General features: G+C 64.8%; 39 protein-coding genes and 1 pseudogene. 17 read left to right on the top strand and 23 right to left on the bottom strand.

Annotated features, from left to right (window positions below; genetic code table 11):
• Together K7I12_RS14380 and K7I12_RS17615 are read left to right on the top strand one after the other, a co-directional pair.
• On the top strand, positions 1-216 hold a 216-nt coding region (locus K7I12_RS14380; protein ID WP_231664518.1), incomplete at its 5' end, for a restriction endonuclease.
• A 61-nt stretch (positions 217-277) separates the two neighbouring features.
• A pseudogene (locus tag K7I12_RS17615) lies at positions 278-437 on the top strand (IS3 family transposase); the annotation flags it as partial.
• Positions 438-625: 188 nt separating this feature from the next.
• Here the strand turns inward: K7I12_RS17615 and pyrC are convergent.
• Together pyrC and K7I12_RS14365 are read right to left on the bottom strand one after the other, a co-directional pair.
• On the bottom strand, positions 626-1,675 hold the full coding sequence (gene pyrC / locus K7I12_RS14370; protein WP_031385025.1) for a dihydroorotase: 1,050 nt from the start codon (positions 1,673-1,675) through the stop codon (positions 626-628).
• A 20-nt stretch (positions 1,676-1,695) separates the two neighbouring features.
• On the bottom strand, positions 1,696-2,898 hold the full coding sequence (locus K7I12_RS14365; protein ID WP_031385024.1) for an MFS transporter: 1,203 nt from the start codon (positions 2,896-2,898) through the stop codon (positions 1,696-1,698).
• 100 nt (positions 2,899-2,998) lie between these two features.
• Between K7I12_RS14365 and gmk the strand changes: the two genes are divergently transcribed.
• The 4 genes from gmk to K7I12_RS14345 all read left to right on the top strand — a co-directional run bounded on the left by gmk (position 2,999) and on the right by K7I12_RS14345 (position 6,717).
• A complete protein-coding gene (gmk, locus tag K7I12_RS14360) occupies positions 2,999-3,631 on the top strand; it encodes a guanylate kinase (protein ID WP_031385023.1) in 633 nt (210 codons plus the stop codon).
• Positions 3,632-3,705: 74 nt separating this feature from the next.
• Positions 3,706-3,963: a DNA-directed RNA polymerase subunit omega gene (gene rpoZ, locus K7I12_RS14355; RefSeq protein WP_231664517.1), complete on the top strand. Its 258-nt coding sequence runs from the start codon at positions 3,706-3,708 to the stop codon at positions 3,961-3,963.
• A gap of 108 nt (positions 3,964-4,071) precedes the next feature.
• Positions 4,072-6,210 carry a bifunctional GTP diphosphokinase/guanosine-3',5'-bis pyrophosphate 3'-pyrophosphohydrolase gene (gene spoT / locus K7I12_RS14350; protein WP_231664516.1) on the top strand — a complete coding sequence of 713 codons (2,139 nt, stop codon included), beginning with the start codon at positions 4,072-4,074 and terminating at the stop codon, positions 6,208-6,210.
• Between the two features lie 117 nt (positions 6,211-6,327).
• Positions 6,328-6,717 carry a RidA family protein gene (locus K7I12_RS14345; RefSeq protein ID WP_031385020.1) on the top strand — a complete coding sequence of 130 codons (390 nt, stop codon included), beginning with the start codon at positions 6,328-6,330 and terminating at the stop codon, positions 6,715-6,717.
• Between the two features lie 28 nt (positions 6,718-6,745).
• Here the strand turns inward: K7I12_RS14345 and K7I12_RS14340 are convergent, their stop codons facing one another.
• The gene (locus K7I12_RS14340; protein WP_231664515.1) at positions 6,746-7,621 is read right to left on the bottom strand and encodes an SDR family oxidoreductase; all 876 of its coding nucleotides are present in this window, start codon (positions 7,619-7,621) and stop codon (positions 6,746-6,748) included.
• A gap of 69 nt (positions 7,622-7,690) precedes the next feature.
• On the opposite strand from K7I12_RS14340, the gene K7I12_RS14335 reads away from it, so the two are divergent.
• Together K7I12_RS14335 and recG are read left to right on the top strand one after the other, a co-directional pair.
• Positions 7,691-8,617 (top strand): hydrogen peroxide-inducible genes activator, encoded by a 927-nt coding sequence (locus tag K7I12_RS14335; protein WP_031385018.1) that lies wholly within the window; start codon positions 7,691-7,693, stop codon positions 8,615-8,617.
• Positions 8,614-10,695 (top strand): ATP-dependent DNA helicase RecG, encoded by a 2,082-nt coding sequence (recG, locus tag K7I12_RS14330; protein WP_231664514.1) that lies wholly within the window; start codon positions 8,614-8,616, stop codon positions 10,693-10,695. Before K7I12_RS14335 ends, recG begins: the two co-directional genes overlap by 4 nt.
• A 23-nt stretch (positions 10,696-10,718) precedes the next feature.
• On the opposite strand, the gene yccS is transcribed toward recG, so the two are convergent.
• From yccS to K7I12_RS14310, 4 genes are all read right to left on the bottom strand, one after another.
• Positions 10,719-12,893, bottom strand: coding sequence for a YccS family putative transporter (gene yccS, locus K7I12_RS14325; protein ID WP_031385016.1), 2,175 nt, complete (start codon positions 12,891-12,893; stop codon positions 10,719-10,721).
• 100 nt (positions 12,894-12,993) lie between these two features.
• On the bottom strand, positions 12,994-13,353 hold the full coding sequence (locus K7I12_RS14320; protein ID WP_031385015.1) for a hypothetical protein: 360 nt from the start codon (positions 13,351-13,353) through the stop codon (positions 12,994-12,996).
• A 101-nt stretch (positions 13,354-13,454) separates the two neighbouring features.
• Entirely contained in the window at positions 13,455-13,730 is a 276-nt protein-coding gene (locus K7I12_RS14315) for an HU family DNA-binding protein (RefSeq protein ID WP_031385014.1), read from the bottom strand.
• Between the two features lie 117 nt (positions 13,731-13,847).
• Entirely contained in the window at positions 13,848-15,011 is a 1,164-nt protein-coding gene (locus K7I12_RS14310) for an FAD-dependent oxidoreductase (protein WP_231664513.1), read from the bottom strand.
• A gap of 94 nt (positions 15,012-15,105) precedes the next feature.
• Here K7I12_RS14310 and K7I12_RS14305 point away from each other — a divergent pair, with 94 nt between their 5' ends.
• The 6 genes from K7I12_RS14305 to K7I12_RS14280 all read left to right on the top strand — a co-directional run bounded on the left by K7I12_RS14305 (position 15,106) and on the right by K7I12_RS14280 (position 19,748).
• Positions 15,106-15,669, top strand: a complete 564-nt coding sequence (locus K7I12_RS14305) for a chorismate--pyruvate lyase family protein (protein ID WP_031385012.1) — start codon at positions 15,106-15,108, stop codon at positions 15,667-15,669.
• 29 nt (positions 15,670-15,698) lie between these two features.
• Complete coding sequence (gene ubiA, locus K7I12_RS14300; RefSeq protein WP_231664512.1) at positions 15,699-16,604, top strand: 4-hydroxybenzoate octaprenyltransferase; 906 nt, start codon at positions 15,699-15,701, stop codon at positions 16,602-16,604.
• A gap of 103 nt (positions 16,605-16,707) precedes the next feature.
• Positions 16,708-17,397, top strand: a complete 690-nt coding sequence (phoB, locus tag K7I12_RS14295) for a phosphate regulon transcriptional regulator PhoB (RefSeq protein ID WP_231664511.1) — start codon at positions 16,708-16,710, stop codon at positions 17,395-17,397.
• Between the two features lie 9 nt (positions 17,398-17,406).
• Positions 17,407-18,750 (top strand): phosphate regulon sensor histidine kinase PhoR, encoded by a 1,344-nt coding sequence (phoR, locus tag K7I12_RS14290; protein ID WP_231664510.1) that lies wholly within the window; start codon positions 17,407-17,409, stop codon positions 18,748-18,750.
• Between the two features lie 123 nt (positions 18,751-18,873).
• Complete coding sequence (locus K7I12_RS14285; protein ID WP_031385008.1) at positions 18,874-19,290, top strand: antitoxin Xre/MbcA/ParS toxin-binding domain-containing protein; 417 nt, start codon at positions 18,874-18,876, stop codon at positions 19,288-19,290.
• The gene (locus tag K7I12_RS14280) at positions 19,287-19,748 is read left to right on the top strand and encodes an RES family NAD+ phosphorylase (RefSeq protein ID WP_031385007.1); all 462 of its coding nucleotides are present in this window, start codon (positions 19,287-19,289) and stop codon (positions 19,746-19,748) included. Before K7I12_RS14285 ends, K7I12_RS14280 begins: the two co-directional genes overlap by 4 nt.
• 87 nt (positions 19,749-19,835) lie before the next feature.
• On the opposite strand, the gene K7I12_RS14275 is transcribed toward K7I12_RS14280, so the two are convergent.
• The 5 genes from K7I12_RS14275 to phoU form a co-directional block, all read right to left on the bottom strand.
• Positions 19,836-23,057 carry a type I restriction endonuclease subunit R gene (locus K7I12_RS14275; RefSeq protein WP_231664509.1) on the bottom strand — a complete coding sequence of 1,074 codons (3,222 nt, stop codon included), beginning with the start codon at positions 23,055-23,057 and terminating at the stop codon, positions 19,836-19,838.
• Between the two features lie 95 nt (positions 23,058-23,152).
• A complete protein-coding gene (locus K7I12_RS14270) occupies positions 23,153-24,481 on the bottom strand; it encodes a restriction endonuclease subunit S (protein WP_231664508.1) in 1,329 nt (442 codons plus the stop codon).
• A complete protein-coding gene (locus K7I12_RS14265) occupies positions 24,471-26,042 on the bottom strand; it encodes a class I SAM-dependent DNA methyltransferase (protein WP_231664507.1) in 1,572 nt (523 codons plus the stop codon). The genes K7I12_RS14270 and K7I12_RS14265 overlap by 11 nt, the downstream gene beginning before the upstream one ends.
• A gap of 236 nt (positions 26,043-26,278) precedes the next feature.
• The gene (cysZ, locus tag K7I12_RS14260; RefSeq protein WP_231664506.1) at positions 26,279-27,004 is read right to left on the bottom strand and encodes a sulfate transporter CysZ; all 726 of its coding nucleotides are present in this window, start codon (positions 27,002-27,004) and stop codon (positions 26,279-26,281) included.
• 57 nt (positions 27,005-27,061) lie between these two features.
• Positions 27,062-27,790, bottom strand: a complete 729-nt coding sequence (gene phoU / locus K7I12_RS14255; RefSeq protein WP_031385002.1) for a phosphate signaling complex protein PhoU — start codon at positions 27,788-27,790, stop codon at positions 27,062-27,064.
• Between the two features lie 327 nt (positions 27,791-28,117).
• Between phoU and K7I12_RS14250 the strand changes: the two genes are divergently transcribed.
• A complete protein-coding gene (locus tag K7I12_RS14250; protein WP_031385001.1) occupies positions 28,118-28,525 on the top strand; it encodes an acyl-CoA thioesterase in 408 nt (135 codons plus the stop codon).
• Positions 28,526-28,535: 10 nt separating this feature from the next.
• On the opposite strand, the gene K7I12_RS14245 is transcribed toward K7I12_RS14250, so the two are convergent.
• The 3 genes from K7I12_RS14245 to hexR all read right to left on the bottom strand — a co-directional run bounded on the left by K7I12_RS14245 (position 28,536) and on the right by hexR (position 33,057).
• Positions 28,536-29,624 (bottom strand): TRAP transporter substrate-binding protein, encoded by a 1,089-nt coding sequence (locus K7I12_RS14245; RefSeq protein WP_031385000.1) that lies wholly within the window; start codon positions 29,622-29,624, stop codon positions 28,536-28,538.
• A 120-nt stretch (positions 29,625-29,744) separates the two neighbouring features.
• Positions 29,745-31,982 carry a DNA helicase II gene (gene uvrD, locus K7I12_RS14240; RefSeq protein WP_231664505.1) on the bottom strand — a complete coding sequence of 746 codons (2,238 nt, stop codon included), beginning with the start codon at positions 31,980-31,982 and terminating at the stop codon, positions 29,745-29,747.
• Positions 31,983-32,199: 217 nt separating this feature from the next.
• On the bottom strand, positions 32,200-33,057 hold the full coding sequence (gene hexR, locus K7I12_RS14235) for a transcriptional regulator HexR (protein WP_031384998.1): 858 nt from the start codon (positions 33,055-33,057) through the stop codon (positions 32,200-32,202).
• Positions 33,058-33,294: 237 nt separating this feature from the next.
• Here hexR and K7I12_RS14230 point away from each other — a divergent pair, with 237 nt between their 5' ends.
• Positions 33,295-33,495: a PA3496 family putative envelope integrity protein gene (locus tag K7I12_RS14230; protein WP_231664504.1), complete on the top strand. Its 201-nt coding sequence runs from the start codon at positions 33,295-33,297 to the stop codon at positions 33,493-33,495.
• A gap of 86 nt (positions 33,496-33,581) precedes the next feature.
• Here K7I12_RS14230 and K7I12_RS14225 read toward each other — a convergent pair whose 3' ends face one another.
• Together K7I12_RS14225 and K7I12_RS14220 are read right to left on the bottom strand one after the other, a co-directional pair.
• Complete coding sequence (locus tag K7I12_RS14225; RefSeq protein ID WP_231664503.1) at positions 33,582-34,922, bottom strand: sodium-dependent transporter; 1,341 nt, start codon at positions 34,920-34,922, stop codon at positions 33,582-33,584.
• An 18-nt stretch (positions 34,923-34,940) separates the two neighbouring features.
• Positions 34,941-35,651, bottom strand: a complete 711-nt coding sequence (locus tag K7I12_RS14220; protein ID WP_269438691.1) for a DUF72 domain-containing protein — start codon at positions 35,649-35,651, stop codon at positions 34,941-34,943.
• A 321-nt stretch (positions 35,652-35,972) separates the two neighbouring features.
• Here K7I12_RS14220 and mltA point away from each other — a divergent pair, with 321 nt between their 5' ends.
• The gene (gene mltA, locus K7I12_RS14215; RefSeq protein ID WP_231664501.1) at positions 35,973-36,938 is read left to right on the top strand and encodes a murein transglycosylase A; all 966 of its coding nucleotides are present in this window, start codon (positions 35,973-35,975) and stop codon (positions 36,936-36,938) included.
• 128 nt (positions 36,939-37,066) lie between these two features.
• Here the strand turns inward: mltA and K7I12_RS14210 are convergent, their stop codons facing one another.
• The 6 genes from K7I12_RS14210 to ltrA all read right to left on the bottom strand — a co-directional run.
• Complete coding sequence (locus tag K7I12_RS14210) at positions 37,067-37,342, bottom strand: type II toxin-antitoxin system RelE/ParE family toxin (protein WP_231664500.1); 276 nt, start codon at positions 37,340-37,342, stop codon at positions 37,067-37,069.
• A complete protein-coding gene (locus K7I12_RS14205) occupies positions 37,342-37,617 on the bottom strand; it encodes a CopG family ribbon-helix-helix protein (protein WP_231664499.1) in 276 nt (91 codons plus the stop codon). The genes K7I12_RS14210 and K7I12_RS14205 overlap by 1 nt, the downstream gene beginning before the upstream one ends.
• A 189-nt stretch (positions 37,618-37,806) precedes the next feature.
• Positions 37,807-38,064, bottom strand: a complete 258-nt coding sequence (locus K7I12_RS14200) for a type II toxin-antitoxin system RelB/DinJ family antitoxin (protein WP_231664498.1) — start codon at positions 38,062-38,064, stop codon at positions 37,807-37,809.
• 145 nt (positions 38,065-38,209) lie between these two features.
• Positions 38,210-40,045 (bottom strand): glutamine--fructose-6-phosphate transaminase (isomerizing), encoded by a 1,836-nt coding sequence (gene glmS, locus K7I12_RS14195; protein WP_231664497.1) that lies wholly within the window; start codon positions 40,043-40,045, stop codon positions 38,210-38,212.
• A 13-nt stretch (positions 40,046-40,058) separates the two neighbouring features.
• Positions 40,059-41,432, bottom strand: coding sequence for a bifunctional UDP-N-acetylglucosamine diphosphorylase/glucosamine-1-phosphate N-acetyltransferase GlmU (gene glmU, locus K7I12_RS14190; RefSeq protein ID WP_231664496.1), 1,374 nt, complete (start codon positions 41,430-41,432; stop codon positions 40,059-40,061).
• A gap of 330 nt (positions 41,433-41,762) precedes the next feature.
• Positions 41,763-42,769, bottom strand: a 1,007-nt coding sequence (gene ltrA, locus K7I12_RS14185; protein WP_231664495.1) for a group II intron reverse transcriptase/maturase, incomplete at its 5' end; no start/stop codon positions are given.

The following is a 42,769-nucleotide window of genomic DNA, read 5'->3' as shown; positions in this document are numbered from 1 at the left end:
TACAACCCTGACTGGGCCATCGCCTTCAGCGAAAATGACGTCAAGCATGTCTACTTCGTGGCCGAGACCAAGGGCAGCATGTCATCGCTGGAGTTGCGCGAAATCGAGCAGGCCAAGATCAGATGTGCCACTGAGTTCTTCGAAACAATCGCGACAGCTAAGGTGCAATATGATGTTGTGGATTCTTTCGGCAAGCTGCTGGATCTAGTCCGTTAGATAGAGAGATAGCACCCTCTGATACCCTTATAAACCGACCAGGGGGCGAAAGGAGACACTCATGCCTCGTTACTCCGAGGGAGCGCCGGCAAGCCGTGGTAGCCAAGCTGCTGCCTCCCCGCAACCTCTCCCCGCAGGTGATCGCGGAGCAGGAAGGGAGCTCGCTGGGCACCGTCTACACGTGGCGCAAGCAAGCCCGTGCCGAAGGGCGCTGCCTGCCAGATGCTCTGGGCAAGGGCGCCGATGACGAAGCGGCATCGCTCATATGAAAGCTCTCTATTGCAAGGATGGCCGGCGGTGCCTGCATCCGTGCAGGACGCGTGACTCTCGTGGCCGCGCGTCCGGTATTGTCGGCGGTTCATTGAAACAGGGTGATTCCTGCAGAATTACGACTTAAGCATAAGAGCGTTCAGCGCTCGGCAGTCAGCCGCCAGGCCAACGACTCGCCGGCGCGAAACGGCACCAGGCGTTCGCCGCCGCAGCTAATCGATTCGGTCACCGTCTGCGCCTGACGGGTCAACTCGACGTGGCCCTGGTTGAGTGCCAGGCCATAGAAGCGCGGACCGTTCTCGGAACAGAACGCCTCGAAGTAGTCGAGCGCGCCCTCCTCCTCGAATACCGTGGCATAGACCTCGAGCGCGGTCGGCGCGTTGAACACCCCGGCGCAGCCGCAGGCGGTCTCCTTGGTGTGGGCCAGATGCGGCGCCGAGTCGGTGCCCAGGAAGAAGCGTGGATGACCGCTGGCGATCGCCGCGCGCAGTGCCTGCTGATGGCTGCCGCGCTTGAGGATCGGCAGGCAGTACAGGTGCGGGCGAATGCCGCCGACCAGCATGTCGTTGCGATTGTGGGCCAGGTGCTGCGGGGTGATCGTCGCCGCCAGGCAGTCGTCGCCCGCCTGCACGTACTGCGCGGCGTCGCCGGTGGTGATGTGCTCGAAGACGATCTTGAGCTCGGGGAAGGCGCGCCGCAGCGGCGCCATCACCGTGTCGATGAAGACCTTCTCGCGATCGAAGATGTCCACCTCGGCGCGGGTCACCTCGCCGTGGATCAGCAGCGGCATGCCGATGCGCTGCATGACCTCGCACAGCGGATAGATCGCCGTGACGTCGCGAATGCCGTGGGCGGAGTTGGTGGTGGCGTTGGCCGGGTAGAGCTTGGCGGCGGTGAACACGCCCTCGCGATAGCCGCGCTCGAGCTCGTCGGCGGTGACGCTCTCGCTCAGGTAGCAGGTCATCAGCGGCGTGAAGTCATGCCCGGCGGGCAGCGCGTCGAGGATGCGCCGGCGGTAGGCCGCGGCGGCGGCCACCGTGGTCACCGGCGGCGCCAGGTTGGGCATCACGATCGCCCGGCCGTATACGGCGCTGGTATAGGGCAGCACCGCCGCCATCAGCTCGCCGTCGCGCAGGTGAAGGTGCCAGTCGTCGGGGCGGCGGATGCGCAGCGTGGTGGGGACGGTCATGGCGGACTCCTGTAGATCGATTAGGCCGGGGGCGAACGGCGCAGCAATAATACCAGCGCCACGCCGGAAAGCAGCGCCACGAAGCCGGCGAATCCCACCCCGGTCGGCGCCAGGCCGATCGAACGCGAGACCAGGCCGATGCCCACCACCGGGATCGACAGCGCCACGTAGGCGATCACGAAGAAGGTCGAGGTCACCGAACCGCGCTGGTCGGCCGGGCTCGCCGCGGCGATGGCGCCCAGCCCGGCGCGAAAGCCGATGCCTTGGCCGAACCCGGCGATCAACGCCCCACCGAGAAACAGCCCCATTGTCGCCAGGGCGATGCCGAGGCCGACCAGCGCTGCCCCGACGATGACCACCGCGCAGCCCAGCGGCAAGCGCCAGGCCGCCGGCAGCCGGCCCTGCATCAGTTGGCCCAGCGTCGAGGCGAAGAACACCGACCCGGCGACCAGCCCGATCAGCGCCAGGTTGGACTGACCCAGCACCTGTTGCATGAAGGCCGGCGCGGTGGCGGTGAAAAAGCCCAGCACCGCGAAGCCGGCGAACCCGGCGATCGCCGCCGGCAGGAACACCCCGCGCACCGTATCCGGCACGCGCAGACGCTGCATGCGCAACCGCGGCCGCGCCGGGCGCGTCACCGTTTCCGGGGCGTAGGCGACGGCGACCACCGCCAACGCCAGCAGGCCCAGATGCACGGCGTAGGCCAAGTGCAACGGCCACTCCACGTACTCGCCGAGCAGCCCCGCGATCACCGGGCCCAGGCCCAGCCCGCCCATGTTGACGGCGGTGGCGGCGAAGGTCGCCGAACGCCGCCAGGCCGGCGGCGCCAGCTCGATCACCGCCACCGTCGCCGTGCCGGTGAAGATCCCCGCGGAGATCCCCGAGACGACCCGCGCCACCAGCAACGGCGCCAAGCCATCGCTGGCCAGGAACAACGCATCGCTCAGTGCCGCGGCAACCAGCCCGGCGAACAGCAGCGGGCGCCGGCCGAGCTGGTCGGACCAGCGCCCGGTCACGATCAGCGCACCCATCACCCCCACCGCGTAGGCGGCGAAGATTACCGTGATGATCAGCTGCGAGAAGCCGTACTGCGCCTGATAGAGCGGGTACAGCGGCGTGGGCAGCGTGGTTCCCAGCATGATCACCAGAAAGGCGAAAGCGGCGCCCAGAAAGGCCCGCGCCGGCGAACGCCCGGCAGGGGAAGAAGCGGTGGCGAAAGCCATGAGCGTCCTTAAGGTTGCGAATCGGTCGGGTTAGTGTAGAGCCAGCGCGACAATATGCGATAATTTACGGCTCCTTTGAACCGGCTCAATCGGACCCGTTATGTCCCATGGCACGCTTTACATCGTCTCGGCGCCGTCGGGCGCCGGCAAGACCAGCCTGGTGCGCGCACTGATCGAACGCCTCGACGGCATCCAGGTCTCGGTGTCGCACACCACCCGGGCCATGCGCCCCGGCGAAGTCGACGGCGTCAACTACCACTTCGTGGACGTCGCGACCTTCGAGCGCATGGTCGAGCGCGGCGACTTCTTCGAACATGCACGGGTCTTCGACAACGACTACGGCACCTCGCGCCCGGCGGTCCAGGCGCGCCTCGCCGCCGGCGAGGACGTGATCCTCGAGATCGACTGGCAGGGCGCGCGTCAGGTCCGCGAGCAGATACCCGGAGCGGTCTCGCTGTTCATTCTGCCGCCCTCGCGGGAGGCGCTCCATCAGCGGCTGGCCTCGCGCGGTACCGACGGCCCCGAGGTGATCGCCCGGCGCATGCGCGACGCGGTCAGCGAGATGTCGCACTTCGACGAATACCAGCACGTGATCATCAACGACGACTTCGACGACGCGCTGGCCCAGCTGGGCGGCCTGGTACTCGCCGAGCGCTCGCGGCTCGCACGGGTGCGCGAACGCCACGGCGCCCTGCTACAAGCGCTCTTGTCACGCATCGAGGGGGTCGAGTAGACTGATCTGTCCTACCGCGCGACGCGATCGCGCCCCCGAATCATGCTTTATCGGCCAAGTCAGGAATACCGTCCATGGCGCGAGTTACCGTAGAAGATTGTCTCGACCACGTCGAAAACCGTTTCAAGCTGGTGATGATCTCCACCCAGCGCGCCCGGCAACTGGCCCGCGGCACCCGCGATGCCCGCCTGCCGTGGGAAAACGACAAGCCCACCGTGATGGCGCTGCGCGAGATCGCCGCCGGTCAGATCGACGAGAACGTGCTCAACGAGCCGGTGGAAGCCCCCGTACGCCCCTCGCGCCCCGAGCCGAGCTACGACCCGGAGTCCTGAGGCCCGCCGTCGCCTTGGCGGCGTCATGCGGCTTGCCGCAACGCGCCAGGCGCCGGGTTTTAACGTCAGGGGCTTCAACGTCAGGGCTTAACCCAATAGGCGCGCTGCATGTTTACCATCGATGACTTGGCCGACCGCCTCGGCGGATATCTCCCGCAGGACGAGATCCAGCAGGTCAAGCGCGCCTTCTACTACGCCGAACAGGCCCACGACGGCCAGCGCCGCCGCTCCGGCGAGCCCTACGTCACCCACCCGCTCGCCGTCTCCAATATCCTCGCCAACATGCACATGGACCATCAGAGCCTGATGGCCGCCATGCTGCACGACGTGATCGAGGACACCGGCGTCACCAAGGAAGCGCTGGCCCAACAGTTCGGCGAACCGGTCGCCGAGCTGGTCGACGGCGTCTCGAAGCTGACTCAGATCACCTTCGAGGACAAGGCGGTCGCCCAGGCCGAGAACTTCCAGAAGATGGTCCTGGCGATGTCCCAGGACATTCGGGTGATTATCGTCAAGCTCGCCGACCGGCTGCACAACATGCGCACGCTGGGCGCGCTGCGTCCCGACAAGAAGCGTCGCATCGCCCGCGAGACGCTCGAGATCTACGCCCGCATTGCCGGCCGGCTGGGCATCAACACCATCCGCATCGAGCTCGAGGATCTGTCGTTCCAGGCGATCTACCCGATGCGCGCCGAGCGCATCAAGCGCGCCGTGTCGATGGCCCGCGGCAACCGCCGGACGATGATCCGCCAGGTCCAGACCAGCCTGCAGAACTGCCTCGACGACGACGCGCTGCCGGGCACGGTGATCGGTCGCCAGAAGCACCTGCTGTCGATCTATCGCAAGATGCGCGACCAGCGCAAGCCGTTCGCCGAGATCATGGACGTGTTCGGCTTTCGCATCATCACCGACGACGTCGACACCTGTTATCGCATCCTCGGCGCGGTGCACAACCTCTACAAGCCGGTTCCGGGGCGCTTCAAGGATTACATCGCGATTCCCAAGGCCAACGGCTACCAGAGTCTGCACACCACGCTGTTCGGCGCCAACGGCATGCCCATCGAGGTGCAGATCCGCACTCGCGAGATGGAGGCGATGGCCAACAACGGCATCGCCGCGCACTGGCTGTACAAGGCCGGCCAGACCGATCGGCCGATCGCCGCCGGCAGCCACGCCCGGGCCCGCGAGTGGGTGCGCGGGCTGCTCGAGATGCAGCGCCATGCCGGCAACTCGCTGGAGTTCATCGAACACGTCAAGAACGACCTGTTTCCCGACGATATCTACGTGTTCACGCCCAAGGGCGACATCATGGAGCTGCCGCAGGGCGCCACCGCGGTCGATTTCGCCTACACCGTGCACACCGACATCGGCAACAGCTGCATCGCCTGCCGCATCGACCGCCACCTGGCGCCGCTGTCGAGCCGCCTGGAAAGCGGCCAGACACTGGAGATCATCACCGCCCCCGGGGCGCGCCCCAACCTCGCCTGGCTGTCGTTCGTGATCACCGCCAAGGCGCGCTCGGCGATCCGTCACGCGCTCAAGCACCAGCAGCGTAACGAATCGATCCATCTCGGCCGGCGGCTGCTCAACAAGGCATTGGCCGACTTCGACACCAGCCTCGAGGAGCTACCCGAGGCACGGCTGTCGGCGCTACTCAAGACGCTCGAGCTCAAGGCGCCCGACGACCTGCTGGAATCGATCGGCATGGGCACGCGCATGGCCTATGTCATCGCCCGCCAGCTGGCCGAGCAGCCGGTCGCCGAGGCCGATAACGTAGGCCTCGGCGGCCAGGGCAACCAGACCGGCCCGATGGTCATCAGCGGCACCGAAGGCATGGTGCTGAGTTTCGCACGCTGCTGTCACCCGCTGCCCGGCGATGCGATCATCGGCCACCTGTCGGTGGGCAAGGGCATCGTCGTCCACCGCAATGTATGCCGCAACGTGCGCGAACTGCGCAGCGATCCCGACAAGCTGTACGCGCTGGAGTGGGCGGACGAGGTCAGCGGCGATTTCCCGGTGGCGCTGCGCATCGCCATGGAGACGCGCCGCGGGCTGGTCGCCGAACTGGCCGGACTGGTCACCGATGCCGACGCCAATATCGAGCGAGTGGGCATCGAGGAGCGCGACGCGCGGCTATCGATCATCAACCTCACGCTCTCGGTGCGCGACCGGGTGCATCTGGCACGCATCATCAAGCGGATCCGCAACCTGCCGCACGTCAGTCGCATCAACCGCATCCCCAACTGAAGCATCTCGCCCGCCCCGCCGCCCGACGGCGGCGGGGCGGGCGTTGCGTTTTTGCTGTGTTCTCGCAAGCGTTGCCTGGCCCCGGCCAGGCACAACGATAACTGAAGGAGTCTCGCCATGAGCAACAAGGCCGTCATCCAGACCGACAAGGCGCCCGCCGCCATCGGCCCCTATTCGCAGGCCATCAAGGCCGGCAACACCATCTATCTGTCGGGGCAGATCCCGCTCGATCCGCAGCGCATGGAACTTGTCGACGGCGATATTCAGGCCCAGGCCCGCCAGGTGTTCAAGAATCTTGCCGCGGTCTGCGAGGAGGCCGCCGGCTCGCTGCAGGACATCGTCAAGCTCAACCTCTATCTGGTCGATCTGGACGACTTCGCCAAGGTCAACACGGTCATGGAGGAATTCTTCGAGTCGCCCTACCCGGCGCGCGCGGCGGTCGGCGTCACGGCGCTGCCCAAGGGCAGCCAGGTCGAGGCCGAGGCAATCATGGTGATCGGCGACTAGCCTCGTCGCCGACAGGGCGCTGCGCCGCTCAGGCCTTCTCGGGGCGGGTCGCGGCGCCGGTGGCCAGCAGTTCGGCGTAGCCTTCGCGGAAGGTCGGGTAACGAAAGCGGTAGCCGGTCTCGCACAGCCGGGTGTTGTTGCAGCGCTTGCTCGAGCGGCGCTTGAGCGGCGACTGCATGGTTGCGCTCGACTCGACCTTGAGGCGCTGCGCCAGCCAGGCGGTGACCTCGTGCAATGGCACCGGCTCGCAGTCGCTGGCCAGGTAGAGCGTGTCGATCTCGCGCTCGGCCAGCGTCATTTCGATCAGGTGGGCAAGCACTCCGGCGCAATCGTCGCGATGGATGCGGTTGGTATACATCGGCGGAATCGCCGCGCCCATGCGGCCCTCGCGCACCTGCTGGATCAGCCGGTCGCGGCCGGGCCCGTAGATGCCCGAGAAGCGCACCACGGTGCCCGGCAGCGAGTGCGCCTGCAGCGCCTGCTCGGCGGCCAGCATCAGTTGCCCGGAAAAGCCGTGCGGCTCGGTCGGGGAGTGCTCGTCGACCTGTTCGCCGTCCTGCTGGGCATAGACCCCGGTCGAGGACACGAAAAACACCCGCTTGGGTGCCGCCTCGCGCCGGCCGAACTCGTCGAGCACCGCCTTGAGGCCATCGAGGTAAGCGGCCCGATAGGCCGTTTCATCGAAATGGTCGGCGCTGGCCACATAAACGATAATGTCGGCCTCGGGCAGCTGCGCAAGCGCCGCCGAATCGTTGAGATCGAGCGCCAATGGCTCGATCGGCGTATCGTCGAGGGATTGCGGATGGCGACGCACGCCGATCACGCGATGACCGGCTTCCGCCAGCTGCAGGCCCAGCGTCGTTCCGATGTCGCCGCAGCCCAGAATAAGACTCGTATTCTTCACCTTTACCTGGCTCCTTGGTAAAACGAAGTCATTCATCGATGCAATAGGATAGCCCTCTCGGCCCCACTCATGACTCTAACAGAACTTCGCTACATCGTAACCTTGGCGCAGGAGCGCCACTTCGGGCGTGCCGCCGAGCGCTGCTTCGTCTCGCAGCCCACGCTGTCGGTGGCCGTGAAGAAACTCGAAGAGGAGCTGGGGGTGGCGTTGTTCGAGCGCTCCAAGTCCACCGTCCAGGTCACGCCGCTGGGCGAGAAGGTGATAAGCCAGGCCCAGCGCGTGCTCGAGCAGGCCAGCGTGATCCGCGAGCTGGCCAACGAAGGCAAGGATCAGCTGGCCAGCCCGTTGCGCATCGGTGCGATCTACACCATCGGCCCCTACTTATTCCCCTACCTGATCCCCGAGCTGTCACGCAGCGCGCCGCAGATGCCGCTGTACATCGAGGAGAGCTTCACCGCCGAGCTGCGCCGCAAGCTCAGAAGCGGCGAGCTCGACGCGATCATCGTCGCGCTGCCGTTCACCGAGGCCGACGTGGTCACGCGAGCGCTCTATGAGGAGCCCTTCGAAGTGCTGATGCCCAGCGATCATCCCTGGACGCGCAAGGCGACCATCGACAAGGAGAACCTGCTCGACGAGCGCCTGCTGCTGCTCGGCGAGGGCCATTGCTTCCGCGATCAAATCCTCGAGGCCTGCCCGGCGATCGGCACCCACCTCAACAGCCCGAGCAACACCTTGACCGCCGAAGGCGGCTCGCTGGAGACGATCCGCCACATGGTCGCCTCCAAGCTCGGCGTCACCGTGCTGCCGCGCTCGGCGATCGGCACCAATCATTACGAGTCCGGATTGCTCGAGAGCCGGCCCTTCACACCCACCGCGCCCAGCCGTACCGTGGCGATCGCCTGGCGGGCCAGCTTCCCGCGGCCCAAGGCGATCGATGCGCTGATCGCGGCGATCGACGCCTGCCAGCAGCGTCATGTCGACCCTGTGCCGGCATGAGCGAGCTCGACCAACCGGTCAACGCGCTCGACGGGGTCGGCGAGGCGCTCTCCGCCAAGTTGGCGCGGCTGCGCATCGATACGCTCGGCGACCTGTTGTTCCATCTGCCGCTGCGCTATCAGGATCGCACGCGGATCACCCCGATCGGCACCCTGCGCGCCGGCATGGAGGGCGTGGTCGAGGGCGAGGTGGCCGCCGCCGACGTGGTCAAGGGCCGCCGACGCAGCCTGCTGGTGCGGCTCAAGGATGGCTCGGGGATCATCAGCCTGCGGTTTTTCCACTTCTCGCCGGCCCAGCAGCAGCAGTTCGCCCCCGGAGCGCACGTGCGCTGCTTCGGCGAGGCGCGCGCCGGCGCCACCGGGCTCGAGATCTATCATCCCGAGTATCGCCTGCTGAAATCCGGCGAGACCCCGGTCGAGGACCATCTGACGCCGATCTACCCGACCACCGTGGGGCTGACCCAGCCGCGCCTGCGCGGACTGATCGGCCAGGCCCTGAAAATCCTTGCCGGCGCGCCGCAGGCGCTGCCCGACGGCATTCCCGAACCGCTGCGCGAACGCTTCCGGCTACCCGAGCTGCACGCCTGCCTGCGTTACCTGCACGAGCCGCCACCGGATGCCGATCTCGAGCGGCTCGCCGCCGGCACCCACCCCACCCAGCGCCGGCTGGCCCTGGAAGAGCTGCTCGCCCACCAGCTCAGCCTGCGTCAGGTGCGCCTGCGCATCCAGGCCGACGGCGCGCCGCCGCTGCCCAGCGGCCGCGGCCTGCAGACGCGCTTCGTCGCCCAGCTGCCGTTCTCGCTGACCGGCGCCCAGCGGAGGGTGCTCGACGAGATCGCCCGCGACCTGGAAACCGCCCAGCCGATGCTGCGCCTGGTGCAGGGCGACGTCGGCTCGGGCAAGACGGTGGTCGCCGCGCTGGCCGCGCTGGCCGCCATCGCCGGCGGTTGCCAGGCGGCGGTCATGGCGCCCACCGAGATCCTCGCCGAGCAGCATTTTCGCAATTTCCGCGACTGGTTCACGCCGCTGGGCATCGACGTCGCCTGGCTGGCCGGCAAGCTCAAGGGCAAGGCGCGCCTCGACACCAAGGCGGCGATCGCCGACGGCCGGGCGCAGGTAGTGGTGGGCACTCATGCGCTGTTCCAGGAGGACGTGCACTTCCAGCGCCTGGGCCTGGCGATCGTCGACGAGCAGCATCGCTTCGGCGTCCACCAGCGCCTGGCGCTGCGCCAGAAGGGCGAAGCCGGCGGGCTGACCCCGCATCAGCTGATCATGACCGCCACGCCGATCCCGCGCACCCTGGCGATGAGCGCCTACGCCGATCTCGACCTGTCGGTGATCGACGAGCTGCCGCCGGGGCGCACCCCGGTGCAGACCGTGGCGGTGCCCGACGAACGCCGCCCCGAGGTGGTCGAGCGCATTCGCCGGGCCTGCGACGCCGGTCGCCAGGCCTACTGGGTCTGCACGCTGATCGAGGAGTCAGAGGCATTGCAGTGCCAGGCTGCCGAAGCGACCCGCGACGCGCTGACCGAGGCGCTGCCGGCACTCGCCGTCGGCCTGGTCCACGGGCGCATGAAGGCCGCCGAGAAGGCCGCGGTGATGGACGCCTTCAAGCGCGGCGAGCTCGACCTGCTGGTCGCCACCACGGTGATCGAGGTCGGCGTCGACGTGCCCAACGCCAGCCTGATGATCATCGAGAATCCCGAACGCCTGGGGTTGTCGCAGCTTCATCAGTTACGCGGGCGGGTGGGGCGCGGCGATACCGAGAGTTTCTGCGTGCTGCTCTACCGGCCGCCGCTGTCGGCGCACTCCCGCGAGCGGCTGGGGGTGATGCGCGAGACCACCGACGGCTTTCGCATCGCCGAGAAGGATCTCGAGCTGCGCGGCCCCGGCGAAGTGCTGGGCACCCGCCAGACCGGCCTGGCGCAGATGAAGATCGCCGATCTGGAGCGCGACCGCGATCTGCTCGAGCGCGTCAGCCCGCTGGCCCGGGCGCTGCTCGAGGAAGCGCCGGATGCCAGCGCGCCGCTGATCCGCCGCTGGCTGGGCGAGGAAGCGGGCCGCTACGGCCAGGTGTGAGACGCGCCCTTACTACGTCTCGCTCAGCCCTCCTGGGCCGCCAGCCGCGCCGCCGCATCGCGCAGCGCCACCAGTTGACGGCTGATCAATGACAGCTGAGTCTGCAGCAAGCGGCGCTCCTCGCTGCTTTCCTCCATCGCCTGGGCCTGCAGCGCCAGGCCGCGCGCTTCGGCATCATCCAGCGCCGGCATCGTGCCGCGTTCGCGCAGCCGCCCGGCGATCGCCTCGAGATCGTCGCCGATCGCCTCGGCGGCCTGGCGCAGCGTGGCGTCGTCGGCCAGCGCGCGGGTCTCGCCGCGATGCGCGCCGAGCGCCGAAAGATAGCTGAGCAGGGTGTGCGAATGGCCAAGGAAGCGAAAGCCGACCTCGGCGTCCTTGCGGAAATGCCCGGGCTCCAGGCGCACGTTGGCGAGCAGTGTGGACAGCGCGGCGTCGGCGTTGTGGGCGTTGCGCCGCGCCAGCCGGTAGTCGAGATCGTCCTGCTTGCCGCCGATGTACTGGCTGACGATCTCGCGCAGGTAGCGCACGCTGGCGATGAGCGTCTCGGCACCCTGGCGATGCAGCCGCCGGCCCTGCCAGTCGGGCAGGATCAGCATCACCGCCAGGCCGGCGATCAGTGCCCCGACCAGGGTATCGAACAGCCGTGGCCAGATCAGCCCGAAGCCGTCGCCCACCTGATTGAAGCTGCACAGCACCAGCAGCGTGATGGCGGCGGTGGCGACGATGTAGTGCCGCGTCCGGCTGGCGAAGAACACCACCCCGGCGAGTACCGCGATCGACAACTGGATCAGTTGGCCGGGAAACAGCGAGATCAGCGCCCAGCCGGCGACCAGCCCGACCACCGTGCCGACGATGCGCTGCCACAAGAAACGCCGCGTAGCGCCAAAATTGGGCCGGCACACGAACAGGCTGGTGAGCAGGATCCAGTAGCCCTGGGCGGGATGCACCAGGTGCAGCACGCCGTAACCGACCATCAGCGTCACCGACAACCGCAGGGCATGACGGAAGATCGGCGAGGCCGGGGTAAGGTGCGACAGGAGGCGGTCGCGCACGTCGCGCAGCCCGCGCGGCGAGCGGTCGTACAGGCTGCTGTCTGGATGCTCGTCGCGGGCGTCGGGGTTCTGCGCCCCGCTCAGCTGGTGCTCGAGGGTGGCCAGGTTGTCGGCCAGCGCGTCCAGCGAGTGCAGCAGTCCGCGCCATTCGGGGCGCCGCTGGGCATGCAGGTAGTCGAGCGAGGCGCTCAGATCGCGCAGCGCCTGTTCGCTCTGACCATGCTCGAACGGCCGGCGCATCAGCAGCGCCCGGGCCAGCGAGCGGCAGCCCCGGCCCTGCTGGTCGAGCAGCCGCTGGCAGCGAAACAGCACATCGTGATGAAAGAACGCCTCGGCCAGCTCACCGTAGGGGTAGTGCGAGGAGCTGGCGCGCTCGTGGATGTCCTGGGCGATGAAGTACAGCCGCAGGTAGCGATTGAGCTTGTGCGCGCTGCGCTGGCCCTCGAGGCGCCGGAAGATCATCTCCTTGGCCTGGTTCAGGGCATTGACCACCCGGCCGTTCTGCTCGGCCAGCGCCAGCCGGCGGGCCTCGATGTCGAGTCCGCGCAGCGGTTCGAACAACAGCGCCTTGAGGCGCAGGTACTCGCCCAGCTCGCGAAACACCAGCGCCATGCTCAGCTTGAGCGGCTGGCGCGAGAACAGCGCGCACCAGACCACCGAGATCACGCCGTACCAGGCCGCACCGATCACCAGCAGCAACGGCTCGCGCCACAGCTCGCCGAGCGCCACGCTGTCATGACGCTCAAGATCGATCATGGTATAGATCGCCAGGATCAGCGTGGCGTAGGCAATGGTGGCGTAGCGCTGGCCCACCGCACCGAGCATGGTCATGGCGAACGTCGACAGCGCCAGGCCCACGGCGAACGCCCAGGGGTAGCCGAACAGCATTTCCACCGACAGCGCGGCGATGCTGAAGCAGGCGAGAGTCGCGCCCAGCGCCTTGAGTCGGCCCTGCCAGCTGTCGTCGGTCTCGGCCAGCGCACTGGCGATGATGCCCAGAAACAGCGGGATCAGCTTGGCCATGTCGCCGAGCTGCCAGCAGACCAGCAGCGCCCCGACCAGCGCAATGAACACCCGCAGGCTGTAGGCGAAGGTATCCAGGGTCCACAGGCGTCTGAGCGGCTGATCGAGCAGGCGGGGCAACATAAGCGGAAATCGTGTCCTGTTGCGGGAAGGGCTGGCTTCTCCAAACTACGACTTTAGTTTAACGTCAATCACCGTTCGAGTCGTGCGGATAATCGCTCGCTCAGCGCAGCTGGCCGAGCAGCTTCTGCAGACGTTGCAGATCGCGGGAGTCGCCGACCAGCCGGACCCGGCCGTCGATCATGCCGTCGAGAAAGGCCCGCTGGGTGGGTTTCTTGAGAATGGCCAGGGCGCTGTCGGCGTCGCGAAAGCGCAGTTCCAGATCGAGATCCACCGGCAGCCCGGGTGCGCTGTCGATAGCTTCGGCGGTCATTCGATAGTGCCGGGCGATGCGCAGGTCCTCGGTGGCGATGCCCCAGTCGAGGCGGCCGTTGTCGCGCAGCAGCTCGCCAAAGCGCCCCTGACGGCGACGCGCGCGCTTGAGCATCCAGCCGAGTAGCCACAGCAGCATTCGCAGCTTCATGAAGCATCCAGAATTGACGATGAGCGCAGAGCGCGTGCCGGCTGCCGGGCAGCCGGCCTGGCGGAGAAACCCGGGTCAGCGGGTTCTCCGCAACACGCCGTCTACTTGGAGACGGCGTCCTTGAGGGCCTTGCCGGCCTTGAAGGCGACGGTCTTGCTGGCCGGGATGGTCAGCGACTCGCCGGTCTGCGGGTTCTTGCCGGTACGGGCCGCCCGCTCGCGCACGGTGAAGGAGCCGAAGCCGATCAATGACACGTCCTGGCCCTTGGCCACGGTACCGGTGATCTCGTCGAGGATGACGTTGAGTACCTGACTGGCCTTGTCCTTGGAAAGATCGGCACGCTCGGCGATCGCCGCCGCGAGTTCTGGCTTGCGCATAAAGCCCTCCTGATTTGGCTGATAAGACAGCGGTCGCTACCGCCGCTTGTTGTTTTTCATGTCGTGGGTGTGTGCGATGTAACCGCGGCCGGCAGGCCGGCGGGCGATATGACGCCACTAGATTAGCAATGCCGGTGCGGCCCGCGCCAGTTCGACTTTCCGCCGCACGCAGGCGCCTGTCAACGCAAAGCCCATTAAACGCTCGTTTTCGTCCTCGGCAAGCGCGGTCAAATCGCTGCCTTGGCCCTCGATCCGCCAGCGCGCGGGGGCTGTGCGCGGGGGCAGCGCGACCACCGGGCAGCACGGCGTCTTGACGATCACCGGCCATGGCCCGTAGCGCACCGCGCTCGGGGTGCCGGCCAGCGTCGCCGCCAGCGCCTTGACGCTGGCCTGCAGCGGCTGCACGTACATCGCATTGATCCCGTCGACGCAGGCCACGTCGCCCAGCGCGTAGATCCCCGGCGCCGAGGTGCGCAGCTGACGGTCGGTATGGATGCCCGCCGCGCTGGTCTCGAGTCCGGCCGCGTGCGCCAGCTCGCGGCGCGGCGCCAGGCCGGTGGCGACCAGCACCAGATCGGCGTCCAGACCGTGGCCGTCGTCCAGCGCCAGGCGCAGGTCGCTGCCGTCGTGGGCGAGCGCGGTCACGCTGCGCCCCAGGTGCAGATCGATGCCGGCAGCGGCCAGCTCCCCGGCCAGCGCCCGGCCCAGCGGCTCGGGCAGCAGGCGCGCCAGCGGTGCGCTTTCCGGGGCCACCAGCGCCACGCCGTGTCCGCCGGCGGCCAGATCGTTGGCGTACTCGCAACCCACCAGGCCCGCGCCGACGATGGCGACCCGTGCCGGCCGCTCGAGTGCGGTGAGCGCGGCATGAAAGGCGCGATAGTCGTCGAGGTCGTTGATCGTGAACACCCGCCGGTGCCTGAGCGCCGCATCGATCATGAAGGGCGGCTGCGGCGCGGCGCCGGTGGCGATCACCAGCTCACTGTAGGCCAGCCGTTCGGCCCCGATGTGCAGCTCGCGCGCGGCCGGATCGAGCGCCTCGACCCGGGTATAGGTGCGTACCACCAGCTGCAGTTCGTCGGCCACGGCCAGCGCCGAGCGCGTGGCCAGCGCACCCGGTGCCAGGCGCTTGGCGAAGCCGGTGGAGAGCAGCGGCTTGGCATACTCGTCGCCGCCGTCGGCGGTGATCAGGGTGATCGGCCGGCCGGGCTGGCGGGCACGTAGCTGGCGAGCCAGGCCCAGTCCGGCCATGCCGCTGCCGAGGATGGTCAGGGGTGCATTCATGCGCAGTCCGACAGGCTCCTAGGCCGTGGAGTGGGCCGCCCATGGTACACTAGCGCGCCCAATCTGACCCGGCCCGAGACCACAGGAGAGCACCGTGCACGAGGCCCAGCCCCGCCATGCCGCACCGCCACGCTGGCCCCGTTGGCGCCCCGCGGCGGCCTGGCGCATGGCGATGAGCCCGGCCTGGTGGCAGTGGCTGGCGAGCCGCGACTCGCTGACGAGGCGGCTGGTCGCGGCCGGCGGCGGCGACTTCCGGGTACGTCTGTTGACGCAGCGCATCGCGCGCGCCCGCGCCGACGAAGCGCGGGCGCTGGGCATCGCGCCCGGCCAGCGGGTCTGGTGTCGCGAGGTGGCGCTGTGCGTCGGCGGCCGGCCCTGGGTCGTCGCCCGCTCGGTGGCGCGACTCGCCAGCCTGCGCGGCCAACGCCTCAATCAGCTCGGCGAGCGCTCGCTGGGCAGTTGGCTGTTTCGCCAGCCGGGGCTGGTCCGCGGTCCGATCGAGATCATCCGCCAGCCGCCCGCCCTGCACGGCGAAGCGGGACTCTGCGAGACGTGCTGGTCGCGCCGCTCGTTGCTGCGTCACGGGCGTTTCGCGGTGCTGGTGCAGGAATTCTTCCTGGTACGCATGGCGGATGAACTGGGGCTGGCCAAACGCTAGACTAGCGGGGATCGTCTCCGGAGGCACTCATGCAGCAACCCAGCTCGCCCCCCACCGGCCTTGCGCGCTTCAGCCCGGCGCGCCTGCCCGCTTTCCTGCAGCTGACCCGCCTCGACCGGCCGATCGGCACCTGGCTGTTGATGTGGCCGACGCTGTGGGCGCTGTGGATCGCCGCCGAGGGCCTGCCCGAGCGCGCCACGCTGCTGATCTTCATCGCCGGGGTGTACGTGATGCGCGCCGCGGGCTGCGTGATCAACGACTACGCCGATCGCCATTTCGACGGCCACGTCAAGCGCACCCGGGACCGGCCGCTGGCCACCGGGCGAATCGGCGAGGGCGAGGCCAAGGTGCTGTTCGGCGTGCTGGTGGCGCTTGCCTTCGTGCTGGTCTACCTGACCAATCCGTTCACCATCATGCTGTCGCTGGGCGGCGTGGCGCTGGCGTTCATCTACCCGTTCATGAAGCGCTACACCCACTGGCCGCAGCTATTCCTCGGCGCGGCCTTCTCGTGGGCGATCCCCATGGCCTTCGGCGCGGTACTCGGCGAGTTGCCGGCCGACGCCTGGCTGCTGTTCTTCGCCAACGTGGCGTGGACGGTGGCCTACGACACCCAGTACGCGATGGTCGACCGCGACGACGATCTCAGGATCGGCATCAAGTCCACCGCGGTGCTGTTCGGCCACTACGACCGGCTGATGATCGGCCTGTTGCAACTCGCCACGCTGACGCTGCTGGCGGTGGTCGGCACCCGCCAGGCGCTGGGCGGGTTTTTCTGGGCCGGCCTCGCGGCCATGGCGCTGATCTTCGTCTACCAGCACTGGCTGATTCGCGAGCGCTCGCGGGAGCGCTGCTTCCGGGCGTTTCTCAACAACCACTGGGCGGGACTGGTGCTGTGGGCCGGACTGGCGCTGGCGCTATGGCCGAGCGCCGGGTGACTTCCCGCCCGCCGCGATTGCAGCGGCGCGGCGCTTGTCACAAGCTTGTCATGTCGAGACGGTGTAATCGTCATCGACCTGTCATTGGTGGAGATCCGGCAACATGACATCCAAGACCGTACTGATCGTCGATGACGAGTCCGCGATCCGCGAGATGATCGCCGTGGCGCTGGAGATGGCCGATTATCGCGTTCTCGAGGCCGACAACGCCCAGAGCGCCCACGCCCTGATCGTCGACGATCAGCCCGACCTGCTGCTGCTCGACTGGATGATGCCCGGCACCAGCGGCATCGAGCTGGCGCGGCGGCTCAAGCGCGAGGAAACCACCGCCGAGCTGCCGATCATCCTGCTCACCGCCAAGAGCGAGGAGGACAACAAGATCCTCGGCCTCGAGGCCGGCGCCGACGACTACATCACCAAGCCGTTCTCGCCGCGCGAGCTGGTCGCGAGGCTCAAGGCGGTGCTGCGCCGGACCACGCCGCGCGGTATCGAGGACGCGGTCGAGGTCGAGGGGCTCACGCTCGATCCGGCCAGCCATCGGGTCTCCGCGCATGGTCAGTCGCTGGAGATCGGTCCTACCGAGTACCGCCTGCTGCAGTTCTTCATGACCCACCAGGAGCGCGCCTATACCCGCGGCCAGTTGCTCGATCAGGTGTGGGGCGGCAGCGTCTACGTCGAGGAGCGCACCGTCGACGTGCATATCCGCCGCCTGCGCAAGGCGCTCGGCGAACCCCATCAGCACCTGATCCAGACCGTGCGCGGTACTGGCTACCGCTTCTCGACCAGACTCTGAGAGACCGCGATGTACTACTGGACCAACGAACTCTGGCGGCTGGGCTATCTGGTCGGCGGGCTGGGGCTGTTGGGCTGGGTGCTCGGCGAGCCGGGCTGGGGGCTGGCGGTCGGCCTGGGGCTGTTCGTGTTCATTCACCTGCGCCATCTGCGCGAGCTGTACGTCTGGCTGACCTATCATCCTGGTCGCGAGCCGCCGGTGGGCAGCGGCGTGTGGGGCGATCTGTTCGATCGGCTGTACAAGTACCAGAAGAGCCAGCGGCTGACCCAGCAGCGCCTGCGCGACGTCATCCGCCGCGTCCAGGAATCCTCCGAGGCGATGCGCGACAGCGTGGTGATGCTCGACAGCCGTGGCGACCTGGAGTGGTGGAACAGCGCCGCCGAGCGCATGCTCGGCCTGCAGACCCGCCACGATCGCGGCCAGCACATCACCAACCTGCTGCGCGCGCCGCGTTTCGTCGATTATTTCAATGCTCGCGACTATCGCGAGCCGCTGACCCTGCCCTCGCCGCTGCGCGACGACCTGATCCTGCAGTTTCAGATCACTCTCTACGGCGACGACGAACGGCTGGTGATGGCTCGCGACATCACCCGCCTGCACCGCCTCGAGCAGATGCGCCGCGACTTCGTCGCCAACGTTTCCCACGAGCTGCGCACGCCGCTGACCGTACTTTCCGGCTATCTGGAAACCTATGCCGCCCTGACCGAGGACATGCCGGACGAGCAGTTGCCGCCGCGCTGGCAACGCGGCCTCGACCAGATGCAGGAGCAGACCACGCGCATGCAGAATCTGGTCGACGACCTGCTGCTCTTGTCGCGCCTGGAAACCGATCATCGCCTGGAACAGGAAAGCCGCGTCGACGTCGCCGCGCTGCTCGAACAGGTCGCCGCCGATACCCGCGCGCTGAGCGAAGCGGGGCATGTCGTGCGCGTCGATATCGACACGCACCGGGGGCTCGCCGGCATCGAGCAGGAACTGCGCAGCGCGCTGTCCAACCTGGCCTTCAACGCGGTGCGCTACACGCCGCCGGAATCGACCATCACGCTGCGCTGGCGGCCCTGGCGGGACGGCGCCGCCCTGGAGGTCGAGGACGACGGCGAAGGCATCGATCCGGTGCATATCCCGCGACTGACCGAGCGCTTCTACCGCGTCGATCAGGGCCGCAGCAAGGCCACCGGCGGCACCGGGCTGGGGCTGGCGATCGTCAAGCACGTGTTGCTGCGCCACGACGCGCAGCTGGAGATCGTCTCGCAGCCCGGCAAAGGCGCGCTGTTCCGCTGCGCGTTTCCCGCCGCGCGGCTAAGCCTGCCGGAAGCCGGCGAAACGCCGGGCGTGCGCAGCACGTCCGATTAGGTGTGATCCCAAGACCACTGGCTGCATGGGCATCGATTGATGAGCACCGATTGAGAGCGACTTGGGCGTTTCGGCAACATGCCTTATTCTCTTAGGCATATTGCCAGAGCCTGGAAGTTGAATATGCAAGCACTCGATAGCGACGTTGAAAACGAAGTCACCCTGCTCATGGGTGGGCGTCGTGGCGTGCAGGCCGATGAACTGATCCGCCAAGGAGTGCCACTGGTGGCCCTCGACCGGCTAGCCAAGCATGGGGTAGACGTCGTGGGTCTGGGCATTATAAAGCCGCGCACGCTGAGCCATCGCCGCTCCCGGGGCGAGACGCTCTCCCCGGCGGAAGGCGATCGCCTGTATCGCGCCGGCAGGATCATTCTGCTCGCCGAGGAGGTCTTTGGCAGTCAGGAGAAAGCCTCCCGATGGTTGCAGAAGCCCAGAAAAGCGCTGGGTGGCATCAGCGCCCTGGAGGCCATCGCGACAACGCCAGGCTACATTGCCGCCGGGCAGCTCCTGGAGCAGCTACGCCATGGGTTCGCCGCGTGACGAGGCAAACCCTGTGGCGCATCTCGAATTTCAAGGATCTTTCCGGCATTGGTGGGACCCAGGTAGCGGGGCGCTGGCACCATAAGGGGCGCCCGGTCGTGTACCTTGCCGATTGTCCGGCCACCGCTCTCCTGGAGGTGCTCGTGCATTTCGAGCTGAGCCTGGATGAGCTGCCGGAGGCGTTCACGCTGCTGCGTGTCGATCTGCCCCAAATCGCCAGTGTGCGAGATGCCCGCGGCAGCCTGCCGGCACAATGGAGCGACGAGCCGGCTACCACCCGAGGCATCGGCGATGCCTGGCTGAAGGAAGCGAAGACCCTGCTGCTGCAAGTGCCAACCGTGATCGTCCCCCACAACTGCAACTACCTTTTCAACCCGCTCCATCCCGACGCGGCCAAGGTCACGTTGACCCACTTCGAGTTCCCCCCCGATCCGCGATTGTTCCCGGCCGAGGGTTGAGGATGACTGAAGCCGGTCTGCCGGAAGGCGACGAGACGCTGCCATGCCTTACAGGCAGGCAAGCAAAATTCTTCGCTCAGTAGTTGCCTATGCACTGTATTTCTTGAAGTTTTCCGCCTGCTCGAACACGTCTCGATAGACTTCGGCGTGGGTTACCGGGGGATAGCCGTTTCTGGACAACAGCATGATCAGCTCGACGCGGAGCGAAGCCCTGATGTCCTGCCGGTTGTTCCAGTCCGGGTACTTCGTCTTGTCATCGACGACCGCCTTGACCTCGGCCGCCAGGGTGAGCAGCCGCTGTTCTTCATAGGGGAACTGGTACTTCACCGCGACGGCCTTGAGGATGTCGTAGAACGCCTTCTCCTCGACGGTAATCCCCAGTGCTTCGAACGAGCCCATCTCCTGCTTCAGTTGCTCCATCAGTTCCAGGAAACTATCGACCGCCTCCTGATGGACCTCGCTGGTAAAGGCGTCATCTTCCTTGCGCTCGTTGTAGAGTTCCACCAGTGAGCGAAACTTCTTCGAGAACTCGATCGCCTTGTGCTGGTTGGTCTTCTTGAACTCGTTGAGCGCTTTTGCCAGCAGCTGCTTCAGTAGCTCAATCTTGGTATTGGGCAGCTTGATCTTGTCCAGGCGGGCCAAGTAATCCTCGTCGAAGAGATCGATCTTCTCGGCGCTCTCCTCGCCCAGCGCAAAAACCGCTTCGACGCCGTCAGCGCGCAGCGCTTCACTGATCATCTCCCGCACCCTGGCATTCATCTGCGCCGTATCCGGCGCGTCGCCCTTGGTCAGCTTGAAGACGATCGAACGCACCGCGAGATGGAAATGCACCCGGTCGCGCTCAATCTGACTCAGCTTCTCGCTGCCACAACAGACGTCATAAGCCGTCTTGAGCCGTTTGACCAACGTCATGAAGCGCTTTTCGCGCTTGCCCACACTCAGCACGAATTCGGCAGCACGGTTGAGGCAATCGAGCTGGACCAACGGCTCGCCCTGGAAATAGCCGCTGTCGTCGAAGCCATGCATCAATGTCGCCAGCAGATCCAGATCGTTCTTCACCGCGATCAGCGAGGTCTGGATATCTTCGAAGCTGGTTTCATCGGCCTTCGAGAACTGCGCCAGCGCCTGATTCATCTGACGCTTGATGCCGATGTAATCGACTACCAGGCCCTTGTCCTTGCCCGCGTAGTTGCGATTGACCCGCGAGATGGTCTGGATCAGGTTGTGGCGCTGCACGGGTTTGTCGATATACAGCGTGTCGAGGCTCGGCACATCGAAGCCGGTCAGCCACATATCGACCACGATGGCGATCTTGAAGTTGGACTTCTCGTTCTTGAACTGTAGATCCAGCGTCTTGCGGTACTCCTTGCTGCCGAGCAGATCGTAGAGCGCTTTCGCGTCGTTCTTGCCCCGCGTCATGACCAGGTTGACCCGCGCCATGGGCTTGAGCTTCTCACGCTCGATTGCGGTGGGTTCGTTGCCCGCTTCGAAGTCTCTGACCTCGAACCACCCAGGCCGCAATGCCTGAATCTCCTGGTAAAGCTGCCAGGCGATTTCGCGGCTACTGGAGACGAACATCGCCTTGCCGCGCACGGTCGAGCCTTCTTCCAGGCGACGCTCGTAGTGGGCCACGAAATCCTCGGCCAGCACCCGGATACGATCCGAATCGCCCAGAATCGAGTTCATCGAGGCCATCGCCTTCTTGCTCTCCTCGATCTGATGCTCGTTGCTGCCGGCCTTGGCGCACTCGTCGTAATAGCTTTCGATTTTGCGCAGCCGGGCATCGTCCAGCGTCACCTTGGCGGCGCGACCTTCATAGACGATGCGCACGGTGATCTCGTCGTTGACCGACTCGCTCATGGTGTAGCTGTCGACCACCGCGCCGAACACGTCCAGCGTGGCGTCGATCGGCGTGCCGCTGAAACCGACGTAGGTGGCGTTGGGCAGCGAGCGGTGCAGATAGAAGGCGAAGCCGTAGGCCTTGCGCACCCCCTGTTCGGTGATCTGCACCTTTTGATCCAGATTGATCTGGCTGCGGTGCGCTTCATCCGAGATGCAGATCACGTTGCTGCGCTCGGTCAGAAGCTTCGTGTCTTCGGTGAACTTGTGGATCGTGGTCAGGAACACGCCACCGCTGCGGCGTCCGGCCAGCTGCTCGCGTAGATGCTCACGGCTCTGGACCTCGACGATAGTGTCATCACCGATATAGCCCCGCGCGTTGGTGAACTGCCGCGACAGCTGGTCATCGAGGTCCGCGCGATCGGTGATCAGCACGAGGGTCGGGCTTGCAAACGCCAGGCTCTTCATCAAGCGCCGGGCCAGAAACTGCATGGTGAAGCTCTTGCCACAACCGGTCGCACCGAAATAGGTACCGCCCTTGCCATCGCCCGCGGGCCGCTGCGCGGCCATGATGCTGTGATACAGCTTGTTGACCGCATAGAACTGCGGATAGCGGCAGACGATCTTCTCTTCCTGATGGGACTTGTCGGGAAAGAAAATGAAATCGCGCAGTACCAGCCGCAGCCGATCCCGGTCGAAAAGCCCCCGCATCATCGTGTGCAGCGAATCGATGCCGTCCTTGTCGATGGAATCGAAACCACTCACCTTGCGCCAGCTATAGAAGGACTCGTAGGGCGCAAAGAGGCTGCCCATTCGCGAATTCACGCCGTCACTGATCACGCACAGCGCGTTGAAGACGAAAAGCTGTGGAATGTCGCGCCGGTAGCGAACGGTCAGCTGCTTGTAGGCTTCGAAAATGGAGGTCTGATGCTCGCCGATGGCGCTCTTGAACTCGAACACCACCAGTGGCAGGCCGTTGATATAGAGAATCGCATCAGGGATGCGGCTGTTCTCCCGGCCCTCGATCTTAAGCTGGCTGACCAGCGCATAGCGGTTGGTGTCCGCCGTATACATCCCTTGCAGCTCGGCCACCTGCGCCAGCGGTTCGGCATCGGGCCGGGCGCCGAGCCGTTCGAGCCCCGCGTCGTCGAACAGTTGAATGTGCAGATCCTGTCGGGCGGGATCTTCACGCTTGAGCACAAAGCCATCCGCCAGCCAGCGACAGAAGGTCTTGTTGCTCTCGTAAAGATCGCCCGGCGAAAGCCCCCTGAGGCGCGCGATGACCGATTCGATTTCGCCCGGGGTAATGCCGGCATCACCGTAGCGCATTTGCAGGAAGGCGCGCAGATCGGCCTCGATCAGCACGGCGTCCGGCGCGCGCTCGATGCTCACGCCCAGCCGGTGGGGATAGCCCTGCTCGCCGAGCAGGGCGATGATGGCGGCTTCCAGCTTCGCTTCGGTGAACTTCATGCACTCACGCCGTCGGTTATTGGATCAACATAGAATTATCGGCTTATCTATCCGGGCCTTGAGCCGCAGCGCTCAGCGCACGCGGGTGGTCTGGCTCATGCGGTTTTCGCCTCCAGCGCGGCGTCAACGGCTGCTTCGGCGTCGGGGAGCTGGAGTTCGCCGGAGAGCAGCTTGGGCAGCAGGGTGTCGCGGAGCTTTGTCAGCGCTTCGGTCTGCATCCTGTTTTTTGTCATCATCCGAATGTTGGCACCGCACAAACGATCAAATAGATGAAGTGGCTTTTCGCATTCAGGCAACGCCACATAAAACGAATCAAAGCACGCGTTCTGTATACGCTGACGGCCTGAAGATCCTACCATACTCTGAATGCAGTGCTGTCTAAACTCTTCCCAACGTGCAAGGCAGGCCACATAAGGCGTTCTTAACTCACCTTTTCCTCGCATAACTATGAACTCAGTTGACCCAAAACCGACCTCTCCTTCATCAAGAAAATCGACAAGTGCCGTTTTTCCATTTTCCAAACACGGCGTTATACGAGCCAAAAGAACATCGCCAGCCTCAAACTTGGCGCCACCTGAATATGATTTCTCTATAACCTCATCAATCATGTAGCCAGAAGTGGGCACTGACTTCATATCAGCGTATTTTGCGACAGTACTTTTAGACAATTTCACCCTTGGATTTATTTCTAAAATCTGCGAAACGGGCTTCGTATTCCATCCCGCCGGCACCCATCCCAGCGCTTCATCTTCCTCGAAACGATCGGGAAACAACCGGCGCATCTCGGTCGGCAGGCGTTCAGGTGTCGCCTCATTGTCAGCGGCCCACATTGCCTGCCGCTTGGCAGCGCGCTCCGCCAGCGGCTCGGGAATCGGGTTATCCGCTTCCAGCGCGTTGTCGATCACCGGGTCGAAGTCGACGAACCAGCTTTTGAACAGCGCCTGGGCCATCTGTTCGAGGGTCTGGTTGATTTGTGTGTTGAGAGTGATTTTTTTGTCTAGAGCAGATAAGCTCTCAGCTATTTTTCTTTGACCTGAGGAATCTGCAGGCACTTTAATCCAAGTTTTATGCAGATGGTTTCTATTAACCCCAGGAACTGCAGCTTTGTCGCTATACTGCAAGAAATTTAGTGTTTTTAAAAAATAATAAACAAACTCAGGATGATTGCCTTTGAAATCTTTTACATAGAGCGTTGTGTTTAATGGCCAGAAATCGCTTTCAGAATAAAAAACTTTACCGATGGTTCCATATCGACCTGTTACAACTCCGGGCCCTTTCACCTTTGCTTTAGAGTGAAAGCCGCTCGACCCAGATGAAGAGATAATTTCAACATCTCCCTCTGCACGATCTTTGTTAGGAAGATCGTAGCCCCTCTTCAATTCTATAAACTCGCCTAATTGGGTTTCTAGCCATTTAAATTCCATAACCCAACCCCGCCAGATTCTGCTTGATCTGCTTCTCCAATTTCGCCGACTCGGCAAACTGCTCGCCGAGCCGGGTCGTCAGTTCGGCCATCTTGGTCTCGAAGGGAATGCCGTCGTCCTCGACTTCGGCGGCGCCGACGTAGCGCCCGGGGGTGAGCACGAAATCGTGACCCTTGATCTCGTCGAAGCTCGCGCTCTTGCAGAAGCCGGCGATATCTTCGTACGCGCCGGCTTCCGGCTGGCCGCGCCAGGCGTGGAAGGTGCGAGCGATGGTGGCGATGTCATCGTCGCTCAGGTCCTTCTGCTTGCGGCTGATCATGCTGCCCAGGTGGCGGGCGTCGATGAACAGCGTTTCATCCTCGCGGTCGCGGTAGCCTTTCGCCGCGTTGGCCTTTTTGCTGTTGGTAAGAAACCACAGGCAGACCGGAATCTGGGTGGTGAAGAACAGCTGGCCCGGCAGCGCGATCATGCACTCGACCAGGTCATCCTCGATCAGTTGCTGGCGAATCTTGCCCTCGCCGCTGGTGCTCGAGCTCATCGAGCCGTTGGCCATCACGAAGCCGGCCGCGCCCTGGTGGCTCAGCTTGGAGAGCATGTGCAGAATCCAGGCGTAGTTGGCGTTGCCGGTGGGCGGTACGTCGAAGTCGGCCCAGCGCGGGTCGTCGGTCAGCTCGGCGGGGGCGCGCCATTGGCTCTGGTTGAAGGGCGGGTTGGCGAGGATGAAATCGGCCTTGAGATCGGGGTGCTGGTCGCGAAAGAAGCTGTCCGCCGCCGCTTCGCCCAGGTTGCCGGCGATACCGCGAATCGCCAGGTTCATCTTGGCCAGCTTGCGGGTGGTGTTGGCGTACTCCTGCCCGTAGATCGAGACGGCGAGCCGGCTACCCTTGTGCGCCTCGATGAACTTGAGCGACTGCACGAACATTCCGCCCGACCCGCAGCAGGGGTCGTAGATCTTGCCCTGATAGGGTTCGAGCATCTCCACCAGCAGCGTCACCACGCTCTTGGGGGTATAGAATTCGCCGCCACGCTGGCCCTCGTTGGCGGCAAACTTGCCGAGAAAATACTCGTAGACCCGCCCGACGATGTCCTCTTCGCTCTGGTGCTGCGCCTTGGCGATGGTCTCGATATTGTCGATGGTGTCGATCAGCGAGGCGAGCTTGCTGGCGCTCAGATCGAGCCGCGAGAAGTAGTTGTCGGGCAGCGCACCGGCAAGCGTCGCGTTGTTCTTCTCCACCGTGCGCATGGCGGTGTCGATCGTAAGCGCCAGGTTGTCCTGCTTGGCGTTTTTCTGGATGTATTCCCAGCGCGCCTCTTCCGGCAGATAGAAGACGTTGTCCTGAGCGTAGAAGTCGACCATGTCGACGTAGTCCGCGCCGTAGTGGTCGATCACGCGCTGCTTTTGCTGCTCGAACTTGTCGCTGATGAACTTCAGAAAGATCAGGCTCAGCACCACGTGCTTGTACTCGGCCGATTCCACACTGCCGCGCAGCTTGTTGGCGCTGTCCCACAGGGTTTCTTCAAAGCCCTTGGCGGGCTTGTTGCTTGCTTGCGCTTTGGCCATGACGGTGACTGCTCTCTGTGAAAATCCGGCCGGCGCGGTGCCCGGCCGCGGTAAGAAAAAATGCCTGGAGTATAGCGGAAATGCTCGAGGCTCCGGGAGCCCGTCGAAACGCCAGAAAGCCTTCAGGCAGGCATAGGCAAGGCGCACACGCTATGGATCGCGCATGGACGTGCATCCAAGCGCGTTGATGACCGCCCCGAGCATGGCCGAGCCGAGTTCGAAAGTAAGCTAGTGACTCACGTACGCACCGGCAGCTGGCGATAGTGCTGCTGCCACATCAACACCGCCCCGGCCACCGCGCCGGGCAGCAGTACCAGGTTGATCAGCGGCAGCCAGGTCGCCGCCAGCACCCAGCCACCGAAGGTCAGCGTCGGCCACCAGCGCGCGCGCAGCCGGCGGCGCATGTCGGCGAAGGCCACGCGATTGTTGTCCATGGGGTAATCGAGGTAGGTGATCGCCATCATCCACGCCGAAAACGCCGCCCACAGGAACGGCATCGCCAGGTTGAGTCCGGGCACGAAGCCGATCAGGAACAGCAGCGCCATGCGCGGCAGGATGTAACCCAGCTTGATGAGTTCGCGGCCCAGCGCGTCGAGCCCGCCGCGCATCAGGCTGCGCTCGTCGACGGGCGGTTGGCCAGTGAGCCGGATCTCGACCTTCTCGGCGAGAAAGCCGTAGAACGGCGCGGCGATCAGGCTGGAGACCAGCGTGAAGGTGAAGAACGCCACCACCACCAGGCTGACCACCAGCAGCGGCCAGATCAGCCACTCGAGCCAGCTGAGCCAGCCCGGCACCTTGAGCATCCAGTAATCGAGCCAGCCGCCGAAATTGTTCAGCAGATAGACGATGGTGCCGACGTAGAGCGCCAGGTTGGCGACGACCGGCAGAAACACGTAACGGCGCAGGCCCGGCGAGAGTACCAGCCGGGTGCCCTGCGCCAGGGCGCCAAAGGCGTTGAGCATGACAGCGATCCGTAGGCCGACGTACAAGTAGGCCGCCAGCGCGGCGGCGGACGAGGCCTAACCTTTACTGCCCAACCCCTGCTCGTCAAGCGCGCCGACGTCGCTATGGCGAATGTCCAGGCCCTTGACCAGGTAGATGACGTACTCGGCGAGATTGTCGGCGTGATCGCCGATGCGCTCCAGCGCGCGCAGGATCCACATCACGCTCAAGATCGAGGTGATCGAGCGCGGGTCCTCCATCATGAAGGTCACCAGCGAGCGCATCGCCGAGGTGTATTCGCTGTCCACCGCGTCGTCCTCGCGGACCACCTTGAGCGCCAGTTCGGTATCGAAACGGGCGAAGGCGGTCAGCGCGTCGCGGACCATGCCGCGCACGTGCTCGCTGATGTGGCGGACTTCGACGAAGCCGCGCGCCGAGCGCCCCGATTCGGCCAGTGCCAGCGCGTTGCGGGCGATCTTGTTGGCCTCGTCGCCGATCCGCTCGAGATCCGAGGTGGCGCGAATCACCGCCAGCACCAGGCGCAGGTCGGAGGCCGCCGGCTGGCGGCGCGCCAGCACCCGGGTGCACTCCTCGTCGATCCTGAGCTGCATGTCGTTGACCGCGGTGTCGTTGTCGCGGACCTGCTCGGCCAGCCGGCTGTCGCCCTCGAGCAGCGCCGAGATGGCGTCCTGGACCTGCTTCTCGACCAGCCCGCCCATCGCCATCAAATGGGTCTTGAGCGCCTCGAGCTCCTGGTTGAACTGGTTGGAAATGTGCTGACTGTGAGTATCGCTGGTGATATCCATGTTTCCTCCGGGGCCGCGAGGGTTTGTAAACGCTCAGTTCAGGCGGCCGGTGATGTAATTTTCGGTGCGCGTCAGGCGCGAATGAGTGGACAGCTGTGGATGTCAGACAACGCTAGCGAAGCTCCTCGCGATGCAGGCCACGGTGATGTGCCCGCAGATGTTGCCGCAGAAATATTGCAGTCAGGTTAAGCCCCGATCACCGTCGACACCAGTGGCAGCGCACTTGCCACGTCGCCGGGGCCGATGGGAGAGTGGTCGAGCGGGCCGCCCGCCGTTTAAGATGAGGCCGAGCAGGTGGATAACAACAAGCGCTGGATAGGAGCGAGCATGACCGACCTCGATGACGTACCGGCCCCGCAGGGCGATCTGACCCTGAAGGTCCTGGCGCGGCGCCAGGACACCAATTTCTACGGCGATATCAGCGGCGGCTGGTTGATCGATCAAATGGACCAGGCCGCCGAGCTGTGCGCCGGCCGCCTGGCCCATGGGCGCACCGCCACGGTGGCCGTCGAATCGATGGATTTTCTGTGCCCGGTGCGTATCGGCTCGGTGGTCAACATCTTCACCGCCGTGCGCGATATCGGTCACAGCTCGATCACCATCGATGCCGAGGTATGGATACGCTCGCCCCACGAACGCAACCCCGACGAGCTCTACAAGGTTACCGAGGCACGCTTCGTGATGGTCGCGCTGGACGACAACGGGCGCATCCGCGCGGTACCGACCGAGCCCTGACCCCGGCCGCCTAGCCGCGCACCAAGGCGCGGTTCTTGAGATAGGCGAACTCGCCGATATCGGTGTACGGCCGAATGCGCTGCTGGAAGGCGCGATACGACTCATAGATCTTGGCCGAGGCGGGATCGCTTGCCGCCTGCTTCTCGAGGACCTTCTGCGAGGCCCCGTACAGCGCCTTGAGCACGTCGTCGGGCAGCGAGCGCAGCTTGACGCCATGCTCGTCGACCAGCGTCTTGAGCGCCTCGGCGTTGCGCAATGTGAATTCATCGATCATCGCCAGATTGGCGCTGCGCGCCGCCTCGGCGACCACGATCTTGAGATCGTCGGGCAGCGCTTGCCAGGCCTCGAGATTGACGGTTCCCTCGAGTATCGCGCTGGGCTCGTTCCATGCCGAGGTGTAGTAGTAGTCAGCAACCTGATACAGACCGAAGGCCAGGTCGTTGTAGGGCCCTACCCAGTCGGCGGCGTCGAGCACGCCGGTCTGCATCGAGGTGAAGATCTCCGAACCGGGAATGGTCAGCGCCGTGGCGCCGATGCGGTTCATGACCTCGCCGGCAAGCCCGGGAAGGCGGATCTTGAGCCCCTGCATGTCCTCCAGCGAGTCGATCTCCTGCTTGAACCAGCCGGCCATCTGAGTGCCGGTGTTGCCCACCGCGAACGGCTTGAGATTGTACTCGGCGTAGAGGTCGTCCCACAGTTTCAAGCCGCCGCCCTGGTACAGCCAGGCGTTGGTTTCGGTGGTGTTCATGCCGAACGGCACGGCGGTGAAATATTGCGCCGCCGGAACCTTGCCGAGCCAATAGTAGGAGGCCGAGTGGCCCATTTGTGCGGTGCCCGACGACACCGCGTCGAACACTTCCAGGGCGGGAACCATCTCGCCGGCGCCATAGACATCGACCTGCATGCGTCCGCCGGACAGCTCGCCGATGCGCTTGGCGAAATCGTTGGCGCCGGTACCCAGCGCCGGAAAATTCTTGGGCCAGGAGGTGACCATCTTCCAGCGCACGGTGTCCTGCGCGCGAGCGGTGGAAACGAAGGGGGCGGCGACCGCGCCGGCGGCACCGGCGCCGAGCGCGGTAAGAAACTTGCGACGTTGCATCACGGGCGTGACTCCAGGTGATTGTTCTGTTTGGCCCCCGAGGGGCGCAAAGCTCCGTTTCGGAGTATGCGCGAAGGGCGTTTTCAGGGGCAAGCGAATAGGCGGCGTCTGGGCATGGCGTCAGAGCGGCGTCAACTTGGCGAAGCCCAGCACCAGCCACTTGTCGCCTTCGCCCTCGAAGCTGACGTGAACCCGGGCCCGCTCGCCCTGACCCTCGGCATTGAGGATCACGCCTTCGCCGAACAGCGGATGGCTGACCCGCTGGCCCAGCGACAGCACGGGCAGGTCGTCGCCGGCCGAGACCGTGGTCTGCTGCGACAGGCCGCGCCCCGCGCGCGTCGCGGTGACCGGACGCGAGATCTGGCCGCGCAGGCGCACCTCCTCGAGCAGTTCCTCGGGCAGTTCGCGGATGAATCGCGACGGGCGCTGGAAGGTTTCCTTGCCATGCAGGCGACGCATCTCGGCGTGGGTCAGGTAGAGCTTGTGCATGGCGCGGGTCACGCCGACGTAGCACAACCGGCGCTCCTCCTCGAGGCGCCCCGGCTCTTCCAGCGACATCTTGTGCGGGAACAGCCCTTCCTCGACGCCGGCGACGAACACGATGGGGAACTCCAGACCCTTGGCCGAGTGCAGGGTCATCAACTGCACGCAGTCCTCGAACTCGTCGGCCTCGTGATCGCCGGCGTTGAGCGCCGCCTCGGCAAGAAACGGCGCAAGCGCCGCGCTGCCCTCGCCGACTTCCGCGAGGTTCATGGCGTCGCCCTGGGTGAAGGCCCGCGCGGCGTTGACCAGTTCCTCGAGGTTCTCGACCCGCATTTCTCCTTTGGACTGACTGCCCTTCTCGCCCTTATCGCTGCGGTGGTGCTCGATCAGCCCGGTGACCGCGTTGACGTGGGTGATGATCTCGTAAAGCGCCATTCCCGCGGTCTCGTTGTCGAGACGCTCGATCAGGTTGGCGAACGCCGTGAGCGCGTTGCCGGCGCGGCCCTTGCAGGTGCCGTCGCTGACGCTGTCATGCAGCGCCTGCCACAGCGAGACGCCGTGATCGCGGGCCCGCTCGCGCAGGATCTCCACGGTGCGGGTGCCGATGCCGCGCGCCGGCACGTTGATCACTCGCTCCAGCGAGGCGTCGTCCTCGCGGTTGATCAGCAGGCGCAGGTAGGCCAGTGCGTTCTTGATCTCCAGGCGCTCGTAGAAGCGCTGGCCGCCGTAGATGCGATACGGCATGCCCTGGCGGATCAGTGTCTCCTCGAGCACCCGCGACTGGGCATTGGAGCGATACAGGATCGCCACTTCGCGGCGATTGAAGCCCTCGTCGAGCTTGGCCTTGATGGTGTCGACGATGAAGCGCGCCTCGTCCAGGTCGTTGACGCCGGCATACACCGAGATCGGCTCGCCCTTGGCGCCGGCGGTCCACAGCTCCTTGCCCATGCGCCCGGCATTGTGGCTGATCAGCGCGTTGGCGGCATCGAGGATCGCGCTGGTCGAGCGGTAGTTCTGCTCGAGACGCACGGTACGGGTATTGGCGAACTCCTGCTCGAAGCGGCGGATGTTCTCGACCCGTGCCCCGCGCCAGCCGTAGATCGACTGATCGTCATCGCCGACCACGGTGAGCCCGGCGCTGTCGCCGGCCAGCAGCTTGAGCCAGGCGTACTGCAGGGTGTTGGTGTCCTGGAACTCGTCGACCAGCAGGTGGGCGAAGCGCTCGCGGTAGTGGGCCAGCAGCCGCGGATTGTCGCGCAACAGCTCGAGGCTTCTGAGCAGCAGTTCGCCGAAGTCGACCAGCCCGCCGCGCTCGCAGGTCAGCTGGTAGCGCTCGTAGAGTTCGACCATCTGGCCCAGGTAGACGTCGCCGTGGGTCTGCACCTGGTGCGCACGCAGGCCCTCCTCCTTGCAGCCCGAGATGAAATGCTGGACCTGACGCGGCGGATAGCGCTCGTCGTCGATGTCGTGGTCCTTGAGCAGCCGCTTGATCAGGCGCAGCTGGTCGTCGCTATCGATGATCTGGAAGTGCTGGGGCAGCCTCGCGTCCTGCCAGTGGGTGCGCAGCAGGCGATGGGCGATGGAGTGGAAGGTGCCGACCCAGATGTTGCGCAACGACAGGCCCAGCAGCGCCTCGAGGCGGGTGCGCATCTCGCGGGCCGCCTTGTTGGTGAAGGTCACGGCGAGAATCGCGTAGGGCGAGAGCTGCTCGACCTGCATCAGCCAGGCGATGCGGTGAACCAGCACCCGGGTCTTGCCCGAGCCGGCGCCGGCCAGCACCAGCATGTTGCCCATCGGTGCGCTGACGGCCTCGCGCTGGGCAGGGTTGAGAGCGTCGAGAAGCGGCGAAACGTCGCCCGGCGAAACGTCGTCCATGGGATTGATCGGGGGGTGTCGAAATGGACGCCCAGCTTAGCATATCCGCCGCCTTCGGCGGGGAGCCGTAAGCCGCAAGCCGTAAGCCGTAAGCCGTAAGCCGTAAGCCGTAAGCCGTAAGCCGCAAGCCGCAAGCCGCAAGCCGTAAGCCGTAAGCCGTAAGCCATGTAGCTTGTGCCAGGTTTTAACATATAGCTTATAGCTTACAGCTTACAGCTTATGATTCCTGTTCGGGAAAGCGCAGCGGATTGAGGCTGCGCTTGACCGCCTTGAGTTGCTCGGTGAGATGCGGCCCGCGGGTCTTGGCCACGCCCACCGCCAGCACGTCGATCAGCACCAGATGAGCGATGCGCGAGCTCATCGGCGTGTAGATCTCGGTGTCCTCGTGGACGTCGATATACAGCGGCAGGCCGACTTCCTCGGCCAGCGGCGTAGCGCTGGGACACAGGCCGATCACCGTGGCCCCGGTCTCGCGCGCCAGGCGCACGCTGTCGACCAGCGCGCGGGTGCGTCCGGTCTGCGAGATGGCCACCACCACGTCGCCCTCCTTGAGGGTCGCCGCCGACATGTTCTGCATGTGCGGGTCGGCATAGGCCGATGTCGAGATCTGCAGGCGGAAGAACTTGTGCTGGGCATCGAAGGCCACCGCCCCCGACGCCCCGAAGCCGTAGAACTCGACCCGGTTGGCCATCGCCAGGGCGTTGACCGCGCGGCCCAGCGCCTCGTTGTCGAGGCGATCGCGTATCGACAGCAGCGTGCCCACGGTGGAGTCGAAGATGCTGTGGGAAAATTCGGCGACGCTGTCGCTGTCGTTCATCGAGAACTGCGCGAACTGGCTGCCGGTGGCCAGCATCTGCGCCAGCTTGAGCTTGAAATCCTGGAAGCCGTCGCAGCCCAGCGCACGGCAGAAACGCACCACAGTGGGCTCGCTGACCTTGGCCTCGGTGGCCAGGTCGACGATGCGCATGTGGATCACTTCATCGGGATTGCGCAGCACGAAGCGCGCGACCTTCTGCTCGGAGCGCCGGAACAGCTCCATGCGACGTCTCATTTCATCGAACAGGGCACGGCTCACGGCGGGCTCCTCGGTGATGGCCTTGCGGCATGGAAAGTGGCCTTGCGGCATGGAAAGTGGCGCCTGACGACCGAAAGGCAGGCACGGGTCGCGATCGCGTCCGCTCAGGCTGACCGACCCTGCACCGGCAATCAAGCGTTAAAACGCGTTCTTGGACGCCAATGTCACGGTTTTGTCAACTGGGGTATAGTAAAAAAGCTGTCACAGTGGCACCGCAAGAAGAAAGGAGAGTCGATCATGCCTAACGCAACGCAACAGCTTGGCGCCGTGAAACGTGAACTCCTCGACATTTTCATGGACCTTGAGGTCGCCGATCACGAATCGCGCAAGCAGAACGCCGCCGTCCGTTATCTCAGGGCCCGCCGCGGCATCGAGATGCATAACGAGATAAAGCGTCTCGAGCGCGATATCGCCGACTTCGACGATCTCATGCAGTAGTCCTGCCGTGCTGACGCCGCGCTCGGCATTGCCATCTCGGCCCGATCGGGCGGGGCCGAAATGGCATGTCGGGCTGGTCCGTCCTCCTACAAACTGCTGATAAAGACCGCCACGACCCCGATGGGCGCAATAAAACGGGTGATCAAGGTCCACAACTTGCTTCCGGTCTCCCCGAGCCCCAGCTCTCGGCGCACCTTGTCGCCATCCAGGAACCAGCCGACGAATACCACCGCCAGTAGGCCGGTCAAGGGCAGCAGGTACTTGCTGGTCAGTGTGTCCAGGAAGTCGAAGATGCTCAGCCCCAGAATGCTGACCTCGGACCAGGCATTGAAGGAGAGCAGCGCCGCGATGCCCAAGGCCCAGGTCGCCGCTCCGGCCACCAGCGTCGCACCGATCCGGGACAGCGGCGTACGCTCCTCGACGGTCTCCACGACCGGTTCGAGCAGCGAGATCGCCGAGGTCAAGGCCGCGAAGGTGAGTAGCAGGAAGAACAGCAGCCCGATGATCACGCCGCCGGTCATGTTGCCGAAGGCCAGGGGCAGGGTCACGAAGATCAAGCCCGGCCCCGAACTCGGATCGAGGCCGTTGGCGAACACGATGGGGAAGATCGCCAGGCCCGCGATCAGGGCGAACAGCGTATCGAGGATGATCACTGTACGGGCGGTGCCGAGCAGGTCGACGTCCGCTCCGAGATAGGAGCCGTAAGCCATCATGATGCCCATCCCCAGCGACAGGGTGAAGAACGCCTGCCCCATGGCGGCCAGAACCACGTCACCGTCCAGTGCTCCCCAGTCGGGGTTGAACATGAAGACGAGGGCTTCGCCGAAATAGCCCGAAAAGAGACCATAGCCGACCAGCACTACCAATATGATGCCCAGAGCCGGCATCAGGGTGCGTACCGCTCCCTCCAGGCCCAAGGTCACGCCGCGAGCAACGATGCCGATGACCAGCACCATGAATACCGAATGCCATAGCAGCAGCGTTCCCGGACTGGCCAGCAGACCGTCGAACAGCGCGCCGATGCCATCGGCATCCTGGCCGCTGAAGGACCCGGTGACGGAGCCCAGCGTGTAGGAAAGTGACCAGCCACCGATCACGCTATAGAACGACAGAATGAGGAAGGCCCCCAGCACGCCGCTGATGCCCATCAGAACCCAAGCCTTGCTGCGCCCTTCCTGCTCGGCCAGGTCCGCCATGGTATTGATGGGGTTCTTCTGGCCGCGGCGGCCCATCAACCATTCGGCGACCAGAATGGGCAAACCCACCAAGGCGATACAGATCAGGTAGACGAGCACGAAGGCAGCGCCACCGCTCTCGCCCACCATATAGGGAAATTTCCAGATATTACCCAGGCCGACGGCGGACCCCGTGGCGGCCAGTATGAAAGTCAGCTTCGAGGACCACTGCGCGTGGGATATTTTTGCCATTTTGTATCCTGATATCGCCTATCGTCGCCAATCCTTCATCGAGAGGCGACGCTTGTCTTGTTGTTGCCACGAATTGAAGCTGCGCGGCCATAAGTTCACGACAAAACTATCCGATGACGAGGCCGATGGCCAGTCCGATAGCCCACGCTTTTCCCTTGATGCCTTAGAAAAGCGACGTTTGATATCCCCGGGAAACCGAGGTGCCGGTAATGCCTGCCCGCTCGCGAGCCATGAATAAAAGTGTCTTGCCAACTGCGGCGCCTCGCGATTGTCCGGTGTATGCACAAGGATAAAGGAGGTTTTCCCCTGTTTTATCCACAGAATCAGGCGCTCGATCCAGGCCGCGAAATAACGCTGATTGATAGCCGTTTCAAGATGCCCGATAAAGCGGACGATCGACCGATCTGCCGTGGAAAGCACATGTAGCGGGCGTCGCGGCTTCTCACCCTGGACCTTGAACAGGTGTGAGTCGCTGCCGGGCGATGTCGGGAACAGCGGCCTGACGTCGAACATCACGCGATCGGCGCCGTGACTTATCAACAAGCGGTTGAGTTGCTGTTCGGCGGCTCTCCTGTGGAAAAATTCACTGGCTCTGACTGCGACGCCGCAGGGAATATTCCGTGGCCGGCGCTCGAGCAATGCGGCCAACCGGGGCAACTCGTCATGGCCGACGTCACGCGGCAATTGAATCATCAACGGTCCGAGCCGCTCCTCTGTGCTCGCTGCCATTATCAGCCTTACTATCCCCACCCTGACAGAGCCCGGTGTGAGTGCCGCGACCCTTGGCGTATAGCGTAACGCCCGGCTTGGCCTATAATCGCTGGCGGTCGGGCCGCTGACGGGCCGCTTTCAGGGAACGGAACAGAGGTAATCTGCGTGCGCAATCTGGCTATCGATCGGCGGCCATCCCGCCTTTCCCGTAAATTCGGCTCACGCTTTGCTGGATTGTGTCTGATACTGCTGCTGGCCGCCTGCAGTAGTCGTCCCCCCTCGCCAGCCCCGCCGCCGCCCTCCTCGGCCGGAGGCGACCTCAACGGGCGGATGCAGCCGATGTCGTGGCAGGCCCTGCCCGGCTGGCCGCAGGACAACGCCATCAGTGCCTGGAGCGCCTTTCGCGCCAGTTGCACCCAACTCGCCGCCAAGCCCGCCTGGAGCGGCGTCTGCGCCGATTCCCGGCGCATCGATCCGCTCGACAATCGCGCCATCACCCGCTTCTTCGAGCGGCGCTTCGCGCCTTATCTGATGATCAACGACGACGGCTCGACCACCGGTACGATCACCGGTTATTACGAGCCGCGCCTGCAAGGTTCGCTCCAGCGTCATGACCGTTATCAGGTACCGCTCTACCGCCTGCCTGCGGCTTGGGCGCAAGACCCCGACAGGACTCGCCCACCACGCGCCGAGATTATGGCCTCAGGGGTCCTGCGTGGTCAGGAACTGGTCTGGGTCGACGACCCGGTAGAAGCCGCCTACCTGCAGATTCAGGGATCGGGACGCATCGAACTGGCCGAGGGCGGCGTGATGCGAGTGGGCTTTGCCGGCACCAACAACCAGCCGTTCCGCTCGTTCGCCCGGGCGCTGATCGAGCGCGGCGAAATCACCCCCGGCGAGGCAACGCTCGCCGGCATACGCGACTGGGCGCGGCGTAACCCGCAGCAGGTCGAAAGCGCCCTCGACGTCAATCCACGCATGGTGTTCTTCCAGTCGCGAGGCATCGATCCCCAGGCCACCAGCGAAGGCCCGGTCGGCGCACTGGGCGTGCCGCTGACTTCGCAGCGCAGCCTCGCCGTCGACCCTTCGCGCATTCCGCTGGGGGCACCGGTATTCCTGGCCACCACGCAGCCGCTCTCCGAGGAGCCGCTGAGGCGCCTGATGGTCGCCCAGGACACCGGCAGCGCCATCAAGGGCTCGGTACGGGCCGATTTCTTCTGGGGTTACGGCGACGAAGCCGGCGAAAATGCCGGGCGCATGAAGCAGCCCGGACAGCTGTGGGTATTGATGCCCAGAGCGCGTTGAACGCGTTCGCCGTCCAAGCCGATTTTTTCTCACTCGACCGTACACCCCGGGTACGGTACTCAATCGGAAAAACCTCTGTGAAACCCATTATCTGCGCGATCATCACGGCACCTGATGAAATATCCGGGCTAGCGGTCCTCGCGGGTATGCCACAGGCGTAGCAGATAGATGGTGGAATACATGATCTCGTAGCGCATCTCGTAATGGCCGACCAGAATCCGCCGCACGTCACGCGGCTTGAACTCTTCCAACTGCTCGCCTATGCGCGGGTTGGTCAACAGGATGGTCGGAGCAGCTGTGAGCTGCTGCACCGTGCGGGCCGCTGCGATCCGGTTCGCCGAGGCCAAGAACGCGTAGAGGCGTGCCAGATCAGATAGGGCCTTGCTCGTCCACTTCAATTCCATCAACGCGGCACTGGCAGCGGGGTGTCGGCACTCAGGCTGTCGGCCCAGGCCTGCACGGCCTGATGGTCGATGACACGACCGGCATCCACATCGGCCAGCGCCTCACGAGTCAGGCGGCTGCGTTCCTCTTCCTGGTCGAGCCAGGCAGCCAGGGCTTGTTTGACGATCCAGTTCCTGGAGCGCTCCAGACGATCGGCAATTTCATCGACTCGCTCGGCCAGTTCAACAGGGACATGAGCGGTAACGGATCGGGTTTTGGCGGTGGCGACCATCATGATTCCCCTGTTTCAAAGTGATTCAAAGTGATTAAAAGTTAATCATAGTGAACAACTCTGATTCGTCAAGCGGCATTGCCAGGTTGAGCTATGCCATACTGGGCGTCAGGACGGCACAGCAGTCCTTGCCGCGCTTCTGGACCCGCTTTACATCTCGCTTGAACTGGCTGGAACGGACTGGGGTTAGCATCAGATGCCCAGGTCCTCGAACAGCGCATCCGCGCTATCAAAGCGCTTGCCCTTGCCGGCTTCCAGCTCGTCCAGAGCCTTGGCCGTAGTGGCGTTTGGCACCTGCACGGCAAACGGCAGGCGCTTTTCGTCGGCGATTCGCAGCATCAGCAGGCGGATGGCGTCGGACACGGACAGGCCCATGGCCTCTAGGGCAGCGGTGGCGCGCTCTTTGGTTTCGCTGTCGATGCGGGCTCGGACCACGGTATCAGCACTCATGGTTTTCTCTCCTATCTTTCGTGGCTACATTGTGGCTACATTTTAGCCGGGCTACGCCACCTTGTCATCACCGGAAGATGACTCTCTATTTTCAAGGATGACACTTTGTTTTCATCTCACAGTTGCAGCCTGTTATCAGGCCGGTCTATTCGACGGTAACCGACTTGGCCAGGTTGCGCGGCTGATCGACGTCGGTGCCCTTGAGCACGGCGACATGATAGGAGAGCAGCTGCAGCGGCACGGTGTAGAGGATCGGTGCCAGCGCCTCGTCGATATGCGCAAGCCGCATCACGTTGATGCCTTCCGACTCTTCCAGGGCGACCGCCTCGTCGGCAAACACGAACAGCTCGCCGCCGCGGGCACGAACCTCCTGAAGGTTGGACTTGAGCTTCTCGAGCAGCTCGTCGTTGGGCGCCACGGAAATCACCGGCATGTCGCTGTCGATCAGTGCCAGCGGACCGTGCTTGAGCTCGCCGGCCGGGTAGGCTTCGGCGTGGATATAGGAAATTTCCTTGAGCTTGAGCGCACCCTCCAGGGCGATCGGGAAGTGCGCACCGCGACCCAGGAACAGCGCATGTTCCTTCTCGGCGAAGGCCATGGCCAGTTCCTCGATGGCGCCGTCCAGGCCAAGCACCTGGGAGATGGCCTGGGGCAAGCCATGCAGGGCCTGGACGATCTCGCTCTCGCGGGTTTCGTCCATGCCGCGCAATCGTCCCAGCGATAGCGTCAACAGCATCAGCGCGACCAGTTGGGTGGTGAATGCCTTGGTCGAGGCCACGCCGATTTCCGGGCCGGCATGCGTCATCAGCGTCAGATCCGACTCGCGTACCAGCGAACTGCCCGGCACGTTGCAGATCGCCAGGCTGGCCAGGTAACCGCGCTCACGAGCGAAGCGCAGGGCGGCCAGCGTGTCGGCGGTTTCACCGGATTGCGAGAGGGTCACGAACAGCGTGCCCTCGGGAACCACGACCCGACGGTAGCGGTACTCCGAAGCGACCTCGACCTGGGTGGGGATGCCGGCGTATCTTTCCAGCCAATAGCGTGCCACCAGCCCGGCGTGATAGCTGGTGCCACAGGCGATGATATGGATCTGGCGGGCTTCGGCGAACACCGCTTCGGCCTCGCTGCCGAAGCTCTTGACCAGCGCGTGACGCTCGCTGAGCCGGCCTTCCAGCGCGGCGGCGATGACCTGCGGCTGCTCGTGGATCTCCTTGAGCATGAAATGCCGATAGCCGCCCTTGGTGACCGTGCCGTCGCCATGCTCGTAGGTCTGCACGCTGCGCTGCTGATGCTCGCCACGACGATCGAAGACGGCTACCGGCTTGCCGCGTGCGATGCGCACGACATCGCCTTCCTGAAGGTAGATGAAGCGGTCCGTGACCGGCAGCAAGGCCATCGGGTCCGATGCCAGAAAGCTTTCGCCGATGCCGACCCCGACGACCAGCGGGCTGCCCTGGCGGGCGCCGACGATCACGTCGGGCTGGGCCCTGTGGACGACCGCCAGTGCGTAGGCGCCATCGAGGGTCGCGACCACCGTCTGCACCGCCGCGAGCAGGTCCTGGGTACGATTGAATTCGCGCGCCAGCAGATGCGCGACGACCTCGGTGTCGGTCTGCGAGGTGAAGACGTAACCCTGGCCCTCGAGCTCGTGCTTGAGCGACTCGAAGTTCTCGATGATGCCGTTGTGCACCACCGCCAGACTCTCGCCGGACTGGTGGGGATGGGCATTCTCCTCGTTGGGCCGACCATGGGTCGCCCAGCGGGTATGGGCAATACCCACCGTACCGATCAGCGGCGCCTCGTGCAGGCGCTGCTCGAGTGCCGCGACCTTGCCGATCGCTCGCTGGCGATTGAGCCGCGCATCGTCGGACAGCACCGCCACGCCCGCCGAGTCATAGCCTCGATACTCGAGCCGTCGCAGACCTTCGAGCAGGATTTCCTGCACGTTGCGCTCGGCAACGGCGCCAACGATTCCACACATGTTCGCTACTCCTTCAATGATCGCGCTTGGGCGACTTGTGCGGCCGCGCCCAGTCGGGCTTGCTGATCTGCCGGCCGCGCGCCAGTGCCAGCGCGCCGGCCTCGACATCCTTGCTGATCGTGGAACCGGCCCCCACGGTCGCCCCCGCGCCCACCGACACCGGCGCCACCAGCGCGGTATTGGAGCCGATGAAGGCATGATCGCCGATCTCGGTACGGTGCTTGTTGGCGCCGTCGTAGTTGCAGGTGATGGTGCCGGCGCCTACATTGACGCCACGGCCCAGCCGCGCGTCGCCGACGTAGCTGAGATGGTTGATCTTGGCGCCCTCGCCGAGCGTGGCGTTCTTGGTTTCGACGAAGTTGCCGACCTTGGCGCCGCGCGCCAGCTGCGTACCGGGACGCAGCCGCGCGAACGGGCCGATCTGGCTATCGCCGCCGATCACCGCGCCATCGATCACGCTATGCGCCTCGATCACGCTGCCCGGGCCGATGCGGCTGTCGCGGATCACGCAGTAAGGTCCCACCCTCACGTCACCGGCTATCTCGACGCGACCCGCGAAGACACAGCCGACGTCGATGGCGACGTCAGAGGCGCAGACCAGCTCGCCGCGCACGTCGAGGCGCGCCGGATCGGCCAGCGCCACGCCCTCGCGCATCAACCGCTCGGCCTCGCCGGCCTGATAGACGCGCTCCAGGCGCGCCAGCTGGACGCGGTCGTTGATGCCCTCGACCTCGCCGGGCGAGCCGGGCTGGGTGGTGGCGATCGCCGTGCCTTCGGCGGCGGCCATGGCGATCACGTCGGTCAGGTAGTATTCGCCCTGCGCGTTATCCGCCGAGAGCTGCGGCAACCAGCGCCGCAGGTGGGTGGCCGTCATCGCCATGATCCCGGTATTGCATTCGCCAATGGCGCGCTCCTCGGCGCTGGCGTCCTTGTGCTCGACGATCGCCACCGCCTCGCCGTCGGCGTCACGCTTGATGCGCCCGTAGCCGGCGGGCTCGTTCAGCTCGACGGTGAGCAGGCCCATGCACTGCTCGCCGACCCGCTCGAGCAGCGCCGCCAGCGTGTCACGGCGAATCAGCGGCACGTCGGCGTAGAGTATCAGCACCTTGCCATCGCCGAGCCCCTCGAGCGCCTGGACCACGGCATGGCCGGTGCCCTTCTGTTCGGCCTGGACGACGAAATTAACCTCGGCGTCGGCGAGCGCCTCGCGGACCTGCTCGCCGCCGTGGCCGATCACCACGTGCAGACGCGCGTCCTCCAGGCTCGAGGCGGTGGCGATGACATGATCGATCAGTGGCCTGCCCGCCAGCTCGTGCAGTACCTTGGGCCGTGCCGAGCGCATCCGTGTCCCCTGGCCCGCCGCCAGGATCACTACATCGAGAGTCATTACCGCTCCTATGTTGCAAAGTACCGCATCGTTGCAACGTACCGCATCGTTGCAACGTACCGCGTTCCGGATTACCGCCGATCGCTTGCGTGACATTCTACGGCGCAGCGCCTGACGCTACCAACGCCAGCGGGCGAGCGCGACCATTGCCTGCCTTGTTTCAGCGTTTTACCGTAATGCCGTCCCGCCTTGTCCGACTCGACCGGCTTACAGGCATAAGCCTTGTTGAGGGTCGTTCATTGACCGCCGGCTTCAGCCAATCGGGTAGGAGGCGAGGCCACCCTCGCTGTCCTCCCACACCACCGTACATACGGTTCCGTATACGGCGGTTCATGAATGAAGGCTGAGCCGTTGGGTTGTATCCAGCACCGAGATCAGCCCCTGTTGCGTGAACCACTTATTGGGGAGGGCGTGCCGCATGTGCAGCGCTCCTGCATTCCACCAAGGGCCACGTCCGTTAGCCGCTGATTGCCACGCCCTCTTCTCCGGCAAGCCAAGTGTCATCAGGCGTTTGGCCCTAGGATAAACACGTTTCCATTGCCGCCAGAGAAGACAACGAAGATGCCGCCGGATCCAGGCATCCAGCGCTTCCAGAGGCCGTTTCACATCGACGCAGCGGAAGTAGCTGGCCCAACCTCGCAGGGTCGGTGCCAGTTCTTCGACAACACGACGGATGTTGCGGCCTCTGCCTCGGCGCAGGATCTCACGAACCCGCTGCATCAAGCGTTGCAGGCTGGCCTTGGCCAGCGTCAGCTTCGGTTGCTTGTGCCGGGTCAGCGTATAGCCCAGATACCCGCGGTGCCACGGCCGGTCCACCGCGCTCTTGTCGCGGTTGACCTTGAGCTTGAGCGAGCCCTCGAGGAAAACGCTCAGGCTGGCCATGATCCGCTCTCCCGCCCGTCGACTGCCGACATAGACCTGCATGTCGTCGGCGTAGCGGCAGAAACGATGCCCGCGGCGCTCCAGTTCCTTATCCATGTCGTCCAGCAGGATATTCGCCAGCAACGGGCTGAGTGGCCCACCCTGGGGCGTACCTTCCGTACGCGGCATGGGCAGACCATGTTGGAGCATACCGGCTTTCAGATAGCGGCGGATCAGGCGCAACACTCGCTTGTCGCGGACGCGGCGTGCGATCCGCGCCATCAGCAGATCGTGGTTCACTCGATCGAAGAACGCTTCCAGGTCGAGATCGACCACCCAGCGGCGGCCCTCTTCAACGTGGGCCTTCATCGCCCTTACCGCCTGTTGGGCGCTGCGCTTCGGGCGATAACCGTAGCTCGACTCGGAGAAATCCGGATCGAAGAGCGGCGTCAGTACCTGCAACAGCGCCTGCTGGA

Source organism: Halomonas sp. IOP_31 (genome assembly GCF_021151495.1).
Lineage (GTDB): Bacteria > Pseudomonadota > Gammaproteobacteria > Pseudomonadales > Halomonadaceae > Modicisalibacter > Modicisalibacter zincidurans.
This window is presented reverse-complemented; position numbering and strand designations above follow the sequence as displayed.

Excerpts from the sequence above, each read along its gene's own strand:
- pyrC (WP_031385025.1), bottom strand. The coding sequence starts at position 1,675 with ATGACCGTCCCCACCACGCTGCGCATCCGCCGCCCCGACGACTGGCAC.
- K7I12_RS14365 (WP_031385024.1), bottom strand. The coding sequence starts at position 2,898 with ATGGCTTTCGCCACCGCTTCTTCCCCTGCCGGGCGTTCGCCGGCGCGG.
- gmk (WP_031385023.1), top strand. The coding sequence starts at position 2,999 with ATGTCCCATGGCACGCTTTACATCGTCTCGGCGCCGTCGGGCGCCGGC.
- rpoZ (WP_231664517.1), top strand. The coding sequence starts at position 3,706 with ATGGCGCGAGTTACCGTAGAAGATTGTCTCGACCACGTCGAAAACCGT.
- spoT (WP_231664516.1), top strand. The coding sequence starts at position 4,072 with ATGTTTACCATCGATGACTTGGCCGACCGCCTCGGCGGATATCTCCCG.
- K7I12_RS14345 (WP_031385020.1), top strand. The coding sequence starts at position 6,328 with ATGAGCAACAAGGCCGTCATCCAGACCGACAAGGCGCCCGCCGCCATC.
- K7I12_RS14335 (WP_031385018.1), top strand. The coding sequence starts at position 7,691 with ATGACTCTAACAGAACTTCGCTACATCGTAACCTTGGCGCAGGAGCGC.
- recG (WP_231664514.1), top strand. The coding sequence starts at position 8,614 with ATGAGCGAGCTCGACCAACCGGTCAACGCGCTCGACGGGGTCGGCGAG.
- yccS (WP_031385016.1), bottom strand. The coding sequence starts at position 12,893 with ATGTTGCCCCGCCTGCTCGATCAGCCGCTCAGACGCCTGTGGACCCTG.
- K7I12_RS14320 (WP_031385015.1), bottom strand. The coding sequence starts at position 13,353 with ATGAAGCTGCGAATGCTGCTGTGGCTACTCGGCTGGATGCTCAAGCGC.
- K7I12_RS14315 (WP_031385014.1), bottom strand. The coding sequence starts at position 13,730 with ATGCGCAAGCCAGAACTCGCGGCGGCGATCGCCGAGCGTGCCGATCTT.
- K7I12_RS14310 (WP_231664513.1), bottom strand. The coding sequence starts at position 15,011 with ATGAATGCACCCCTGACCATCCTCGGCAGCGGCATGGCCGGACTGGGC.
- ubiA (WP_231664512.1), top strand. The coding sequence starts at position 15,699 with ATGCAGCAACCCAGCTCGCCCCCCACCGGCCTTGCGCGCTTCAGCCCG.
- phoB (WP_231664511.1), top strand. The coding sequence starts at position 16,708 with ATGACATCCAAGACCGTACTGATCGTCGATGACGAGTCCGCGATCCGC.
- phoR (WP_231664510.1), top strand. The coding sequence starts at position 17,407 with ATGTACTACTGGACCAACGAACTCTGGCGGCTGGGCTATCTGGTCGGC.
- K7I12_RS14285 (WP_031385008.1), top strand. The coding sequence starts at position 18,874 with ATGCAAGCACTCGATAGCGACGTTGAAAACGAAGTCACCCTGCTCATG.
- K7I12_RS14275 (WP_231664509.1), bottom strand. The coding sequence starts at position 23,057 with ATGAAGTTCACCGAAGCGAAGCTGGAAGCCGCCATCATCGCCCTGCTC.
- K7I12_RS14270 (WP_231664508.1), bottom strand. The coding sequence starts at position 24,481 with ATGGAATTTAAATGGCTAGAAACCCAATTAGGCGAGTTTATAGAATTG.
- K7I12_RS14265 (WP_231664507.1), bottom strand. The coding sequence starts at position 26,042 with ATGGCCAAAGCGCAAGCAAGCAACAAGCCCGCCAAGGGCTTTGAAGAA.
- cysZ (WP_231664506.1), bottom strand. The coding sequence starts at position 27,004 with ATGCTCAACGCCTTTGGCGCCCTGGCGCAGGGCACCCGGCTGGTACTC.
- phoU (WP_031385002.1), bottom strand. The coding sequence starts at position 27,790 with ATGGATATCACCAGCGATACTCACAGTCAGCACATTTCCAACCAGTTC.
- K7I12_RS14250 (WP_031385001.1), top strand. The coding sequence starts at position 28,118 with ATGACCGACCTCGATGACGTACCGGCCCCGCAGGGCGATCTGACCCTG.
- K7I12_RS14245 (WP_031385000.1), bottom strand. The coding sequence starts at position 29,624 with ATGCAACGTCGCAAGTTTCTTACCGCGCTCGGCGCCGGTGCCGCCGGC.
- uvrD (WP_231664505.1), bottom strand. The coding sequence starts at position 31,982 with ATGGACGACGTTTCGCCGGGCGACGTTTCGCCGCTTCTCGACGCTCTC.
- K7I12_RS14230 (WP_231664504.1), top strand. The coding sequence starts at position 33,295 with ATGCCTAACGCAACGCAACAGCTTGGCGCCGTGAAACGTGAACTCCTC.
- K7I12_RS14225 (WP_231664503.1), bottom strand. The coding sequence starts at position 34,922 with ATGGCAAAAATATCCCACGCGCAGTGGTCCTCGAAGCTGACTTTCATA.
- K7I12_RS14220 (WP_269438691.1), bottom strand. The coding sequence starts at position 35,651 with ATGGCAGCGAGCACAGAGGAGCGGCTCGGACCGTTGATGATTCAATTG.
- mltA (WP_231664501.1), top strand. The coding sequence starts at position 35,973 with ATGTCGTGGCAGGCCCTGCCCGGCTGGCCGCAGGACAACGCCATCAGT.
- K7I12_RS14210 (WP_231664500.1), bottom strand. The coding sequence starts at position 37,342 with ATGGAATTGAAGTGGACGAGCAAGGCCCTATCTGATCTGGCACGCCTC.
- K7I12_RS14205 (WP_231664499.1), bottom strand. The coding sequence starts at position 37,617 with ATGATGGTCGCCACCGCCAAAACCCGATCCGTTACCGCTCATGTCCCT.
- K7I12_RS14200 (WP_231664498.1), bottom strand. The coding sequence starts at position 38,064 with ATGAGTGCTGATACCGTGGTCCGAGCCCGCATCGACAGCGAAACCAAA.
- glmS (WP_231664497.1), bottom strand. The coding sequence starts at position 40,045 with ATGTGTGGAATCGTTGGCGCCGTTGCCGAGCGCAACGTGCAGGAAATC.
- glmU (WP_231664496.1), bottom strand. The coding sequence starts at position 41,432 with ATGACTCTCGATGTAGTGATCCTGGCGGCGGGCCAGGGGACACGGATG.